The organism is Rhizobium sp. WYCCWR10014 (assembly GCF_001657485.1).
In the GTDB taxonomy this organism is placed as follows: Bacteria; Pseudomonadota; Alphaproteobacteria; order Rhizobiales; family Rhizobiaceae; genus Rhizobium.
Genome location: NZ_LXFU01000031.1, coordinates 56,479 through 112,896, shown reverse-complemented (window position 1 = coordinate 112,896; position 56,418 = coordinate 56,479). Strand labels below are relative to the sequence as shown.

Below are 56,418 nucleotides of genomic sequence, written 5' to 3'. Positions count from 1 at the left end.
ACGGTCGCGGCGCCCGAAATTGCGCTCGGAATACCAGACCCGGACGATCTCCTCGTCATCCCGCTTGTCGCGGCCGGCACGATCGGTAAAGAAGCCGCGACCCTGGCTCGACCAGGCGAAGTTCGGAATCTGCTTCTCGTTCAGCCACTTTTTCCAGTCGTCATCGGAAGCGGCAACGCAGCCGGCCCAGATCGGATCGAGCATCTCGGCGAGCGAGAAGTTGTTGGAAAGCGCTGCCGGCGCCGTCTTACCGGTCCTTTCGGCATAGGCGATCGCCTCGTCGAAGCGCGCCCGCGTCCAGTTCGAACCACCGAATATGCCGCGGATGCGTCCACGCTTGACCTCGGCATCCATGGCATCGACGAACTCGCCGACGGGCACGTCCGTATTGTCGCGATGCATGAAATAGATGTCGACATAGTCGGTCTTCAGCCGGGAAAGCGACTGGTCGAGCTGCTTTGCGATCATATCGGGATAGCAGAGCGGCGAATGCGCGCCCTTGCCGATCAGCACGATCTCCTCGCGCGGCACCTTGCGGCTCGTGTGCCAGTCGCCGAAGATCGCCTCCGTCTTGCCGCCGCCATAGACATAGGCCGTGTCGAAGGCATTGCCGCCGGCCTCGTAGAAGGCGTCGAGCGTCAGCGAGGCGGCGGCGAAGTTCGGGAAGAACTCGAAGCCAAGGGTCACGACCGAGGCCGGCTTGGAAATGCCGGGAATTTGACGCTGCGGAACGCTGTTGCCGCGCGCAATCGCGCCGCCGGCAATGTTTGTCGTGCGTTTGCCGGCTTTTTCCACGCCGTATTCGAGGCCGACCGAGGCACGCCATTGGTCGAGCACACGCAGGTTTCCGATCGAATCTGCCCAGCTCATGCCGGGAGAGCTGAATTCGGTCTTGCCGGCGCGGATGGCATCGCCTGCCGCGTCGGCCTCGAAGGAATAGAGCCAGCGATCCTCCCTGAGTTCGACGGTTTCTCGGCTGCCGCCCTTGAAGATCTCGATCTTGCCGACGCCGCCCTTGTGGCCGGAGGCAAACCAGAAGTCCTGGACCTCGATCCGGCCTTCCGAGCCGATGATGCGCAGCACATTGTCCTGCTGCGCCATGATCGAGCAGGAGACTTCGGCGATGATCTCGTTCGGGAACTTGAGCACGGCAGATGCCCATTCATCGACGCCGCTCTGGCCAAGGTGGGCGACGCCAGAGACCTTCTCCGGTTCGAGGAAGGCCCTGCCCTCTGCGGCGCCTGATATCAGTCTGGCCATCGAGACCGGATAACCGCCGACATCGAGAATGCCGCCGCCGGCGGTATCGTTGGCGAAAAGCCGGTGTTCCGGCTTGTAGCTGCCCATGTTGAAGCCGAAGCTCGAGCGGATGATGCGAACGGTGCCGATGACGCCGCTTTTGACGAGTTCGACGAGCTTCTCCGTCTGCGGATGCACGCGGTACATGAAGGCTTCCCCGGCAAAGACGCCGGCTTTTTTCGCCTCGTAATAAACCGCTTCGGCATCATAGGCCGAGAGTGCGATCGGCTTTTCCACCAGGATGTGCTTGCCGGCGCGTGCCGCCTTGATTGCCCATTCGGCATGGCCGGTATGGGGCACGGAGATATAGACGGCATCAACCTCGGGGTCGGAAAGCAGCGCCTCGTAGCCATTGACGATGCGGGCGCCGGGAAAATTTTCGGCAAGGCCCGGCTTTGCAGGATTGCGGGTAGCGATCGCCACCAGCTTTCCCGTGCGCGAATGGGCGACGCCGTCGGCAAAGGTGCGGGCGATGGTGCCGGGGCCGATGATGCCCCAGCGGATCGGTTGATCTGAAGTCATGGAAAATCCTCTTTCGTCTTTCTGTCCTGGGATTTGGTTCAGCGAAGCCGCTTACCGGCGCCGTCGAAAAGGAATGTGCGGTTGGCGGGAAGACCGACTGTCAACGTTTCGCGATTGCCGGCGACGCGCGATTCCGGCCGCTCGATGATCAGTTGCTCGGGACCAATGGTGGCGTAGATGTAACTGGTATTGCCGAGATGTTCGGCGACGTCGATGGTGACGGTGAGGTCGGCATCGCCCGTGCCCGCATCGACGAAATGTTCGGGACGGATGCCGAGCGTCACCTTTGCGCCGGCTTCGATGGGATCGGCGACCGGCAGCATCAGGCGGGTATTGGCGTCACTTTCCAGCGCGATCACCACCCTGCCCGGCTGCGTCTCAACCACAACGGCCTTGAGGAAATTCATCTTCGGCGAGCCGACGAAGCCGGCGACGAACTGATTGGCGGGATCGTCGTAGAGGTCGAGCGGCGCGCCGATCTGTTCGATATTGCCGGCGCGCAGCACGACGATCCTGTCGGCGAGCGTCATCGCTTCGGTCTGGTCGTGGGTGACATAGATCATCGTCGTCCCGAGCTGTTTGTGCAGCCTTGAGATTTCGACGCGCATCTGCACCCGCAGTTCGGCATCGAGGTTCGACAAAGGTTCGTCGAATAGGAAGACCTGTGGTTCGCGGACGATGGCGCGGCCGATCGCGACACGCTGGCGCTGGCCGCCGGAAAGCTGCTTCGGCCGCCGCTTCATCAACTCGGTGATCTGCAGGATCTCGGCGACATGGCGCACGCGCCGCTCGGTGTCGGCTTTCGGATTGCCGTTCATGCGCAGTCCGAAGCTCAAATTTTCCTCGACGGTCAGGTGCGGATAGAGCGCATAGGACTGGAAGACCATGGCGATGCCGCGATCGGCCGGCTCGACGTCGTTGACGACCCTGCCGCCGATCTGAAGCTCGCCTGATGTAATATCCTCGAGGCCGGCGATCATCCTGAGCAGCGTGGACTTGCCGCAGCCGGAGGGGCCGACGAAGACAACGAATTCGCCGTCCTTAACCTCCAGATTGGCGCCGTGGATGATCTCAAAACCGCCGAAGCGCTTGACGATGTTGCTGAGTGAAAGCTCTGCCATGCAGCCTCCCGATTATTTGATTGCGCCGGCCGCGATGCCGGCGATGAAATGGCGCTGAAGAGCCACGAAGATGACGAGGATCGGCGCCGTCAGCAGTACCGCGCCGGCCATGATGCCGCCCCAGGAGACCTTGGTGAGGCCGATCAGCGTTCCCAATGCCACAGGCGCCGTCATCATCCCCGGTCTGGAATTGATCAGCAGCGGCCAGAGGTAATTGTTCCACGAGTGCAGGAAGAGAATGATCGCCAATGCCGCCATGGTCGGGCGCGCCAGCGGCAAGGCGATGCGCAGGAAGATCTGCCATTCCTTGACGCCCTCGACCCGGGCCGCATCGAAGAGCTCGCCCGGCATCATCGAGAAGGATTGCCGCATGAACAGCACGCCGAGCGAATTGAACAGTGGCGGCACGATCAGAGCCACCCAGGTGTTTGCCAGCTTGAACTCGCGCGCCACCATGATGAATTGCGGGATGACGACCACGGAGAAGGGAAGCGTGATCGTGCCGAGGATGATGGCGATGACGACGGAGCGGCCGACGAAACGGTAACGTGCCAGTGCCCAGCCGGCCATCGAAGTCAGCAGTACGGACAGGACCGTATAGATGAGCGCGACACCGATGGAGATCACCATGGCACCGATGAAATCGGTATCGGCCTGCAGGTTCTTGAAATTCTCGACGAAATTGGTCGATGGCCAGAGCACGATGTCAGGGCTGAAGATCCCGTTATCGGGCATTGTCGAGAAGACGAACATCATCCACAGCGGAAACAGCCAGATTATCGCGAGCGGCGCCAGTGCGGCATGCAACGCGATCTGACGCAGCAGAAGGGATTGCGATTTGGATCTCATTTCGGATCCCTCCCGACCCAGAGATTGAAAAGCGAGATCGCCACGGCAAGGGCAGCTATCGTATAGGCGATCGCCGAGGCATAACCGAAGTTCAATGAGGTGAAGCCCTGGCGGTAGAGCAGCAGACCAAGGGTCTCCGTGCCGCCGCCCGGGCCACCGCGATAGGTGATCAGGTAGGGCTCGGTGAAGAGCTGCATGGTGCCGATCACCGACAGTACCACGCAGAAGAGGATGATCGGTTTCAGCAGCGGCAGGGTGATGTGAAAGAATTGCTGCGTCTTGCTCACCCGGTCGAGCGTTGCCGCCTCGTAAACGTCCTCGGGGATCGACTGCAGTCCGGCAAGGAGGATGATGGCGTTATAGCCGGCCCAGCGCCATGTGACTGCGATGATCAACACCGCCATTGCCGCATTCGCATTGTCGAACCAAGAAACCGGACTGAGGCCGATTGCTGAAATCATTTTGTTGATGATGCCGAAATCGAGACTGAACATCAGCCGGAAGACGGCAGCATAGGCGACCTCGCCGACGACGACGGGGGCAAAGAAGGCGAAGCGAAAGAGCGGGCGCGCTTTCAGCAGCGGTGAATTGAGCAGCACCGCCATCACGGTTGCAAGCGCAATCATAATTGGCACCTGGATCACCAGGATGATCAGCGTGTTGTAAAGAGCGTTGTAGAAGGCCGGGTCATAGAAGAGCCGGCCCCAATTGGCCTGGAAGCTGTATTTCCACGGGTTAATGCGGGTGTTCTGAAAGGAGATCAGGAACGAATTGATGATTGGCCAGAGCCAGAAGGTGGCAAAGACCAGCAGATAGGGGGCGAGGAACGCATAGGCGCTCCGGGTTCTGAACGGCATCGGGCCTCCTCCTCACAAAACCAACGAATGACCAGCCGCATTGCAAGCCGGGGGAAAGCCGGGCGCCTGAAGCGCCCGGCATCGTCATTCATTGAGCGATCGGAAGGCCGGTCGCCGAAGCGATCTGGTTGGCGGCATCGTCGAGAGCCGCCTTCGCATCGGGATAGCCGCCGGAGAAGAACTTCGTCTGCGTCGCCTTGTAGATGGCATCGGCATCGCTCTGGAAGGCGGTGCCGCGGCTCGGTACGATCTTCGGCAGCGTCGCCAGGATATCGGCCCAGACCTTCTGGCCGCCCCAATAGGGCTGCGCCTCACTGACGAAGGGATCTTTCTCGGCCGAAAGCAGCGACGGGACCAGACCGAACTCCTTCAGCATGGTGATCTGACCCTCATCCGTGCCGAGGGCATAGTTGACGAATTTCCAGGCGGCTTCCTTATTCGCGGACGTCGCCGAAATGGCGAGCGACGAACCGCCGAGATTGGCGGCATGGGGCCCGTCGGCCGTCAGGCTCGGCATTTTGTAGACACCCCATTTGCCCTTGAGATCGGGAGAGGTCGAGCGCACGGTGCCCTCATACCAGCCGCCATACATCTGGCTCGCAGCCTTGCCGGCGGTATCGGCCTGGATTTTCTCTTCCCAGTTGGCCGCCGTCAGCGTACCGGCATCCTTCATCTCCTTCACCTTTTGCAGCGTGGCAACGCAGGCCGGCTGGTTGATGGTGATGGACTGGCCGTCGGTCGAGTAATAGCCGCAACCCTGTTCGTTGGCGATCATGCGAAACCATTCGCTGTCGCCGTTGAAGTCGGCCTGGGCCATAACGACGCCGGGATTGGCGGCGGAAATCTTCTTGCCGGCAGCGATGAAATCGTCCCAGGTGCTGATGGTGCTCGGATCGACGCCGGCCTTTTCGTAGAGGTCGCGGCGGTAAAAGACGGCGACAGGGCCGGAATCCCACGGCATGGCGTAGGCAACATCGCCGACCTCGAGCTCGGTGCGCTTGAATTCGGGGAATTTCGCCTGGATCTCGGGCGTGTATCCGAGTTCCTTCAGATTGGCGAAGCAATCCGGGAAACGACTCCAGAAGATTTCAGCCTCGAAGTTTTCGATGCTGACGATGTCGGGCAAGCCATCGCCACCGGCAGCGCAGGCAGCGAGCGTCTTGTCGAAGACCTGGCCGTTTCCAAGATCCTCGACCGTGATCTTGATATCGGGAAACTGTTTGTTGAAGCCTGCGAGTGTGGACTTCAGCCCTGACGCGGCCGTATTCCAGCTCCAGATGGTGAGATTGGCCGACTGCGCGAATGCGGAGCCGGAAGCAAGCACTGCGACAGCTGCGGTCGCAGCGAGAAGTTTGAAGCGCATTGAAAATCCTCCCTTTTCAATTGCCGATCTTTCACGAACGCGGTTAGACTATCTGCAAGGGAGCGGGTGTCTCCTAAAAAGGGAATATGAATTTGGCGGAAAGTAAGGTCGGCACACGTGCAATCTACCAACCCGGCGCGAGCAGCATCGAGGGATTGCCAACGGCGCTGCAGATGTTTCATGCCCATCCGCCTGTCATGGCCATGCCGCACTGGCACGCGCAGGTCGAGGTCAACTATGTGATGCGCGGCACCGTGCACTACCGGATGAGCGATCACGAATTCCGGCTGAACGCCGGGGAAATGTGCCTGTTCTGGGGTGGTCAGCCGCATCAGATGGACGAATCCTCAGACGATTCGCTCTATGCCGGCGCCCATCTGCCGCTCGTCTATTTCTTCCGGTTGCGCCTGCCGATCAGCGTTTCCAGCCGGCTGATGAAGGGCGAGACGCTGCTGACCTCGGCAACGGATGCTGCAGACAACGAGAACTTTACCCGCTGGTTCCGCTATGCCAATTCCGGCGATCCCGCCAAGGCCCAGCACGCCGTCGACGAGCTGCTGCTACGCATCGAGCGCATCGCGCTCGAACCCTATTCCATGACGTCGCAGGCGACCATCAATCTCGAGGGCGATCACCCGCATCCGCATTCCTCACGCAGCGTCGCGCGCATGTGCGATTTCATCGCCGCCAATTTCCTGCACGACATCGATTCGGTCGATATCGCCCGCGCTGCCGACCTGCATCCGAAATATGCGATGAACCTGTTCAAGCGATCGACCGGCATGACGCTCAGCAAATACGTGACGCTGCTGCGGCTGTCGCGCGCCCAGGCGATGCTGATGAGCGAGGGCGCCAACGTGCTGCAGGTGGCGATGGACAGCGGCTTCGGCTCGATCAGCGCCTTCAACAAATCCTTCCGCCACATCGCCGGCATGTCACCGTCGAATTTCCGCCGCGATATCCGGCTGGTAACGACGATCCCGCCCGGGACCTTTCGGAACTAGCCGCAATTCGGCGTCTGCGTGCTCTGCCTGCTGCTTTTTTTAAACTGGGCAAAAAAGAACCAACGCCTAAGGTGGCGGCAGAATACGCACATTTTCTGTGCAAGTGCATGCACTATTGCATTTTCCAGGAAATTGGTGCCATCGCACCCTCAATAAAATCAATGATTTATAATTTGGCACGCACTTTGCTTCGATAGTTGCAGAGTTGGTGGCTAGGGTTCCGGCGTCGCAGGGCGTGGCTGGTCCGAGAGCTACCACCGGCAGGGGAGACATCCCGCCGGGTGCACGGCGGGACAAAAGCCCGGGAGACCTCGTAAGCCAAGGGATTGGCGGCACGATGGTCATTGCCGATCCCTTTTGAAGAAAAGCAAAAGGGGAATTTCAATGCAGACTTTTTCGAAGATTCTATCGATTACCGCACTGACGGCGTCCCTGGTGCTGGGACTCGGCTCCATCGCCAAGGCCGAACAGAAGACTGACTTCAAGGTCGCCTGGTCGATTTACGTCGGCTGGATGCCCTGGGGTTATGCTGCTGATCACGGCATCGTCAAGAAATGGGCCGACAAATACGGCATCAAGATCGAGGTCACCCAGTTCAACGACTACGTCGAATCGATGAACCAGTATACCGCAGGCGCCTTCGACGCCGTGACGCTGACCAACATGGACGGCCTGTCGATCCCGGCTGCCGGCGGCGTCGATACCACGGCCGTAATTGTCGGCGACTTCTCGAACGGCAATGATGCCGTCATCCTCAAGGACAAGGCGAGCCTTGCCGACATCAAGGGACAGAACGTCAATCTCGTCGAATTTTCCGTCTCGCATTATCTGCTGGCCCGCGCGCTCGAGAGCATCAAGCTGACCGAGCGCGATGTGAAAGTGGTCAACACCTCCGATGCCGATATGGTCGCCGCCTACAAGACGGCAGACGTGACCGCGGTCGTCACCTGGAATCCGCTGGTCTCGACCATCCTCGAGGATCCCACGGCCAAGAAGGTCTTCGATAGCTCGCAGGTGCCGGGCGAGATCATCGACCTGATGGTCGCCAATTCAGGCGTGCTGAAGGACAACCCGAATTTCGGCAAGGCGCTCGCCGGCATCTGGTATGAAACCGCAGCACTGCTGACTGCCGACAGTGCCGACGGCAAGGCCGCCCGCGAGGCGATGGGCCAGGCATCGGGCACCGATCTCAAGGGCTTCGAATCCCAGCTTGCCGCCACCAAGCTGTTTGCCAAGCCGGCCGATGCCGTTGCCTTCACTGCCTCGGGCAGCCTGCCGAAGACAATGGATCTTGTCCGCAACTTCCTGTTCGAGAAGGGCCTGCTCGGCAATGGCGCGCCCTCCGCCGATGTCATCGGCATCGAAATGCCGGACGGCAAGATCCTCGGCGACAGCGGCAACGTCAAGCTGCGCTTCACCGAGACCTACATGAAGGCAGCCGCCGACGGTTCGCTCTGAGCGATCTCAAAGCAGCGGCGCGGCTTTGACCGCGCCGTCCGACCTTCATCAGTGGAGCTTTCCTCATGCGCTGGATCAACACCAGACCGAGCCGGGGCGCGCAGCTTGCCTTGACGCTGCTGCCCTTCGTGCTGCTGATCGTTGCCTACACGTTCGGCTCGGCGGCGCGGCTGGCGGAAAATGCCAACGACAAGCTGTTGCCCGGTCTTGCCGGTTTTGCCGATGCGATCGACCGCCTGGCCTTCATCGCCGATCCGCGCACCGGCCAATATCTGCTCTGGTCCGATACCGGCGCGAGCCTGGTCCGGCTGTTTGCCGGCCTTGGCATCTCGACGATCACGGCGCTCGTCATCGGCATGCTGATCGGCATGCTGCCATATCTGCGAGCCCTGCTCTCGCCCTTCGTCGCCGTCATCTCGATGGTGCCGCCGCTGGCGCTGCTGCCGATCCTCTTCATCGCCATGGGGCTTGGCGAAGCCTCGAAGATCGCGCTCATCGTCATCGGCGTAGCGCCGACGATGATCCGCGACCTTGCGCTGAAGGCACTGGAGCTGCCGCGTGAACAGATCGTCAAGGCTGAGACGCTCGGCGGCTCTTCCTGGCAGATCGGGCTTCGGGTCGTGCTGCCGCAGGTCCTGCCGCGGCTGATCACCTGCCTGAGGCTCCAGCTCGGTCCCGCCTGGCTGTTCCTGATCGCGGCCGAGGCGATTTCGTCGGATTCCGGTCTCGGCTACCGCATTTTCCTCGTCCGCCGCTATCTCTCGATGGACGTCATCTTTCCCTATGTCGTCTGGATCACGCTGCTCGCCGTGATCATGAATTATATCCTCGATCGCATCCGCATCGCCGTCTTCCCCTGGTCGGAGCTGGAGAAGCAGGCATGAGCGAACTGGTGATCGAAAAGGTCTGGAAGGAGTATGGCGACCAGATCGTGCTTGAGGACGTATCGCTGACCGTCGCTTCGCGCGCCTTCGTCGCCCTTGTCGGACCGTCCGGCTGTGGCAAGTCGACGTTCCTGCGCATGCTGCTCGGCCAGGAGCGGCCGACGCGGGGCACGATCCTGCTCGACGGCGAAGCGCTGCCGCAGGAGCCAGGCCCGGATCGCGGCGTCGTCTTCCAGCGCTACTCCGTCTTCCCGCATCTGACGGTCCTCGGAAACGTGCTGCTCGGGCGCGAACTCTCGGCGTCCCGCTACAAGGCCAAGCTTTTTGGCGCTGCCCGCCGCAGCGCCGTCGACGAGGCACGGCGGCTGATCGGCGAAGTCGGCCTTTCCGGCGCCGAGGACAAATATCCGGCGCAGCTTTCCGGTGGCATGCAGCAGCGCCTGGCACTGGCGCAGGCGCTGATCATGAAGCCGAAGGTGCTGCTGCTCGATGAGCCCTTCGGCGCGCTCGACCCCGGCATCCGCGCCGAAATCCACACATTGATGAAGCGCCTCTGGCACGAAACGCAGATGACCGTCGTCATGGTGACGCACGACATGCGCGAGGCCTTCACGCTGGCGACGCGGGTCGTCGCCTTCGAGCGCAAGCGTGATCGCCCGGAGGAAAAGGAGCGCTACGGCGCGACGATCACCAAGGATATTTCGATCTGGCCGCCCAGGCTTGCCGGCGCGCCCTCCGTCTTCAGCCCCGACCGGGACGGCCCGGTCATTTCTCTGGGCCTTCGCCGGGACGACCCGGCTTCCAGTCCGTCAGGAGAAAAACCATGATGCATATCAGACGTTCGCCCGAGGAAATCGCCGCCAACCGGCAGCGTTATGAGGAACATCAGAAGAAGGGGCTGGAATTTGCGCCGAAGGCCTTGCCGGCGCCGAGCCCCCTTCCCGCCCCCGCAATCGATGCGGCTGCGATCATCCATCAGGAAACCATCCCCGGCGGCTGGTACTGGTCGACCGCGCTGAAGCGCGGCGAGGCGCTCCGTATCGATCAGGGCGAAGGCGGGTCGACGGTCGCGCTCGTCGCCTGGAGTGCCGCTGACACCAGTGAGCGGCTCAATCTCGTCGATACGGTCAAGGTGCAGTGGACGACCGCCCTCGGCAAAGGACGCGTAATCTTCTCGGATATGGGCCGGGTGATGTTTTCGCTGATCGAGGACAGTTCCGGCGCGCATGACTGCCTGATGGGTGGCTCGACGGCAGCTTCGAATGCCGGGAAATATCCCGGCGTCAAGACCCGCAACACCCGCGACAATCTCGTGCTCGTCGCCGGCAAGCTCGGTCTCACCAGGCGCGACATCCCTGGGATTCTCAATCTCTTCGCCCCCGTCCGCGTCGATGATGAGGGCGGCTTCCATTGGCGTGGCAAGCTTTCCAACAGCGGCGACTATGCCGAGCTGCGCGCCGAGATGGACATGATCGTCGGCTTCTCCAATTGCCCGCATCCGCTCGATCCCGACCCTGTTTATACGCCGAAGCCTGTCATCGTCACCCGCTTTCGAGCAGCCGCGCCCGCAGCCGACGACCTCTCGCGCACGGCGACCGCCGAAGCCCTTCGCGGCTTCGAGAACAACGCCGCGATGCTGGCCTGAGGAGGGATTGTGATGACCGATTTCATCAAGACTTCAGCTTCGCGCGGCTTCGAAAACGCCGTGCAGGATCACTTCATCCCGGCCGAAGCGCCATGGTCCGGCATCGTCCGCAAGGGCCAGACGATCCGCATCGAGGACAGCTACGGCCAGCAGGCAATCGACACGCTGTTTTATCGCGCCGATGATTTTGGCGAGCGTTATTCCAACCAGGATACGATGCGGGCGCAGGGTGGCGCCTATATCGGCACCGGCACGAAGATCATCTCGAACGAAGGCAACGTCATGCTTGTCATGACGGCCGATAGCTGCGGCCGCCACGATGCATCAGCCGGCGCCTGCTCCTGCGAGAGCAACACGGTGCGCTTTGGCCACGGCACCAAATACCTGCATGCCTGCCGCGACAATTTCGTGATCGAGGTGACCAAACACGGCATGAGCAAGCGCGACATCGTGCCGAACATCAATTTCTTCATGAATGTGCCGATCAAGCCGAACGGCGAGATGACGATCGTCGACGGCATCTCCGCGCCCGGCGACTACGTCGAACTGGTGGCGGAGATGGACGTGCTCTGCGTCATCTCCAACTGCCCGCAGATAAACAATCCCTGCAACGGCTTTGATCCGACGCCGATCCGGGTGCTGATCTGGGACGGCGAGGACTGATCGATGTTCACCAAGGTCCTTATCGCCAATCGCGGCGAAATCGCCGTCCGCGTCATCCGCACATTGAAGAGGATGGGCATTGCCTCCGTTGCCGTCTATTCCGATGCCGATCGGTTCGCGAAGCCGGCGCTGACCGCTGACGAGGCCGTCCGCCTCGGCCCGGCGCCTGCTGCCGAAAGTTATCTTGACGTCGACGCCGTCATTGCCGCCTGCAAGGCGACGGGCGCTGAAGCCGTCCACCCGGGCTACGGCTTTCTCTCGGAGAATATCGGCTTTGCCGAGCGGCTCGCCGCCGAAGGCATCGCCTTCATCGGCCCACGGCCGGAGCATCTGTCGGCCTTCGGCCTGAAGCACACGGCGCGCGAATTGGCGAAAGCGAGCGGCGTGCCGCTACTGCCCGGCACCGATCTCTTGCAGAGCGTCGACGAGGCGCTTTCGGCCGCCGAAACCATCGGTTATCCCGTCATGCTGAAGAGCACGGCCGGCGGCGGCGGAATCGGCATGCAGCTCTGCGCCGACGCCACAAGCCTCAAGGCCTCCTTCGAAAGCGTGCAGCGGACCGCCCGCGCCAGCTTCGGCGATGCGCGCGTCTACATCGAGCGTTTCGTTGCCGAAGCGCGCCATGTCGAGGTACAGATCTTCGGCGACGGCAAGGGCGGCGTGATTGCGCTCGGCGAACGCGACTGCTCGCTGCAGCGGCGAAACCAGAAGGTCGTCGAGGAGACTCCTGCCCCCGGCCTCTCCGCCGAAACTAGAGCGCAGCTGCACAAGGCGGCGGTCGATCTGGGACGCTCGGTCTCCTATGAATCGGCCGGCACCGTCGAATTCATCTACGATCCTCAGCGCCAGGAATTCTATTTCCTCGAGGTCAACACCCGCCTTCAGGTCGAGCATCCCGTCACGGAAGCCGTCTTTGGCATCGATCTCGTCGAATGGATGATCCGGCAGGCGGCTGGCGAGGACGTGCTCTCGGGTGCTGACGCCCTGACGCCGAAGGGTGCGGCGATCGAGATGCGGATCTATGCCGAGATGCCGCATGCCGACTTTCGCCCGAGTGCCGGCCTTTTGACCGAAGTCATTTTTCCGGAAAGTGCGCGCGTCGACGGCTGGATCGAGACGGGAACCGAGGTGACGCCCTTCTACGACCCGATGCTTGCCAAGCTGATCGTTGCGGCGGAAGACCGGCCGGCGGCGATCGAGAAACTGAAGGCAGCACTCGCCGAAACGTCGATATCGGGCATCGAGACCAATCTCGCTTACCTCAGGACGATCGCCGCTTCCGAATTGCTGGCCAGCGCCAAGGTGGCAACGACGGCTCTACGCGACTTCGCCTTCGTTCCCGATGTCGTTGAGGTTCTGGCGCCAGGCGCCCAGTCGAGCATCCAGGAACTGCCGGGCCGGCTCGGCCTCTGGCATGTCGGAGTACCGCCGAGCGGGCCGATGGACGAGCGCTCCTTCCGCCATGCCAACCGGCTGGTCGGCAATGACGATGTGACGGCTGCGCTGGAGTTGACCGTTTCCGGTCCGACATTGCGGTTTTATGCCGACCAGACGATCGCGCTTGCCGGCGCGCGGATGCCGATGACATGCGATGGCACAAAATTGCTGCATGACGAACCGGTAACGATCCGGGCTGGTCAGGTGCTGTCGATTGGCGCAATCGAAGGACCGGGGCAACGCGCCTATCTCGCCGTCGCGGGCGGTTTTTCCGCCCCCGTCGTGCTCGGCTCGCGGGCGACCTTCGGCCTCGGCCAGTTCGGCGGTAACGCCACTGGCACGCTGAAGACAGGGCATGTGCTGCATTTTGCCCGGCAGGCGGCGGCCGAACCGGCAACGCCTGCGACGGAGCCCGCCACATTGACACGTGAGTGGGATGTCGGCGTTGTCTATGGCCCGCACGGTGCACCTGACTTCTTCGAGGATAGTGATATCGAGACGCTATTTTCGACGGCTTACGAGGTGCATTTCAACAGCGCCCGCACCGGCGTTCGCCTCATCGGCCCGGCCCCGCTTTGGGCGCGCCGCGATGGCGGCGAGGCGGGGCTGCACCCATCCAACCTGCACGACAATGCCTATGCGATCGGGGCGATCGATTTCACCGGCGACATGCCGATTATCCTCGGCCCTGACGGCCCGAGCCTTGGCGGCTTCGTCTGCCCGGCGGTGATTGCCCGCGACGAGCAGTGGAAGATGGGCCAGTTCAAGCCCGGCGACCGTATCCGTTTTCATGCAGTAGTGCGGCCGGAAGACCCGATCGCCGGCCCGGTGGTGCGGCGGCCCACGGAAGAGACCGGTTCGCCGATCGTCGGCATCAGCAATGACGGCCCGGTTTCCGTCGTCTATCGCCGCCAGGGTGACGACAACCTGCTCGTCGAATATGGGCCGATGACGCTCGACATCGCACTTCGGCTGCGGGTGCACCTGCTGATGCAGGCGGTCATCGAGGCCCACCTTCCCGGCGTCATCGACCTCACCCCCGGTATCCGCTCGCTGCAGATCCATTATGACGGCACGCAACTGACGCGCCGGCGCCTGCTCGGGCTGCTCTCCGAGATCGAGGCGACGCTTCCGGCAGCCCAGGAGGTCACGGTGCCGAGCCGTATCGTGCATCTGCCGCTTTCCTGGAACGATCCGGATGCGGAGCTTGCGATGCGCAAATATCAGGAGCTCGTGCGCCCGAATGCGCCCTGGTGCCCGTCGAATATCGAGTTCATCCGCCGCATCAACGGTCTTCCCGACGAACAGGCCGTCCGCAATATCGTCTTTGATGCGAGCTACCTGGTGCTCGGTCTCGGCGATGTCTATCTTGGCGCGCCGGTTGCGACCCCGACCGATCCGCGCCACCGCCTCGTGACGACGAAGTATAATCCCGCCCGCACCTGGACGCCGGAAAATGCCGTCGGCATCGGCGGCGCCTATATGTGCATCTACGGCATGGAAGGACCGGGCGGCTATCAGCTCTTCGGCCGTACTATTCAGGTCTGGAACACATGGCGGGAGACACCGGCCTTTGCCAGGGGCAAACCCTGGCTGCTGAACTTCTTCGACCAAATCCGTTTCTTCCCGGTCAGCAATCAGGAGCTGACGGAGGCGCGCGCCGCCTTCCCGCATGGCGGTTATCCAATCAGGATCGAGGAGACGGAATTCTCCTATGCCGCCTATGAGAAGGAATTGCAGGCGAATTCGGCGTCGATCGGCCGCTTCAAGGCAACGCAGCAGGCGGCCTTCGATACTGAGCGCCAGCGCTGGAAGGAGGCCGGGCTCGACAGCTTCGTCACCGATGAAGGCACGGGCGAAAGTCTGGATGGGGATATCCCCGACGGCTGCTTCGGTGTTGCCAGCGCCGTGCCCGGCAATATCTGGAAATTGATGGTCGAGCCGGGCGCCCCGGTTGCGGCCGGCGATACACTCGCCATCATCGAATCGATGAAAATGGAAATCAACGTCACCGCCCATGCGCCAGGCCGCGTCCGCGATCTGCGCGCCGGGCCGGGAAGAAACGTCAAAGCCGGCGATATCATCGTCGTTCTGGAGGAATGCTGACATGCTGCCGACCATCCTGGATCTCTCAAGCCTTCGCGCCGCCTATCAATCCGGCCTGACGCCGCTCGACGCCATCGAAGAGGTGATCGCGCGGCGTGCCGCCTCGAAGGATCCGGCAATCTTCATCACCCCGGTGCCGGATGAGGAGCTGCGCGCTGCCGCCAAAGCTTTGATGGCACGCGCGCCTGAGGCAAACAGCCTGCCGCTTTGGGGCGTTCCCTTTGCCGTGAAAGACAATATCGATGCCGCCGGCCTGCCGACAACGGCCGCCTGCCCGGCCTATGAATATCGGCCGGAGGCGGACTCCACCGTCGTTGCCCGGTTGAAGGCGGCCGGCGCCATCGTCATCGGCAAGACCAATCTCGACCAGTTCGCGACCGGCCTCAACGGCACGCGCTCGCCCTATGGCGCGCCGCGTTCGGTCTTCGATGCGGCCTATATCTCAGGCGGTTCGAGTTCCGGATCGGCGGTCACTGTGGCCTCCGGCCTTGCTGCCTTTGCGCTCGGCACGGATACGGCAGGCTCCGGCCGGGTGCCGGCTGCCTTCAACAATCTGGTCGGCATCAAACCGACGCCGGGTCTCTTGCCGAATACCGGCGCGGTTCCGGCCTGCAAGAGCGTCGACTGCATCACGATCTTCGCCGCGACCGTCTCTGACGGTGTTGCGATCCGCAAGGTCGCCGAAGGCTTCGATGCCGCCGATCCTTTCTCGCGTCGCGCCGTGCCGGCGAAGCTGCCGGTATCGGGCTTGCGCATCGGCGTCCTCGCCGACGCCGAACGGGAATTCTTCGGGGACAAGGAGGTGGAGGCGCTCTACGATCAGGCGATCGAGCGGGCAAAAGCGCTCGGGGCGACCATCGTGCCCTTCGATTACACGCCATTCCGCGAGGCTGCCGCCCTTCTCTATGACGGGCCGTGGGTTGCCGAACGTCTGGCGGCGGTGGAGACCTTCCTCGCCACCAACGCCGCCGATTTCGATCCGACGGTCAGAGGGATCATCGAAGGCGCCAAGGGCAAGACCGCGGTCGAGGCCTTCAACGGCCGCTACCGGCTGGAGGAACTGCGCCGCAAGACCGAGGCCGAATGGGAAAAGGCCGACGTGCTGCTGCTGCCGACGGCGCCGACCACCTACACGGTCGCCGACATGCAGGCCAATCCCGTCGTGCTCAACGGCCGCCTCGGCCGCTACACCAATTTCGTCAACCTGCTCGATTGCGCGGCGATCGCCGTTCCGGCGGGATTCGGAAAAGGTGGGCTGCCGGGCGGCGTGACCGTCATTGCACCTGCCTTCACCGACGATGCGCTGGCGCCGCTTGCCGATGCGCTGCACCGCGCAGCAAGCTCCGGCATGGGCATCGACCGGCAGGCTGCGATTCCCGAAGCAAGCCGTGTTGTGCCTGGCGATGACGGTTTCATCGAAATCGCGGTCGTCGGTGCGCATCTGACCGGCATGCCGCTCAATCACGAATTGGCAGGCACGGGCGGACGGTTGGTCAAGACCTGCTGCACGGCCGGCGACTATCGCCTCTTCGTTCTGCCCAATACCACGCCGGCCAAACCGGGACTGCTGCGCGAACCCGGCCATAAGGGTCAGGGGCTGGAGGTCGAGGTCTGGGCACTGCCGGCCGATTCTTTCGGCAGGTTCGTCCAGAAGATTCCGGCACCCCTCGGCATCGGTAAGCTGACGCTCGAAGACGGTTCCAGCGTCTCCGGCTTCGTCTGCGAAGCCCATGCCGTGAAAGGTGCCGAGGAAATCACCGCTCTTGGCGGCTGGCGCAACTATATCAGCGCCAAGCTGGCGAGCTGAGGAGAGCCTTGCATGGCGGCAAAGCTCGTCCAGCGCCTGATCGATCTGCTGCGGGACGGTCTGACCGCCCGCAGCGAAGCGATCGGCAGTACCTGTGTCAGCCCTGGCGGTCCTGAGAGCGTTCGGCAAGCTCGACGATGATGCCGTCGGGATCGCGAACGAAGGCGATCTTGTTCAACATCTCGGAGTGGACGGCGAAGCGCGGCCGCTCCTTGATCTCGACGCCCGCCTGTTCAAGGCGGGTGAAGGCCTCGTCGACATTGTCGAAATGGAAGGTGAGGTGCCGGACACCGGCCGTATCGTCAGGCACGTCGACCGCTCTCGACGCGCCGCCGGGCGGCGCAAAGACCTCCAGCATGCCGCCGCCTGCATCGAGGAACGCTACCTGCATTCCATTCGCCATCATCTTGCGCAGCACGAGGCTGAGGCCGAGCAGGCCACAGTAGAAATCGACGGTGCGGTCCATGTCGCTGACCGTCATGCCGACATGCTCGAAGGATTTCAGCATGGGGAGAGCCCTTCCCGGTTCAGACGGTGGCCGCAGCACGCCATTCCCCTGCCGGAAGCCAGGAACGATAAAGCGGATGATCGGCAGCGATCGGCATCGGCGTCGGTTGTCCGGTTCGCTGCGAGAAATAAGCGGCCGTTACCAGTTCCAGCGAATTGCGGGCATCCTGCAATGTCACCGGTGGGTCGGTGTCCTCGACGATCGCCTTGTGGAAGAGCTCGAACTGACGGGTGTAGCCATCCTCGCCAGGCACATAGGCGGCGAGCACTTCATCGATCCGCGCCTGATGTTCCTCTGTCCCGGCGACGAACGTCCACGGATCACGGCCCATCGTATAGGGTTCGATGATGCTTTCGGCGACGAGGTCGTTGAAGCAGAAGCGCAGCCGCGAGATCTCCTTGCGCGAACCCAGCGTCATCGACAGCGTCGCCAGCGAGCCATTCTGCATCCTCACCGAAAGGGCTGCCGTATCCTCGACCTCGATCGGATTGACCAGCGTCGCCCCATAGGAAAACACCTCGGCACAGGGGCCATGCACATAGTTCAGCATATCATGAGCGTGGATGGCGTGGCCGAGAAGGCCGCCGCCCAGTTCGCTCGCCCATTTGCCGCGCCACGGCACGGCATAATAATCCGGACCGCGCCACCAATGGGTTTCGATCGTTGTCAGGAACGGCTTGCCGGCCAGGCCGCGCTCGATCAGCAACTTCAGCTTCTGCAGGCCGGAGCCGTAGCGATACTGGAAGATCGGCATCAGCTTCTTGCCGGGGTAACGATCGAGGATGCGCCCCATCTCATCGACCTCGGCGATCGAGCCGAAGAGCGGCTTCTCGCAGATCACGTGCTTGCCGGATTCGATGCCCTTGCGGCAAAGTTCGAAATGCGAGCTCGGCGGCGTCGAAATGTCGATGATGTCGAGATCGTCACGGGCAAACAGCGCATCCGCATCCTGCATATATTCGCCAATGCCGTATTCCTCACACAGCGCCCTGCCGCGTTCCTCGTCGAGCGAGCAGAGCACGGGGACTTCGAAAAGCTCCTTGTTCCAGCCGAAGCCGGCCAGATGCCGCGCAGCGATGCCTGCGCCGATGACGCCGACGCGCAATTTCCTGGTCATGATTTCCTCCTCAGCGAGCGCCGATGCGCGCGGCTTTAGCCTGGGCTTCGAGCGAAAGACGGCAGACTTCAAAAACGTGATCCTGGGTCATCGCCGTCTGCGTGCGGTTGCCGACGTCGGCGGTGAACGCGTCGAAATAATCGAGCTTTTCGCCGCTGCAATCGATATGGGTCATTTCCTTGCCGTTGACCAGGAAGAGATGATCCTTGCCCGGTCGGCCGGCAATGTCGATATATTTGCGCAGTTCGATGTAGCCTTCGGTGCCGAGGATGGTCAGGCGCCCGTCACCCCAGGTCGGCAGCGCCTCCGGCGTGAACCAGTCGACACGGACATAACCCGCCGCCTTGTCGGAGCGCAGAAGCACTTCACCGAAATCCTCGAAGGCGGGCTTGTCGGGCATGCCGAAATTGCCGATCGAGCTTGCGATGACCTCGCCTGTGGTCGAGCCGGTATAGAACAGGAACTGGTCGACCTGGTGTGAAGCAATATCGACGATGATGCCGCCGAAGGCTTCAGGATCGAAGAACCAGTCCGGCCGGGTCGGCAGTTGCAGCCGGTGTGGACCGACGCCGAGCGTCTGGATCACTTTGCCGATCGCGCCTTCGGCGACGAGCTTGCCGGCCTTGACGGCGGAGCGCACGCAGTGGCGCTCGGAAAAGCAGATCGAGAAGATCTTGCCGGTCTCGGCAACGGTGCGCCTGACGTCCTCGAGCTGGGCGAAGGTCGTCACGCCAGGCTTGTCGGTCATCACATCCTTGCCCGATCTCATCGCGCGGATCGCAAGCCCGGCGCGGTCACGCGGGATCGCGGAAATGCAGATGACGTCGATCGACGGATCGTCGAACAGCTTTTCCCGGTCGATCTGCGGCGCGTCAGGATAGGTCTTCTCAAAGGCCTCGCGCAGTGCCGACACCGAGGTCTGCGGGCAATAGCCGACGAATTCGCCGCCTGAAGCAAGCAATCCCTTCACGTGATCGAACGTATGCCCATGGTCGATTCCGACGACGGCAAATCTCAACATCGCTGCAATATCCTCCTGGGATTCTCGTGCGGCCGGCTGACGCCAGCCTCCTCCATGTCGCGCAAAACAGATAACGAAAGCCAGCTCCTGTCAAGGCGAGATGGAGGGCAAAATCGTCGCGGCCTGTATTTAAATATTTGAAATATAACAGTTATTTTGTATCTAAATAGTTATTTTGTAGGCTTTTGCAATTGGATTCCCGAGGAATCCCGCCGCTTGAGCCGATCAGGCAAAGGTCTTTTTCCCCCGCGCATCTTGCCCCGTCTTCATGAATGTGATCGATTTTGGTCGTCGCCGGGTCGGAGGGCGGCAACACCCCGCAATTTTTAAAAGAGCTCTTCTCGCTCGCCTTGATGGAAGATCACCATGTCTCAAGCTCTTCTCGATGTCGCCGCTTCGGATGGTCTTTTTGTCGGTCGCATCTGGAACCCCGAAGCGGAGGGACCGAGCATTGTGACGTTACGCGAGGGCATGCTGGTCGACATCACGTCGCGCGAGACGCCGACGCTGAGCGCCCTGCTCGAGCGGCAGGATGCCGCCGCCTTCGTCCGTGCAGCAAGTGGCAAGGCGGTTGGCTCGCTGGCGGACATTGCCGCCAACAGTACCGGAGCTCCGGATCAAGCGCGCCCTTATCTCCTTGCGCCCGTCGACCTGCAGGCAGTCAAGGCCTGCGGCGTCACCTTTGCACAGTCGATGATCGAGCGCGTCATCGAGGAGAAGGCGGCCGGCAGTCCGGAGCGTGCGGCCTCGATCCGCGAGCGAGTCAGCACGCTGATCGGCGGCAGCCTCACCAATCTGAAGGCGGGCTCGCCGGAGGCCGCCAAGGTCAAGCAGGCGCTGATCGACGAGGGCATGTGGTCGCAATATCTCGAGGTCGGCATCGGGCCGGATGCCGAAGTCTTCACCAAGTCGCCGGTGCTTTCCTCCGTCGGCTGGGGTGCGGATGTCGGCCTGCATCCGATCTCGACCTGGAACAATCCCGAGCCGGAAATCGTGCTCGCGGTCAACAGCCGCGGCGAAATCAAGGGGGCGACGCTCGGCAACGACGTCAACCTGCGCGACGTCGAAGGCCGCTCGGCACTGCTGCTCGGCAAGGCCAAGGATAACAACGCCTCCTGCTCGATCGGTCCTTTCATCCGCCTGTTCGATGCCGGTTACAGCCTCGATGATGTACGCAAAGCCGAACTCGACCTGAAGGTGTCGGGCAAAGACGGTTTCGTGCTGCACGGCAAAAGCTCGATGTCGCAGATCAGCCGCGACCCGACCGATCTCGTCAAGCAGACGGTCGGCGCCCATCATCAGTATCCCGATGGTTTCATGCTGTTCCTCGGCACGCTGTTTGCGCCGACGCAGGACCGCGACGCACCGAAGCAAGGCTTCACCCACAAGATCGGCGATGTCGTCGAGATTTCCTCGGCGGGCCTCGGCGCGCTCGTCAACACCGTGCGCCTTTCCACCGAATGCCCGCCCTGGACATTCGGCATTTCGGCGCTGATGAGCAACCTCGCAAAGCGCGGGCTTCTATAAATTACTGATTCCGTCGCCTGCCCTGCAGCAGATCGAGGACGGAGTTGGCCGCTTCGAGAACGTTTGTCCCCGGGCCAAACACGGCTGCGACGCCGTGTTCGTGCAGGAATTCATAGTCCTGACGCGGGATCACACCGCCGCAGACGACGATGATATCACCACCGCCCTGTTCCCTCAGCCTGTCGATCAGCTGTGGTAGCAGCGTCCTGTGACCGGCCGCCAATGACGAGACGCCGACGACGTTGACCTTTTCGCTGAGCGCGACGCCGGCAGCTTCCTCCGGTGTCTGGAAGAGGGGACCGGCGAGCACATCGAAGCCGATGTCGCCGAAGGCCGAGGCGATCACCTTGGCGCCTCGGTCGTGTCCGTCCTGACCGAGCTTGGCGACCATGATCTTCGGCCGGTGCCCCATGGCTTCCGTCACCTCCGTCATGCGAGTCTTGAGCACGGCGAGTTCCGGCTCGTTTTCATACGCCTCGCCATAGACGCCCTTGATCACCACAGGGGTGGCGGCATGATCGCCGAAGGCAGCACGCATGGCGTCCGATATTTCGCCGACCGTGGCGCGGGCTCGCGCCGCTGCGATCGCGGCTTCCAGCAGGTTGCCCTTGCCGCTCTGTGCGATCTCCGCCAGGGCGGCCAGCGTCTCGCGCACGGCTCCGCCATCGCGCCGCCGCTTGGTTTCTTCGATACGTCTAATCTGCGCTTTGCGCACCGCGCTGTTGTCGATCTCCAGAATGTCGATCGGCTGCTCGTTGTCGAGCCGGTAGCGGTTGACGCCAACGATGACCTCTTCGCCCTTGTCGACCGCCGCCTGCCGGCGTGCGGCCGCTTCCTCGATCAGCCGTTTCGGCAGGCCATCGGCCACGGCCTTGGTCATGCCGCCCAGTGCCTCGACCTCCTCCATCAAGGCCCAGGCCTTGTCGGCAAGCTCGGCCGTCAGGCTTTCGACATAGTAGGAGCCCGCCAGGGGATCGACCACTTTTGTCACGCCGGTTTCATGGCTCAGGATCAACTGCGTATTGCGGGCAATGCGCGAGGAGAATTCGGTCGGCAGCGCGATCGCCTCGTCGAAGGAATTGGTGTGCAGCGACTGCGTGCCGCCCAGCACGGCTGACATCGCCTCGAAGGCGGTGCGTATGATGTTGTTGTAAGGGTCCTGTTCCTGCAGCGAGACGCCGGAGGTCTGGCAATGGGTGCGCAGCATCAGCGAGGACTGTTTCTCCGGATGAAACCCTTCCATGATCCGCGTCCAGAGCAGGCGGGCGGCGCGCAGCTTGGCCGCTTCCATGAAGAAGTTCATGCCGATGGCGAAGAAGAAGGACAGGCGGCCAGCGAACTCATCGACGCTCAGGCCTTTAGCGATGGCGGCGCGGACATATTCGCGGCCGTCGGCCAGCGTGAAGGCCAGTTCCTGCACCAGCGTCGCGCCGGCTTCCTGCATGTGGTAGCCGGAGATCGAGATGGAGTTGAACTTCGGCATCTCGCGGGCGGTATAGTCGATGATATCGGCAACGATCCGCATCGATGGTTCGGGCGGGTAAATATAGGTGTTGCGGACCATGAACTCCTTGAGGATGTCGTTCTGGATGGTGCCAGAAAGTTCGGCCCGCGAAACACCCTGCTCCTCGCCGGCCACGATGAAAGAGGCAAGGATCGGGATGACGGCACCGTTCATGGTCATCGACACCGACATTTCGCCGAGCGGAATGCCGTCGAACAGGATCTTCATGTCCTCGACGCTGTCGATCGCCACACCCGCCTTGCCGACATCACCCTCGACGCGCGGATGATCGCTGTCATAGCCGCGGTGGGTGGCAAGATCGAAGGCGACCGACAGGCCCTTCTGGCCGGCGGCCAGATTGCGGCGATAAAAGGCGTTCGATTCCTCTGCCGTCGAGAAGCCGGCATATTGGCGGATCGTCCAAGGCCGGCCGGCATACATCGTCGCCCGCGGGCCGCGGGTGAAGGGGGCAAAACCGGGAAGCGAACCAAGGTGCCCGGCGCCGTCGAGATCCTCAGCCGTATAGAGCGGCTTGACGGCAATGCCTTCCGGCGTCTGCCAGGTCAGCGTTTCAGGCGAGCTGCGCAGTTCCTTTTGCGCAAGCTCCGCCCAATCCGACAGCGTCTTCTTCGTCATGCGGTTCCTCCGGCTTTTTTCATCCCCACCCTACCATTTTACCGGCTCCTCGTGCGATAGAGCCCGAACAGGATGATTTAGGCCGAGCCGGCCTAAAATCTGAATCCTGTTCCATATTATATAGTTAGAGCATGATGTCGTGCTAAAACCGCTCACACTTTTCGGCATCATGCTCTAGGATAATTAATGCGGCAAATCCTTGATTTCTATTGCCGGCTTTGGGACCCGCCTCATGAAGACCATGCAGATCTATGCCTTTGACATGAACTGCGTCGGGCACATCAACCACGGACTGTGGACGCATCCGCGCGATTGCTCAGCACATTATACCGATCTCGACTACTGGACCGAGTTTGCCAAGACTGCCGAACGTGGCAAGCTGGACGGCATCTTCCTGGCCGATATCGTCGGTGTCTATGATGTCTACAAGGGTAGTCCGGCGCCGGTGATCGAGACGGGCGCGCAGATCCCGGTCAATGATCCGCTGATTCCGATTTCGGCGATGGCCTATGTCACCAAACATCTGGGTTTCGGCGTCACCGTCAACACCACCTACGAGCCACCCTTCCTGCTGGCGCGGCGCATGTCGACGCTCGACCACCTGACCAAGGGACGGATCGGTTGGAACATCGTCACCGGCTATCTCGACAGTGCGGCCCGCAGCATGGGTTTCGACAAACTGCCGGAACATGATGCGCGTTACGACGCAGCCGAGGAATATCTCGAAATACTCTACAAGCTCTGGGAAGGGAGCTGGGACGACGATGCGGTGCTGCGCGACAAGGCGGGCGGCACCTATGCCGATCCGTCCAAAGTGCGCACTATCAGTCACGACGGCAAATATTACCGGATGGAGGGCATCCATCTCTCAGAACCCTCGCCGCAGCGCACGCCCCTGCTCTTTCAGGCCGGCGCCTCTGCACGCGGGCAGGACTTTGCCGCCCGCCACGCCGAATGCGTCTTCATCGCCGGGCCTCATCCCAAGGCGACCAGGCCGACCGTCGATGCGCTGCGGGTGAAGGCGGAGGAATTCGGCCGCGGCGCCGACGCATTGAAGATCCTGAGCCTGATCACTGTTGTCGTCGGCCGCACGGAGAAGGAAGCGCAGGAGAAGCTCGAGGACTATCGCCGCCATGCGAGCGTCGAGGCCTCGCTTGCGCATTACTCCGCCTCCGTCGGTATCGACTTTTCGAAGTATGGATTGGACGACGTCATCGACCGGAACTCGACCAACGCCAATCAATCCGCACTTGCGGCCATCACGAAACAGGCAGCGAAGCCGGTGACGCTGCGTGACATCATCGACCAGATGGTACTCGGCAGCCGGATGAAGCCAATGGTGGGCTCGCCGGAGCAGATCGCCGATCATCTCGCGACATGGATCGAAGAGGGTGGCATCGACGGCTTCAATCTGGCGCGGACAGTGGCGCCGGAAAGCCTGCGCGATTTCGTCGACCTGGTCGTGCCGGTGCTGCAGGAGCGCGGCGTCTTCAAGGCGGACTATGCTGCAGGACCCTTGCGGCAGAAGCTTTTCGGCGGCGGGAACGGCAGGTTACCCGCCGCTCATCCCGCCGCCCAGTACCGGCGCTGATTTATCGGTGGTCCAGCCTGGCAACCAGCAGGTCGCCAAGCCACTGGATGCCGCAGACGAGCACGATGAGGACGGCCACCACCGCGATCATCACGCTGGTTTCGAAACGCTGATAGCCATAGCGGATGGCGAGATCGCCGAGGCCGCCGGCGCCGATCGCGCCCGCCATGGCCGAGGCGCCGATCAGCGTCACCAGCGTGACGGTGAAACCGGCGACGATGCCTGGCAACGCTTCAGGCACCAGCACCTCGCGGATGATGGTCCAGCGATTGCCGCCCATGGCGCGCACGGCATCGATCAGCCCGCGGTCGACCTCGCGCAGCGATACTTCGGCGATGCGGGCGTAATAGGGCGTTGCGGCGATGGCGAGCGGCACGATGGCCGCCCAGGTGCCGAGCGCTGTGCCGACGATCAGCCGCGTCAGCGGAATCAGCGCCACCAGCAGGATGATGAAGGGCACCGAGCGGAAACCGTTGATGCCTGCGCCGAGCACGCGGTTGATCCAGAGGTTTTCGGCGATACCGCCGCGCGCCGTCGCGACCAGTGCAAGGCCGAGCGGCAGGCCGGCAACGAGCGAAATCACTCCCGAGGCGACGGTCATCAGGATCGTCTCCCAAAGGGAGCGAAAAAGCAGTTCAAGCATGATCGGTGTCATAACCAAGCACCTCCACCCGGGCGGACCGGGCCATCAGAAATTGTTCGACCTTTCCGGCAAGCGCGGGGTCACGCGCGGGAACGGCGATGAAGAACCTGGCCACCGGCTGGTTCTGGATGTGGTCGATGCCACCATGGACGAGGCGGAAGGAATGCGGCAATGCTGCCGAGAGTTCAGCAAACAGCGCGCCCTGCGCCTGTGGCCCGGCGAGATCGACGCTGAGGATCGCTTCGCTGCCCGCCGTTGCCGACAGCCGGCCGGCGATATGCTGAGGAAGCTGCGGGCGGATGCCGCCGAGCAGGCTCCCGGTGATTTCAGCCTGCGGATTGGCGAAGACCGACCAGACCTGCCCTTCCTCGACGATCCGCCCGGCATCGATGACCGCCACACGATCGGCAATGCCGCGCACCACTTCCATCTCGTGGGTGATGAGCAGAATGGTCAGTCCGAGCTTACGGTTGATGTCCTTCAGCAATGCCAGGATCGACCGGGTCGTTTCCGGATCGAGCGCCGATGTCGCCTCGTCGGACAACAGCAGTGCCGGGCGTGCGGCCAGCGCCCGGGCGATGCCGACGCGTTGTTTCTGGCCGCCGGACAGCGATGCGGGATAAGCCTTCGCCTTGTCTGCAAGGCCGACGAGATCGAGCAGCTCATGCGCCCGTTTCAGGCGCTCGCTCTTTGCAAGACCCTCGATCTTCAGCGGCAGCGCGACGTTTTCTTCGACGGTTTTGGCAGAAAGCAGATTGAAGTGCTGAAAGATCATGCCGATGCGGCGGCGCAGCGGCTGCAGGTCCTGTTCTGAAAGGCCGGTGATATCTCGGCCTTCAATGAGGATCTCGCCGCTATCGGCGCGCTCAAGGCCGTTCAGGCAGCGGATCAGTGTCGATTTGCCGGCGCCGCTGCGACCGATGATGCCGAGGATCTCGCCTCTCTTCACCGTTAGCGAAACACCGTCGAGGGCCGCAGTGGCTCCGAACCGCCGCTTCACGTCGGTCAGCCTCACCACCTCTTCGGTCGCCGCTTGCGGCTCTGCCTCGATCGCCGTGGTGGAAACAAAGGAATTCATGTGTTTTTCCTTACAAATACTGAAGGCGGCCCGGGCAAAGAACGCCCGGACCGCCTCTCGGCAGGCCTTAACCCCAGCCCTGCCTCGGATCAATAGGCGCTGAGACCCGTTCCCTTATAGACCTTTTCGAACTCGGCCTTCACGGTGTCGTTCTGATAAGAAGAAACAAGCGTCTTGACCCATTCGGCATCCTTGTTGTCGTCCTTGACGGCGATGAAGTTGCGGTATGGATTGTCGGCGATCGGCTCCTGGGCAATGCGTTCGGCCGGCGAAAGACCGCTTTTCAACGCCCAGTCGGTGTTGACGATACCGGCATCCAGATCGTCGATCGAACGGCCGACGATGCCCGCGTCGAGTTCCTTGATCTCGATCTTCTTCGGATTGTCGGTGACGTCGGCGACAGTCGCGAGAATACCGGTACCGTCCTTCAGTTTGATCAGGCCTTCGTTCTGGAGAACGCGCAGCGCACGGCCTTCGTTCGAGGGATCGTTCGGCACGCCAATGACGGCACCTTCCGGAATCTCTGCGACGGACTTGTATTTCTTCGTGTAAAGGCCGATCGGCCAGACCCCGGTATAACCGACGCGAACGATGTGATAGCCGTGCTGCTGGATCTGGTTGTCGAGATAGGGCTGGTGCTGGAAAGCGTTGGCATCGATTTCGCCGCGCTCCAGCGCTTCATTCGGCTGAGTGTAGTCGTTGAAGATGACGGTCTCGATCTTGAGACCCTTCTTGCCCGCCTCGCTCGTGACGACACGCCACACATCCTCATCCTCGCCGGACATGATGCCGACCTTGATCGACTTGTCCTCGGCATGGGAAGGAGTGGGTGCTGCAAAGGAAAAGACTGCGGCCGTGGAAACGGCGATGGCGGCAAGAGCCGCGCGGCGCGAAAAATTGAAGCCGTGAAGATTTTTGTTCTTGGTCATTTTATATCCCGTCTGACTGAATGAGGCCGAACGCCCCGAGCAGGCTGATCATGGCAAATGGGCGGATCGCGAGCGAAGCACGAATGTCTGATGTGGAGGGAGGGCCGGAAAAACTCTTGCCCTGCCATCGATATCGGCAGGATAAATTTCCATCAAATTTGTGGATTAATTGCGGCTCGTGAGCATGGTCCAAAAATGAAAACGGCGCCTCCGTGGCGCCGTTTCAAGCCTATGCCGACGCTCTTCACTCGGCAGCGATAAGTGCCTGATTCCGGCTGGGAAAGAAGGCTGCGAGCTCGCCGATGACCTCCCCGATCCGCTTGGAAAGCGGATCGGACGACACACGGTAATCGGTGAAGTCGCGGTCGGACGCGTAAACGGCGGTCGGCAGCGTGTGTGACATGAAGAAACCGAAGAGCGGGCGAAGCTGGTGCTCGACCATCAGCGCATGCCGGTCGCCGCCGCCGGTCGCAGTGATGATGATCGGCTTGGCGCGCAGCTCATGCGGGTCGATCAGGTCGATCAGATGCTTGAAGAGGCCGGGATAGCTACCCTTGTAAGTCGGCGCTCCGATGACCAGCACGTCGGCGCTGACGATGTCGTCAATGACTTCCCTGGCGCGACTGTCGAGATCGTCACGGCGCAGCGCCTGGCCAAGCGAGGGGCCGACGTCGGTCAGGTCGTAGATGGTGTTGTCGAAGCCGTATTGCTCGCCGGCGAGACCAGCAACGTTTTCGACAAGCGCAAAGGTTTTCGAGGGGCGGTTGAAGCTACCCGCAAGGCCGACCAATTTATGAGCAGACATGCCATTTCCTTCCAATATCGTGCCGAGACCGACGTCGTTGTTGGATGAATATTATCTATAAAAATAGTGGATTAAAGGAATGGCGATCCCTCTTCTCCACATGGGGAGAAAAATACGTTCGGGCCTATGAGCGATCGCGACGTGCAAAACTGCATGATGCATCGAGCCGGAGTGTCGGTGACATTCCGGCCCGATCGATTGTCCGTAAGCGATGCCGCTTCAGACTGGTTTCTGCTTCGGAATACGCGGCAGGAAAACCGTCAGGAGACCGAGCAGCGGCAGGTAGGAGCAGATGCGGTAGACGAAATCGATGCCATGGGTATCGGCGAAACTCCCGAGCAGTGCTGCACCAAGCCCCCCTGCCCCGAATGCGAAGCCGAAGAAGACGCCGGCAATCAGCCCGACGCGCCCAGGCACCAGTTCCTGTGCGAAGACGACGATTGCAGAGAATGCCGAAGCGAAGATCAGGCCGATGACGACGCTGAGCACACCCGTCCAGAAAAGGTTCGCATAGGGAAGCAAGAGCGCAAAGGGAATGACGCCGAGGATCGAGAACCAGATGACGAAACGCGCGCCGAAGCGGTCACCGATCGGCCCGCCGAGGAACGTGCCGACGGCCACCGAGCCGAGGAACAGAAAGAGCATCAGCTGTGCCTGCTGCACGCTGAGGGCAAACTTGTCGATGACATAGAAGGTGAAGTAGCTCGACACGCTGGCCATGTAGACATTCTTCGTTGCCGTCAGCAGCACGAGAATCAGCAGCGCCCAGATGACCCGGTTCTGTGGCAGCGGCAGGGTTCGGCTTATTGCCGGCTTACTGGCATTCTGGCGCCTGTGGCTGATGTACCAGTTGCCGACCCAACTCAGCACGACCATGCCGACCATGGCGATGGCGGCGAACCAGGAGACGCTGTGCTGGCCGAGCGGCAGCACGATGAAGGCGGCAAGCAGCGGACCGATCGCCTGGCCGGCATTCCCGCCAACCTGGAAGAAGGATTGCGCGAAACCGTGGCGACCGCCGGAGGCAAGACGGGCAACGCGCGATGATTCCGGGTGGAAGACCGCCGAGCCGAAGCCGATCAGGCTTGCTGCAACCAGCAGCAGGGTGAAACTGCCGGCATTGCCGAGTAGAATGAGGCCGCAAAAGGTGCTCGCCATGCCGACCGGCAGCGAATAGGGCATCGGCCAGCGGTCGGTGACGATGCCGACCAGCGGCTGCAGCAGCGAAGCGGTGACCTGGAACGTCATGGTGAGGAGACCGATCTGCACGAAGTCGAGATCATAGTTCGCCTTGAACAGCGGATAGAGCGAGGCGAGCAGCGACTGCATGATGTCGTTCAGCATGTGGCAGAAGCTGACCGCCATGAGGATAGACATCGTTGTTTTTTCGAAACGGGGCGCGCTTTCGGCGACGGTTGCCATCAATACTTCTCCTGCACAGGCACGGCCGGTGCCGTGCGACGTCGCTTTTGTTCGATGGATTTTCGGGCGATCGGGGCTGGGAAGACTCTCGTGCGACGGTCGCTGACCTGCATTTAGCGTAAGCCGGGACGCAATTACAGCCCAGTTTTAGCCGTATTGGTACGGCTTTTGTTCGATTTCCGCTCCCGCTGAGTGATTTCTGCGTGATTTCACGTCTTTTTGGACGGGGCTTTCATATCACAGTCACTCGCGATCGTCTCCATATCCACTATGCTATATAAAAACAACCATGGAAAACCGTGGCGGGGGGCACTACAGCTGCGCCGATTGAAAATGCGATCGAGGCTGAAAACACGCGATGAATGTCAAGACAGCGAATGCAATAGACAGCTATGTCGGAGCGCGCATCAGAATGCGCCGGCAGTTGCTCGGGATGAGCCAGGAACGGCTTGCCGAGCAGATCGGCGTGACCTTTCAGCAGGTTCAAAAATACGAGAAGGGCATCAACCGCATCGGCGCGAGCCGGCTGCAGCGGATCGCCGAGGTGCTACACACGTCGCCTAGCTTCTTCTTCGAACAGGAGAGTTCCGAGCCGTTGACGCTGCAAGGGCTGGATCTGTCCGCGAATACCGATCCGGTCGTCGAATTCCTCCGAACGAAAGAGGGATTGGTGCTCAATCGCGCCTTTCTAAAGATCGCTGATAGCAATATCCGCGAGACCGTCATCGCGCTGGTGAAGGCGATGGCGCAGGCGGAAAGTCGCGGTACGACATCGGGGGCCTCGGTAGCGGATATCACCCTGCCGCGCGGGGAATAGCCAGGCATATCGGCAGGCAATATCCGCTTGAAGCTCAGGCGCGAGTCATTTTGGGGCGTTGCGCCTGGCGAGCCGACCGGACAATCAGTTGGCATTTCTCGAAAGGGTCTGCTTGCGATTGGCATTTGCTGAATCGCTATCCGACGGACGGTGCCGAGCTGGGCGCTGAATTCTCCGCCTATCGCCTGGATCTTGCGCTCGGCAGCTCTGCTGCAGGACCTCGACGGAAGCGGCGTCTCCCTCCCCGCGCAAGCAATCAGGACGGTCGCCGCCACGCGGCGCTGAACGGCCACTGACTGTCCAAGTACGTTGCTGTCACGGACGTAGTTCAAAAAGCTGGGCACGCTCGATATCTCGATTCCGACGTATCCAATCGGCTATGGTGCTGGTTGTGCAGTCTTGCTCTTGCGATTCGGCCAGTGAATGCGCGATTGCCACGCCGGACAGCGGCACCGGGCGGCATGTTCAAGCCTTTGAAAAAGATTGGACAACCTCGCGGTAGGGTCTTGTTAACCCTATTTGCCTTGCCACCCCTCCAGAATCGGCGCTAAATGCGGTTTCACAGCGCCTGGGGCTTTTAAATCGCATTTTCGAGATTTCCATGAATATGGCACCGCAGATAGAAAAAGCAATTTCTGATGTCGATCAGCTGATTATTGGTCAGGCGCAGGAACTGTCCGACAAGCTGAAGCAGCATCGGCTCGAGATGTTTCCGCCGCGTGCATTGAAGGGTCTGAGGGAATTCCAGCTTGCCGAGGCGGCGCGTTTCCTCGGCGTCACCAGCGGCTATCTTCGCAACCTGTCGCTGGAAGGCAAAGGCGCCCTTCCCCAGGTTACGCCGTCGGGCCGTCGCTCCTATACGGCAGAGCAAATGGAAGAGATGCGCAGCTTCCTGGAGCACAATGCCCGCGCTGGAACGCATTATATGCGTCATCGCCGCGGCAACGAACATCTGCAGGTCGTTGCCGTCGTCAACTTCAAAGGTGGCAGCGGCAAGACGACGAGTGCAGCACACCTTGCCCAGCATCTTGCCCTGACGGGTCACCGCGTCCTTGCCGTCGACCTCGATCCGCAGGCCTCTCTCTCCGCCATCCACGGTTTTCAGCCGGAGTTCGACGTCAACGAGAATGAGACGCTCTACGCCGCCATTCGTTATGACGATCAGCGGCGTCCGCTGAGAGAGATCATCCGTCCGACAAATTTCCCGAACCTTCATCTGGTGCCGGGCAATCTCGAACTGATGGAATTCGAGCACGATACGCCGCGCGTCCTTGCTCAGGGCAAGGCAGGTGACTATGGACGCGTCTTCTTCGCGCGGCTGGACGAGGCGCTGTCCTCAGTCGCCGACGATTACGACGTGGTCATCATTGACTGCCCTCCCCAGCTCGGCTTTTTGACCATGAGCGCCATTTGCGGCGCGACGGCAGTTCTGATCACCGTTCATCCTCAGATGCTCGACGTCATGTCGATGTGCCAATTCCTGCAGATGCTCGGCGAGGTGTTGAACACACTGAAAGGCGCCGGCGGCAACATGAACCTCGACTGGTTGCGATATCTCGTCACCCGCTACGATCCGCAGGACGGGCCGCAGACGCAAATGGTCGCCTTTATGCGTTCGATGTTCAAGAACCATGTGCTCACCAATCCGATGTTGCGCAGCGTCGCGATCTCCGATGCGGCGATGACCAATCAGACGCTTTACGAAGTCGAGCGGAACCAGTTTACCCGCGCGACCTATGACCGCGCCATGGAGGCGATGGATGCCGTCAACACCGAGATCGCCGATCTCATCCACAAGGCTTGGGGGCGGAAATGACCGAGAAGTTTACTGCGGTAAACTGGGACGAGAGGCTGGCTGATGGCGCGTAAGAATCTCCTTTCGGGTCTGATGGACGATTCCAAGAAGTTTACTGCGGTAAACAATGAGGACGAACCGCTCCACAGAGACGAGAAGCAGCAGATCACCTATAAGGGGATCGGCGCTCTCGGTGCCGTGACGCGCAGTATCGATGCGCTGGCTGCCAAGGCCGATGCCGCCAAAGCGATCGAGGAAAAGCTGGCGACCGGTGAGACGGTGATTGATCTCGACCCTTCCCTGATCGAAGATTCCTTCGTGACTGACCGGCTGGCGCATACCGACGAACAGTTTCGCGAGCTGGTCGAGGCGATCCGGTTGCGTGGCCAGGATTCACCGATCCTCGTCCGTCCACATCCTGAGAAGGACGGCCGATATCAGATCGCCTTCGGCCACCGTCGCGCCCGGGCCGCCAAGGAACTCGGCCGACCTGTCCGCGCCGTGGTCAAGAAACTCGACGATCGCGACCATGTCATTGCGCAGGGCCAGGAGAATTCGGCACGCGCCGATCTCTCTTTCATCGAGAGGACGATGTTTGCCGACAAGCTCGACACGTTGGGCTTCGACAGGGAAACGATCATGTCCGCGCTCAGCGCCGACAAGACGACGGTATCCAAGATGCTGTCCGTCACCAAGCGGATCCCAGCCGAAGTCCTGACCGCGATCGGTGCAGCCAAGACCACCGGCCGTGATCGGTGGCACGATCTGTCCGTGAAATTCGAGACCGAAAACATTGGCCCACGAACGATCGAGTTCACCAGATCGGCGGAATTCGAAACGGCTGAGCCGGATGCCCGATTCGATATGCTGGTCGCCTTCATCAGCAGGAGGCAACAACAGGCCTCATCCATAGCGGCGCTTCAGCCCGCCGCTCAAGCCTGGCAGCGCAAGGACGGTGCGATCAAGGCGAAGATCAAGGATGACGGGAAACAGTTCACCATCGCGCTGAAGGCGGAGAAGGCGTCTGCCTTTGGAGCCTACATCGCCAGCAATCTGGATCGTCTCTACGAGGCGTTCGAGAAGACACAGGATTTGACGAAGAACGGAGATCAATAAGCAAAAGAAAAGGCCCCCGAACGTTGCCGTCGCGGAAGCCCTCTCTGATCTAGACACCCAGAGAATCACATTTCCGCGAATCATAGTCAAGAGTCTTTGGCACCGAATTTGGTGAGCCGTGATCTTTTGCCTTGAAGAAGGCGAAGAAAATGGAAAGCGGAAATGTGACGACGCCCTTTGGGCGGCGGCCAATGACGCTTGGCATGTTAGCAAGCCAGGCGGCTGCTCGAAAAATCGAGCCCGGCCAATCTATCGACAAGTGGAGACTCTATCGTGCTCTGTGCGAGGCCAAGCCGCTGCTCGGCATCACCGACCGGGCGCTCGCTATCCTGAACGCCTTGCTGAGCTTTTATCCCAAGGGGGAGCTCTCTGAGGAAAACGGGCTCGTGGTGTTCCCTTCCAATGCACAGCTCTCGCTGCGTGCACATGGAATGGCGGAGCAGACGATCCGTCGCCACCTGGCGACCCTGATCGAGGCCGGGCTGCTGATCCGCAAGGATAGCCCGAACGGCAAGCGCTACGCCCGCAAGGAGCAGGGTGGGGAGATCCGCGAGGCATTCGGTTTTTCACTGGCGCCGCTGCTGGTGCGCGCTGAGGAGATCGGGCGGCTGGCGGCGGAGGTGGTTGCGGAACGGTTGCACCTGCAGCGGCTGAGAGAACGCCTGACGCTTTGCCGACGCGATGTCGCCAAGCTCATCGAGATGGCATTGGAGGAGGGCGCCGCCGGCGACTGGAGCGGGATTCACCTGCATTTTCGCGATGTCGTCGAGCGGCTGCCGCGGTCGCCTTCCGCCGAACAGGTCGCAGCTGCACTCGACGAATTGGAGATGCTGCGCGAAGAAATCACCAATCAGTTGGAAATGCAGGTTAAAACTCAGAATCATAGCGGCAATGCCCAACATTATGAGCGGCACATACAGAATTCAAACCCACAATCCATTACTGAACTTGAACCAGCTTCAGAAAAGAAGCAGGGCGCAACGGCGGACGACCGATTGGGGGGGCGGGCCGAACCGACAGTCCGAATCCAGAAAGATGAAGAGAAGAACGGGCGTGTGCCGGCCACAAGTTCTGCCCCCGCTGCCAACGCCGCGCTCAAATCCTTCCCGCTGGGGCTGGTGCTGCAGGCCTGCCCGGAAATCGCAGCCTATGGACCGCAGGGCTCGGTCGGCACATGGCGCGAGCTGATGGCCGCGGCTGTGGTCGTTCGTTCGATGCTGGGCGTCAGCCCATCGGCCTATGAGCAGGCCTGCGAAATCATGGGACCTGAAAATGCGGCCACCGTCATGGCCTGCGTTCTCGAAAGGGCAGGGCACATCAACTCCGCTGGCGGTTACCTGCGCGACCTGACACGACGCGCCGAGAAAGGGGAATTCGCCATCGGACCGATGTTGATGGCCCTTGCCCGCAGCAATTCGCCGATGAGAGCGAAGACGGGATGAAATTCGCGTCGTGGTCTGGCTGACGTGAGTTGTTATGGTTAACGGAATGTAACGGAAATAAAGGTCGAGATAACTTCTGACTGGTGTCTTGTTGCTTTTGGATCAGTGGGTTAGGGAACCTGACGAAAACCTGCGAGGTGATGCGGCACCTGCAAGAGGGTGGGCGACTATGTCGGTCGATGGAGAACACCACGTCCTCGTAGTTGACGCGAAACGTTTTTTGACGATACGGCAGGGCGATGGTGCAAATGGCGAAAAGACCGCCAGTAAGGCGGAACTGCGGAGCATGGGTTTGAAACGGGCGGTGGATTTTTTCTTGGCTTTGATTGCGGCGGCGATCCTGCTCGTTCCAATCCTTGCCGTCGCTCTCTGTGTTCGCCTTACCTCGCCGGGACCGATCCTCTATTGGTCAAAACGTGTCGGCCGTTTCAATCAGATCTTCCTGATGCCGAAATTTCGCAGCATGCGCGTCGACACACCGACGGTTGCCACGCATCTGCTCGAAGATCCGGATCGCTTTCTGACACCGATCGGTTCGTTTCTGCGCAAGTCCAGCCTCGACGAACTGCCGCAGCTCTGGTGCATTCTCGAGGGGAAGATGAGTTTCGTCGGCCCGCGGCCGGCACTCTACAATCAATATGATCTGATAGAGTTGCGGACGGCCCATGGTGTCGACAAGCTCCTGCCCGGACTGACGGGATGGGCGCAGATCAATGGCCGGGACGAATTGCCGATTCCGGAGAAGGTAAAATTCGATGTCGAATATCTCGAACGCCGCTCGTTCGGCTTCGACATAAGCATCCTGTTTATGACGGCCGGGAAGGTCATCCGCCGTAAGGGAATAAGGCATTAAGCTACCTACTTCTGATAGATAAGTCGGTGCGGAAGACCGTGATTTCCGATTATTTCAGTTGCGCTCGTTGCAGAAAGCGACAAGAAGGTGGTTGTCTATTGATCTGCGAGACGCTGGTAAGCGATGCCCGAAAATTCTCCCACTGAGACGCCGCGCTCAGGATGGTTCTTAATGCCGATGCAAGCGCTCGTCGCCCCTCTGCTGGCGATGCCGCGGGTTGCCAAACGCGCTCTGGCCTTGCTGCTGGATTCCAGCTTTTGTGTTCTGACGATCTGGCTGGCCTATTGTTTCCGCCTAAACGAATGGACGGTGCTGACAGGTGTGCAGTGGCTGCCGGTCTTCGTTTCACTGTGCATGGCCCTTCCCATCTTCATCGTCATGGGCATGTATCGGGCGATCTTCCGTTATGCCAATATGGCTGCTTTCATTACTGTTCTGAAGGCGATTGCGATCTACGGCGTCGCCTTCATGACGATATTTACAGCCCTCAGCGTCCCCGGTGTTCCAAGAACCGTCGGCATCCTCCAGCCCTTCCTTCTGTTGATTGCGATTGGGCTGTCGAGGTTGAGTATCCGCTACTGGCTCGGGGATGCCTACCAGCGCATCCTTCACAAGAATATGCTCGCCAAGGTGCTGATCTATGGGGCAGGGACGGCCGGGCGGCAACTGGCCGGTGCCTTGATCAACAGTGCCGAACTCAATGTCGTCGGCTATCTGGATGATGATCCGCGTCTCAAGGGCGGCGTCATGGGTGGTTTGCCGATCTACGACCCCTCGGATCTTCCGGTGCTTGCCGAATCTCTCGGCGTGCACAACGTGCTTCTTGCTCTTCCCTCCGCATCGCGGCAGCGTCGCAACGAAATCCTGGAGCACATCCGTAAAGCCAGGGTCAATGTTCGCACGTTGCCGGATCTCACTGCCCTGGCTCAGGGACGCATTGCCGTCTCCGACATCCGAGAGCTGGAGATCGAAGATCTGCTGGGGAGAGAAGCGGTCGCGCCGCGCCAGGACCTACTCGACAAGTCGATGCGCAACAAGGTGGTGATGGTCACCGGTGCCGGCGGCTCGATCGGCGGCGAGTTATGCCGTCAGATTCTGCGCACCGGGCCCTCAAGCCTGATCCTCATCGATCAGAACGAGTTTGCGCTTTATAATATCCATGCTGAATTGCAGAAGCTGGCCGAACTGTACAAGCATGAAAATATGCAGATCGTCCCGATTCTCTGTTCCGTCCGCGATCAGGATCGCATGGAACATGTCATGCAGAGCTGGCGACCTCAGACGCTCTATCATGCAGCCGCTTACAAGCATGTGCCCCTTGTCGAACATAATGCCGTGGAAGGCATCAAGAACAATGTGATGGGTACGCTGGTCGCGGCACGCGCGGCGAATAAATGCGGCGTCTCGAATTTCGTGCTGATCAGCACAGACAAGGCCGTGCGTCCAACAAATGTGATGGGCGCCAGCAAGAGGCTGGCGGAGATGGTTCTGCAGGCGCTTGCGGCGGAATCGGCTATCGACAGAACCCGAACGAATTTCTCCATGGTCCGTTTCGGAAACGTCCTCGGCTCCTCCGGATCCGTCGTGCCGCTTTTCCGGCAGCAGATCAAGGACGGCGGCCCGGTGACGCTGACACATCCTGATATAACCCGCTATTTCATGACCATTTCGGAGGCTTCCCAACTCGTCATACAGGCCGGCGCGATGGCCGAGGGCGGAGATGTTTTCCTGCTCGACATGGGTGAGCCGGTTCGCATCGCCGATCTCGCCCGCAAGATGGTAGAGCTTTCCGGGCTGGCCGTTCGCGACGAAGACAATCCCGAAGGCGATATCGAGCTGTCCGTTACCGGTCTTCGGCCCGGCGAGAAGCTCTTTGAAGAGCTGTTGATCGGGGATAATCCGGAAACAACCGAACATCCTCGGATTATGAAGGCGCGCGAGGATTTCCTGTCATGGCCCGAGCTGTCGCGAAGGCTCAACGCGCTCAACGCGGTATTGGACCGGAACGATATGATCGCTGCACGTGCGACATTGGCGGAGCTTGTTTCCGGCTATTCGTCAACGGGTGAGGTCTCGGATCTGGCTTTCACTGGTGCCGAGCCAGTTAGGGTGCCCCAGACAATTCAAAGCACGCTGTAAGGGGGTTGCAGGCTCATGGGAGGCCAGACGTCAGCTCCGAACGACCGGCGCAAAGCCCGTGCTGCCGCGGTCCGCACAAATAAGGGCGACCATGTAGGCGAAAATCGGATCCAAAGCTTTCTGATTGAACATAATGCCAAAGCTGCCCGTGATGACGTAACTGCTGACGAGCAGAAGAGCGAGCGCAATCGCTAAATCCCGGCCCGGCCCCGCTTCTTTTCTCAACGCGCCTATCACGGGCGTCAGCAGCAGCAGCGAAAGCGCTGCAATGCCGAAAACGCCGGCGTCGATACCTGCCGTCAGAAAGCCGTTGTGGACATGCGAGTAAGGCAGCTGTGGCCTTATGTTATCGGGCAGCTCTGCCAAAACCGAAGCCATCCGGTTCTGCGGGCCATAACCAGTCAACGGGTCCTTACTGATTGCTGATAGTGCGCCTTTGTACAAGGCGAACCGGGCACTCAGCGACGTGATCTCGCCGTCGGTGCGTTCGAGCGATGTCAGATTTTCCTGAAGCGCCTGGATTCGATGGAGGATCTGGCCGCTGCCCAGGGTGATAAGTCCCGCCAACAGCAAGGAGCTGGTAATAACCAGGCTGCGCAAACTCAGATGGAAGCTGTGTTTACGAAAATACCAGAGAAAGATGATGATATGGATGGGAATGACCAGCCAGGCCGAGCGCGTTCCGGAAAGCAGAACGCAACCTAGACCCGCGGCATATCCCAATATCGCAATTCTTTGCTCCACGCTTCTGGGAGATTGAATGTTGAGAAGCGCAATGCCGCCGAACAGAATACCTATCACGCCGAGGAGTGCAGCGTTCGAAGTCCCAGCCTCTGCCCTCTCCATCAAAAAGATGATCTGCAAAAGACTGAAAAGAAAGGTGACGATCATGCCAATGCCTGCGCCGAGGATAAAGAGCGGCACAAGACGGCCATCGGGAGATTGGCGCATCCGCGGCAATATCAGCCAGATGGAAAAGAAGGGCAGGAGCCGGAATATCCAGTCAGATACTTCCGAGTAAGGGGGATTGATGAAAATGCTGGCGATCATCACTAACGGGTAGATCGACATGCAAATGGCAACCAGCCGGTCGGATTTCGATAGGTTCAAGACAAGGCGGCCCGTCGCCAGACAGTAGACGCCCCACACCATCGACGCGAGGAGGATGAAGGAGTTAAAGTTCGGCGAAAGCCCTGGAAGGATTGCAAAGAGAAAGACGGCAATGCGGTTGTTTCGGTCGAGTGCGCTTCCGGCCTCATCCCCCGGACAAAGGACTGCCATCTTGAGTTGTCTAAAATAATTCACTTTGCCGGTCCTGACCGTGTCGATGCTGCCTCGCTAAGGATCGCGATCACAGCTGTCAAGCTGTGATGGGGATGCAATCTGTGGCTTTATTCGACGTGGTATTCCAGCAACAGGCGTCGGGTCAGACGTGGTTCTGTTCGATGATGGGTGGCAAGTGGGTGCGACGGTAAGGCCGGCTTCAACAGAAAACACGTTTGAGGTGCGGGCTCAATTTGAAGGTTTGCTCCTCCAGCGGCCGACGAGCGTACCGCCGGGAGAGAAGGCGGCAACGTCGGGATCGGCACGGCTGGTCGAAGAACGATGCATGCGCCCCGTTGATATAAAATGGCTGCTGCTATCGCCAATATGGGCGTGTCGAACCTTCCGCCGATGATCGACCAAGGAGATAGCCAAGCCCGAATGCGACGATGCCGGTGGTGAGCAACAGTGCGCTTGCGGTGTGTGGGTGCTCTCTAACGCCGGAGACGACGGCATAAGCCTCACGCTTCATCTCATTGGCTGCCGACTTCGCGACCTTGGTCAATCCCTCCGGCTGCTCGGTGGGCGTTCCGGTGAATCCGGCGTTCAAGTTCTGTTTGTCGGTCATGTCGGGGACCTTTCTGAAATTGGCAAGAGGTCTGAGATTGGCGCGAGCCGGAAAGTTCAATCCTGCTCGCGTGTGCCGGGGGAGGCTTCGCGTTGGTCGGCGTCCTCGAGATCGGTCTTGACGAGAAATGCATCCGTATGTTGGCGCGAAGCCTCTCGCAGTGCTGCGAGGTTTGGAGGATTGTCGGCTTCGCCCTGCTGTGCATCGAGTTCATGTTCGGCCACGGTCCAGTGATGCCCGTGCTTGCCTTCCGGCCTCCCTTCGTTCTCCCACAGGGAATAAGCCCTTCTTCGGATCTCCTCCTCGCGGCTGGGTACTGGCAAGCCGCCGCTCGGCCTGTCGATTTCGTTTGCGGCTCGCCGAGCCATCTTCCGTCCGCCATCGTCCGCGGCGGGTGGAGCTTCCGGCCGGCCGCCGTCAGCTTTCCTTTCGCTTGTCTTGCGTCGTGCTGGGTTTTTCATGAGTGTCTCCTTGCGGATCTCAACCAACTCGGCCGATCTAAGTTCCAAACAAAGAGTGCGGCGCAAAGATCGGGCTTCCGATTCCGCGAGGCCCTCTGCCGCCGTTCACCCCGCTTTTACACTGCAATATCCGTTCCATGTTTTCGATTCCGCCCCGAGCCTGCGGCCGAGCTCGACATGCTCAAGTCGCGATGCGCCAGAGCCTTCAGCGGTGCCTCTTGGCGAGGTGGCAAAACTGATATACTAGTATGCCGCAAAGTTTCAACGTCCCGGTATGTCATGCGGCAGGCATCACAAACAGAGGTTTTGGTCGTCCCGACGTCGCGGGAGGTCGGGGGCAGGTTGCGCCGTATCACCACGGCCGGCGCCATCTACGATCGCCTCTATGCCGACATCGTGTCGCTGCGGATGCCGCCCGGCATGCTGCTGCAGGAAAAGCGGATCGCCGATGATTTCGGCGTCAGCCGCACGCCGGTACGCGAGGCGCTGCTTAGGCTTTCCGAAGGCGGACTGGTCGATATCTACCCGCAGTCGGGCACTGTCGTGTCGCGGGTGCCGGTCTCGGCGATCCCTGAGGCGGTCGTCGTGCGCAAGGCGCTCGAAGGCACAACCGTCGAAGCTGCGGCTCTGACCGCGACGGCCGCTGATATCGCCCGTCTCGACGCCATCATTGCCCGCCAGCAGGTGCATGCAGCGACCGGCAATGCCTCGAGCTTCCATGAGGAGGACGAGGCCTTCCATGAGGCGATTACGCAGATATCGGGTTATCCCGGCATCTGGGCAATCCTGAAAACGGTCAAGGTGCAGATCGACCGGGCACGGCGCCTGACGCTACCGGTGCTCGGGCGCATGGATAATGTGGTGCAGGAACACATGATCATCCGCGATGCGCTCGCCGCCCATGATGCGGCGGTTGCGCGCAGCGCGATGACCCATCATCTGAGTGCCGTCATTCCCGATGTCGACGAGTTGCGCGCGCGCTACCCCGATTATTTCTGCTGACGGCAGGCCAACACGAAACGAAAAGCGAGAGGGAAGGAAGAAGGATGCGACAGGGTTGGAGATGGTTCGGACCGGAAGCGCCGGTGACGCTGGACGATGTCCGCCAGACGGGCGCGACGAACATCGTCTCTTCGCTGCATCAGGTACCGATCGGCAGGGCCTGGACGGAGAGAGAAGTGCGCGAACGCCAGGCTCTGATCGAGACGACGCCCGGCGACCGCTCGCCGCTCGTCTGGTCAGTCGTCGAGAGCATCCCGATCCCCGACGCCGTCAAGCGCAAGGGCGGGGAGGCGAAGGCCGAAATCGAGGCGTGGATCGCCAGCCTGGAAGCGGTCGCCGCCTGCGGCATTCCGATCGTCTGCTATAATTTCATGCCTGTCGTGGACTGGACCCGCACCGACCTCGATTTCGTGACGCCGACCGGCGCCACCGCCATGCGTTTCGACCACGAGCGTTTCGCAGCCTTCGATCTCTTCATCCTGGAGCGGCCGGATGCGGCGCAGCATTATTCTAGCGAAGACCGCGAACGGGCGCGCATCGTCTTCGAAGCGATGACGGACGACGAGATCGCCGACATCACGCGCATCATCACCTCGGCTCTGCCGGGGTCGACCACTGAGCCTCTGACCATTCCGGCCTTCCGCGACAAGCTCGTCGCCTATAGCGGTATCGATACCGCAAGACTGCGGCGGCACCTGATCGAATTCCTGGAGGCGGTGACGCCGGCCGCCGAAGCCCGTGGCGTGAAGCTGACGCTGCATCCCGACGATCCGCCGCGTTCGCTGTTCGGCCTGCCGCGCATCGCCTCGACGGCGGACGACTATGCCGCTCTCTTCGATGCGGTGCCATCGGCGGCGAACGGCATGTGTTATTGCACCGGCAGCCTCGGCGTGCGCGCCGAAAACGACCTGCCGGCGATCGCCCGGCGCTTCGCCTCGCGCATCCACTTCGCCCATCTGCGCGCTACGACGCGCGAGGGTGACGGTCGGACGTTCCATGAAAGCGCGCATCTGGAAGGCGACGTCGATATGGTGGCGGTTCTCAGCGAACTGGTTGCGGAAGACCGCCGCCGCAGTCCCGAGGACACCATCGTGTTCCGATCGGACCATGGCCATCGCATGCTCGATGACCTCGACAAGGTCGTCACGCCAGGCTACCCGGCCATCGGCCGCATGCGCGGCCTTGCCGAATTGCGGGGCATCCTGCATGCGCTCGGTGCGCCGCCAAACTGAGGGTGGACGCAAAACCGCCGCGCATTTTTGCTGGAATTGCTCTAGCGAAAATCAGTGCGCTCTGAAGCCCGAGCGATGCTTCAGAGCGCGCAACCTTTCAAGAACAGATCGGCGCACATCTTCGCGCGCGCCGCAATCGTCTCGATTTTCGGCGGCGGCTCCTGGCGCAGCATCGCGGCACGCTGCGGCTCCATGATCATCATGCCGCGCAGCATGCCGCAGGCCGCATGCGGATCATCAAGCGCAATCAGTCCACGATCGATCTGCTTGTGCAGCCAGTTCTCCATCAGCGTATTGGTTCTGACGATCGCCTTTTCATAGAAGGCGTTGGCGATCTCGGGGAAACGATCAGACTCGCTGATGACGAGCCGGGTCAAGGTGATCGTATCCACCGAGAGCGTCAGCATGCCATAGGCCGTCAGTATGCGCTCCAGCCCCTGCCTGAGATCGGCCACGGCGAGTGTGCCGGGGTCAAGCGCGATCAAAAAGCGCCCGGTGCGCTCCGTGATCATCTCTGAAAAGAGATCTCCTTTCGTCGGAAACAGCCGGTAGAGCGTCTTGGTCGAAACACCGGCCTCCTGGGCGATCGCAGCGATGCTTGCCGCGGCATAGCCATTCTCGTGGAACTGCCTGTTCGCCGCCTCGATGATCACGCTTCTCGTATCCTCGTCGCAGCGGACTTGCGGGCGTCCTCGCGGCTTCTTCTCGATTTCGTGATTTTGGACCATGCTGATTTTCCAAATTCTCGTTGACATCTATCTTCTAATGCATATTTTGGAAAATATCAAGTTTCCTAAAGTGCATTCGTTCGAATTCAGAGGCCGCAGCCCAAGTGACGGCGACCGTCATCAGGAGAAAGACAATGACAATCAAGACGCTGCATGCCTTGAACAACAATACTGCCGTTGAAAACACCGCCGAAGCCGCACCGGCAAGCCTGGACGCCGGCCAGCCGCCGCGCATCGCGGAAGCTGCCGCCCCCGTTGCCGAGGAAACGCCCACTCGCAGGCGCGGTGGCCGCTCCCTGCTTCTCGGCGCTACCGCCCTCGTGCTGATCGCCGCAGGCACCTATTACGGCCATGATTACTGGACGGTCGGCCGCTTCCATATCTCGACCGACGACGCCTATGTGAAGGCCGACAGCAGCACCATTGCCCCCAAGGTATCAGGCTATCTCGCCGAGGTGCTGGTCATGGACAACGAGACCGTCAAGGCCGGACAGCCGCTTGCCCGCATCGACGATCGCGACTTCAAGGCGGCCCTCGATCAGGCCAAGGCCGACGTCGCCGCAGCCGAGGCCACCGTCAACGCCAAGCAGGCTTCGCTCGATATCCAGCAGTCAACGATTTCCGCCGCCCGCGCAACCGTCGATGTCGACCGCGCCAACGAGACCTTCGCCGAGCAGAACAACAAGCGCTATTCGAACCTTGCCACCAGCGGCTATGCCCCGGTCCAGACGGCGCAGCAGGCCGCCTCGCAGATCGCTGCCGCCCAGGCTTCGATCGTCCGCGACACCGCCTCGCTCGACGCCGCCGTCAAGCAGGTCGACCTGCTGAATGCCGAGCTGGCCCAGGCGAAGGCGGCCCTTGCCCGCAGCCAGGCCGTCCAGCACCAGGCCGAGCTCAACCTTTCCTATGCGACGATCACTGCCCCCGTCGACGGCACCGTCGGCAACCGGACGCTGCGCGTCGGTCAATATGTCCAGGCCGGCACCCAGCTGATGTCGGTCGTGCCGACGACGGCTGCTTATGTCATCGCCAACTACAAGGAAACGCAGCTGACCGACGTCCGGGCCGGCCAGCCTGTCGATATTGAGGTCGATATGTTCCCGGGCCGCGTCTATCACGGCCATGTCGACAGCCTCGCGCCGGCAAGCGGCCAGGAATTCGCGCTGCTGCCGCCCGATAACGCTACCGGCAACTTCACCAAGGTCGTCCAGCGTATTCCGGTCAGGATCGTGCTCGACGGCGACGCCGCCGCAAATGGCGACCTGCGACCCGGCATGTCCGTCCAGCCGAGCATCGATACCAAGAACGACCGCAGCTAGGCCGGGGGACGAGGAGTTCGTGTCATGTCCACCATCGCAGCAAGATCAATCGCCGCTCCGCAGCCGAAAACCGGCGCCAGCACCCGGGAATGGATTGCCGTTCTCGCCGGCATGATCGGCGCCTTCATGGCGATCCTCAATATCCAGATCACCAATGCCTCGCTGCTAGACATCGAGGGCGGCATCGGAACGGGCGTCGACAACGGCGCCTGGATCTCCACCTCCTACCTCATTGGCGAAATCGTCGTCATTCCACTGACGGCCTATTTCAGCAACGTCTTCTCGTTTCGCCGCTTTATCCTCGTCAACTCCGTCCTCTTCCCGTTGTTTTCGATTGCCTGTGCCTTCGCCCATGATCTCGGTACGATGATAGTGCTGCGCGGCCTGCAGGGTTTTGCCGGCGGCGTGCTGATCCCCATGGCCTTCACCATGGTGCTGACCAAGCTGCCGAAATCGCAGCAGCCGCTGGGTCTTGCGATCTTCGCGCTCTCGGTCACCTTCGCCCCGGCGATCGGCCCGACCATCGGCGGCTACCTCACCGAAAACTACGGCTGGCAGACGATCTTCTTCATCAACGCCATCCCGAGCGCCATCATGGCGGTCGCCCTCGCGCTGACGCTCGACAAGCAGCCGATGCAGCTTGGCCTGCTGAGAGAAGGCGACTGGGCCGGCATCTTCACCATGGCGATCGGTCTCTCGGCTTTGCAGACCGTGCTTGAAGAAGGCAACAAGGAAGACTGGTTCTCCTCGCCCTTCATCATCAAGCTCAGCATCGTCGCCTTCGTCTTCCTCGTCGCCTTCATCTGGATCGAGCTGACGGTGGAAAAGCCGCTGGTCAAGCTGCGCCTGTTGAAACAGCGCAATTTCGGCATAGGCGTTGCCGTCAACGTGCTGGTCGGCGTCGCCCTCTTCGGCACCGTCTACATCCTGCCGCAATATCTCGGCCAGGTGCAGCGCTACAATGCCGAGCAGATCGGCAACGTGCTGGCATGGACCGGCCTGCCGCAGCTGCTTTTGATCCCGCTCGTGCCGATGATGATGAAGCGCTTCGATGCGCGTTACATCGGCTTCCTCGGCATCTCGATCTTCGCGATCAGCTGCTTCATGAACATCACGCTTTCAGCCGACACGGCAGGCGACCAGTTCTGGATTCCGAACATCGTCCGCGCCATCGGCCAAGCCCTGGTGCTGACGCCGATCACCGCCATCACCACTGCCGGCATTGCGCCTTCGGATGCGGCCGCCGCCTCGGGCCTGACCAACATGCTGCGCAATCTCGGCGGCGCCGTCGGCACGGCGACACTCGGCACGGTGCTGACCAAACGCGAGCAGTTCCACTCGAATATCATCGGCCAGTCGGTGACGCTCGGCCGTGACGAAGTCCGCACCCGTCTCGACCAATTGACAGGCTACTTCATGCAGCATGGTGTTTCCGACCCTGCCGTCGCAACCCAGAAGGCCATCGTGGCGCTTGGCCAGGTCGTCAAACGCCAGGCCCTCATCCTGGGTTTTGCCGATACATTCGCCGTCATCGGCGTGGTTCTTGCCATTGCCGCCGTCGCCCTGCTGCTCACCCAAAAACCGCGGGCCGGTGGTGGCGCCGGCGCCCACTGAAACGGAGACAGAAGCGCTCGCCCGGCTTTCCGGCGGGCGCTTTCTCTATTACGGAATTTCGACCGTAAAGGCGAAGCGGGCGACAGCGCCCGGGGCCAGGATCGTGGTGGACGGCCTCGCCGAAAGCTCGTTCGATCCTCCAGCTTCTGCGGCCGTTCCATGCCAGGGCTCGACGCAGAGGAAGGGTGCACCCGGCTTGGTCCACAGCGCAAGATTGGGCAGGTTTTCGAAATGGAACTGCATGGTCGGCCCGCCTTCGGCGCCGTAACTCAAGCCTTCGCCCGCACCATCAGGGAAAATCATTGCATCCTGCTCGAACATCGAATGATCGAGCACCAGCCGGCCGGCCTTGAACGGCGAGGGCAGGGCCGCAGGGTTGATGAGACCGCCTCCCAGCCGCACAAGCGCCGGCTCGCCTTCATTGTCGAGCGTCACGATATGGTCGCGCCCGGAAGCGCCGGGCAATGGCCAGGCGAAGGCCGAATGGAAGCCGAGACCGAAGGGCATCGGCTTCTGGTCGCGATTGGTGACCTCCGCCGTGACAGTCAACACCCGGCCCTCGACCGCATGCACCACGGCCAGCTGAAACTCGAAGGGATAGACCGCCCGCGACGCCTCTGAGGCGGTCAGTTCGAACCGGCACATCGTCTCGGTGGATGCCGCAAGCGTGAATTCGCTGCGGCGGGCAAAACCATGCTGGGCCATCGGATAGACCGTGCCGTCGATCGTGATCTTGTCGTCAGACGCCTTGCCGACGATCGGAAACAGGATCGGCGACCGCCCGGTCCAGAAGGCTGCGTCGCCGGTCCATAACCAAGGGCGCCCGTCGCTTGACGTAAGCGCCTGCATCTCGGCGCCGAGGGAGGAGACATCGACGGTGAGATCCTGATTCCCGATCCGGATTGAGATTGGCATCGCGTTTCCTTTCGCATTGGTTCGGCACCCAGCCATACCGTTCCGAACCGGGGATTGCCACCCAATAGAGGTCGCGACGGCAGCCACTCCAGCCATCGCCGCGTTATTTCCGCATCGCGCCCAATCTCGCGAGCACTTCGTTCGGGATGCCGTAGCGCTGAATGGCGTCGCGGTTGTTCCGCAACCCGCAGATCTCACGCTGGATGAAAAACGCCCAGACGGCGTCGGAGGCTTCATTGAGAAGCTTCTCGCGGTCTTCGGCGCTTTGGCGGTCGGAAGTCCATGCCTTCAGAGCGGCAAGCGCCGCCTCAACCTTCAGCCCGTGACGTCCAAGCGAATCCGCGCGTTCCGACATCAGCTCATATTCGAGGACGTTGAAGCCGTTTTTATCCTGCTGGGATTGTCTGAAGGACTGTGGTGGACGAACGCTCATTGGCACAGGTCTCCGTTGGCGTGAGCGGCGATAATATCCAATCCGGTTCCAAATTAAAGAAGGCGAGCATGATGTCGCCCGAAAACCGCTCACACCTTTCGGCGTCATACTCTTGATCGAGAGGGTGTGAAACAGGGCTATCCTGCGATTTCCCCGCATGGCATAAGCGCGCCAAAATCTCCTTCCCAGGCTCCCGCGCAAATCATGATCCGTATCGAAAATATCAGCAAGCAGCTCAGTCACCGCATCCTCTTCATCGAGGCGTCCGCAGCGCTCAATCGCGGTGAGAAGATCGGTCTCGTCGGTCCGAACGGCGCCGGCAAGACGACCGTCTTCCGGATGATCAACGGTGAGGAGCAGCCCGACGAGGGGCAGGTCTCCGTCGAAAGGGGCGTCACCATCGGTTATTTCAACCAGGATGTCGGCGAGATGGCAGGCCATAGCGCCGTCGCCGAGGTGATGAACGGCGCCGGTCCGGTCAGCATCGTTGCCGGCGAATTGCGCGATCTGGAGGCGGCGATGGCCGACCCCGACAAGGCCGATGAGATGGAAGAGATCATCGAGCGTTACGGCGAGGTGCAGGCGCGCTACGAGGAGCTGGACGGTTATGCGCTCGAAGGACGTGCGCGCGAAGTGCTCGCGGGTCTGAGCTTCAGCCAGGAGATGATGGACGGTGATGTTGGCGCGCTGTCGGGCGGCTGGAAGATGCGCGTGGCGCTCGCCCGCATTCTCCTCATGCGCCCCGACGTCATGCTGCTCGACGAGCCGAGCAACCATCTGGATCTCGAAAGCCTGATCTGGCTGGAGGAATTCCTGAAAGGTTACGAGGGCGCGCTGCTGATGACCTCGCACGACCGCGAGTTCATGAACCGCATCGTCACCAAGATCATCGAGATCGATGCGGGCACGCTGACCGCCTATTCCGGCGACTACGAATTCTACGAGCAGCAGCGGGCGCAGAACGAGAAGCAGCAGCAGGCCCAGTTCGAACGCCAGCAGGCGATGCTCGCCAAGGAAATCAAGTTCATCGAACGGTTCAAGGCGCGCGCCTCGCATGCCTCGCAGGTGCAGAGCCGGGTGAAGAAGCTGGAGAAGATCGACCGGGTAGAGCCGCCCAAGCGCCGCCAGATCGTTTCCTTCGAGTTCCAGCCGGCGCCGCGCTCCGGCGAGGACGTGGTCAACCTCAAGAACGTTCACAAGAAATACGGCAGCCGCAGCATCTACGAGGGTTTGGATTTTGTCGTGCGGCGGCGGGAACGCTGGTGCATCATGGGCATCAACGGCGCCGGCAAGTCGACGCTGCTGAAGCTGGTGACCGGCTCCACCGCGCCGGATCAGGGCAGCGTTGCGCTGGGCGCCAGCGTCAAGATGGGGTATTTCGCCCAGCACGCCATGGACATACTGGACGGTGAGCGCACTGTCTTCCAGATGCTGGAAGACCAGTTTCCCCAGGCGGGGCAGGGGCCCTTGCGCGCACTGGCCGGCTGCTTCGGCTTCTCCGGCGACGATGTCGAGAAGCGGTGCCGGGTCCTGTCAGGCGGCGAAAAGGCGCGGCTGGTCATGGCGATCATGCTGTTCGACCCGCCGAACCTGCTGGTGCTTGACGAGCCGACGAACCATCTCGACCTCGACACCAAGGAAATGCTGATCAAGGCCCTGTCGCAATATGAGGGCACCATGCTGTTCGTTTCGCACGATCGGCATTTCCTCGCCGCACTCTCCAACCGGGTGCTGGAACTGACGCCCGAGGGTGTCCACCAATATGGCGGCGGCTACACCGAATACGTGGCGCGCACCGGCCATGAGGCGCCCGGCCTGCGGAGTTGACGGATTTTTTTCGCGGGGCATGTCGAAACTGCCAGGCTCGAAGCGACCAGCAGACAGCCGGCCAGCGATATCGGCTGAGCGGTCGGAGCAACGAAGGAAGAGATGTCCATGCTGTTAGACAGGATCGAGGTCGTCACCCTGTTCGTCGATGATATCGACGAGGCCAAAGCGTTCTACCAGAAGGTCTTTTCACCTGAGATCGTCTATGAGGACGCAGTATCCTCGGTGCTGAAATTCTCCGGAACGATGATCAACCTGCTGAAAGTGACGGAAGCACCTCAACTGGTCGATCCGTCGGCGGTGGCAGCACCGGGTTCCGGCGCGCGCGTCCTGTTGACGATCAAGGTCGATGCAGTCGATGCGGTTTGCGCGGAACTGCGCAAGCTCGGGGTCACGCTGCTCAATGGTCCGATCGATCGTCCATGGGGCCGCCGCACTGCGGCCTTTGCGGATCCGTCGGGCCATCTCTGGGAGGTTGCGCAGGAATTGCGCTAAACTGGTGTCGCCAAGTTCTGAGGTCGCCTTCAGATTTTGCGACCGTGACGCGCGTCGGTAATGCCAGTTCGTCCACGTGAAGAGCGGATTCGACGGTTATCGCCACGATGATGACCAAATTCCGTGGTGTTCGGAGGCCTCTTCATGCAATCGGGGACGGGCACAACGGCATGGACTGGATCAATCGCTATATCGATCAGCCGCTACTGCACGGCGCGGCGGGTTTGCTACGGAGTTGGCATCTCCGCACGCGGCAACCGCCGGAGCTGCTGGAGCCGACATGGAATCTCGTCGTGCTCTCCTTTCTCCTGATCGCGAGCGGGCAGGTCATGGCCGGCGAGACTTTCACGCTCAGTGTTGCCGCGCTGATCATGCTGGCGCTGCCGTCGGCGCGAAAGCTGCTTTCGGCTGTGAAGGCAGGGCAAGGCGGTTACGGCGCCCGGGAGTACAAGTCGCTGAGAGCGCGCGCCATCGCCAAACGTGAGGGGGAGTGGTCGGTGCGGATCATCGTCCTCTTCGCATCCGCCTGCCTTCCGTTCATCGCCCGCATCGACGATCCGGTCGGGGCCAGTTTCATGCTGGGAGCCAGCATCTGGTTCGTATTGACCGGGCCGCTCAAGGCCTATCTCGATGCGGCCGAACCTCCCGAGCCGAATGAAGGCGACCGGACGTACAGCGGCGCCTTTCATTTCGGCTGAACAAACCGATGCGCCGACCGTGACACGGACGGGAACCAAATGGGGCGGCCTCCGTTATCTCCGCAGCAACGTAAAAGGAGATTGCGATGCTTTACTACGCTCTGGTGTTTCTCGTTGTGGCCTTGATTGCCGGCGTCCTAGGATTTGGCGGCATCGCAGGTGCTTCAGCTTCCATTGCCCAGGTTCTGTTCTTTATTTTCCTGGTGCTGTTCGTCGTGTCGCTCGTCATGCGACTGATGCGAAAAGTATAACGCGGACAGATTAAAGTATAAAACCCGGCGAAGCACATCGCCGGGTTTTTCTCTATTGCCACATTCGGTTTGACGTCTCCGTCACTGAAGGTTTCCGTCCCGGTCGTGGTCGGCTGTCGCAAAATCCGCCATCACCCGCTGCATGAATTCGCTTCTGCTGATGCGGCCGTTTTGGTTCGCGTCGGTCAAAGTGAATTGCTCGACCGTCAGGATCTGCACTGTCTCGTCGGACTGCAGGCTGCCATCCTTGTTCTTGTCGAGACTTCCGAAAGCCGTGCCCATGAAGGTCTCGTATTCCGAACGGTCGACGGCCTTGCTGGCATTGCCGTCGAGCCGGTCCATCTGGCCCTGATACATCGATCCGGGCTGTTGCTGCTGTTGCGCCACTGCCCCAACACATTGGCACAGGATGAGTGTCGTCGCGAAAGCCAAGGTTTTCATCGCTTGATATCCCTCCCCAATTAGCGGCAAGCCAGACGGTTGCCTACGAAACCGCCGCCGCCGATGCCGGCGCCGACAGCAAGCACCTGTCCGGTTCCGGCGCCGATCGTACTGCCGATCAAGCCACCGATAATCGCGCCGCCGACGGTTCCCGCGATGCAGCCGAATTCGGAATTACGATCCGAGACGGCCTGCGACGTCGGGCCGGACTGGCAGGCGGAGATGGCAAGGCATCCCGCCAGTATGATGTTTGTCCTGCGTATGCGCATCTTTCCCTCCCGATAAATTACCCGTTATCTCCAATAGAGATCGGCGGGCGTACGATTGTCCGGCCCCCGCGAAAATATCGCCTGATTATATTTCTCAAATTCAGACTTAGTTTCTGTTCGAACAGAAGCAGAATTCCGGAAAACAGGCGGAAATTCTGCGGCAATGCCAAGCAATCATGCCGTTTCCTCTCCCGTTGCAGTGCTGCATGGAGAGTATTTTCAAATAGTACAGCTATCTATACGGCATGGCAACCTGCGCGATCATCGATCGCCTATCCAAGTAGGGTACCTGCGATGTGCATGATACCGCTCGTTGAGAGTTGACGGCGATCAGGATCGTGCCTTTCCGGCAACCATCCCTGACAACATCGTGAAATAATCGGATGACGCGAAAAGGTGCCTTCGAAATGTCCCAATGGGAGCTGAACCGTAAGCGTGTTTGTCGCTTGCGCCCTCCCAGGCGCTTTGACACGCGATGCGTAAATGATGCCGGTTCGGGATCGTTTTGCGGTTCCGTCCGTTATCTGTTGCCGAATCTGGTGGCGAGTAGCCGGGTATGCTCCCGTCACGATTTGAGAAGGAGAAACTTATGAAAAAAATTCTTGCGACGGCGTTTGCCGCGGTATCGTTGACGCTGGTCGGCGCTGGGGCGGTCAATGCCGCCGATCTCGGCACCAGGACATATGAAGAGCCGGACCTGCGCAACGGCGTGAAGATCGGTTACCTCACCTGCGATATCGGCGGCGGCACGGGTTACGTGCTTGGTTCCTCGAAAGAGGCCGACTGCATCTTCCAGTCGACCGTCGGCAACGAGCTTTCGGATCGTTATACGGGTGAAGTGAGAAAGCTCGGCATCGACCTTGGCTTCACCACCCGCAGCCGCCTGATCTGGGCCGTGTTCGCGCCGACGGCCGGCTATCACCGCGGATCGCTCGCCGGCCTCTATGTCGGCGCCACCGCCGAAGCGACGCTCGGCGCCGGTGTCGGCGCCAATCTCCTGGTTGGCGGCACCTCCGGTTCGATCCATCTGCAGACGGTCAGCCTGACCGGTCAGCTCGGCCTCAACGTTGCAGCCGGCAGCGCCTCGATGACGCTCACATCAGCGAATTGATATGGCCTTTTTGACATCCCCTGCCGCGTCGCGGCAGGGGATGTCATCTCGTCTGAGGCGCGATTTCGTACCCTCGCATGCCCAAGCCGGATCACGACACGATGGATATTCGAATGGCAACGCCCGGCGAGGACGAGATCCTGGTTGGGCACTATCTGAAGATCTGGGACAGCTACGGCACACCACCGGAACATTACAGGCCTGATGCGGCGGCGCGGATCTTGTCTTTCATCAGAACCGGTCGCGAAGAGCGCCGCTTGGCCTCGTTCCTTGCCATCGTCGACGGGGACATCGCCGGTTCCGCATCCTGCCAGCTGCACCAATCGCCGTTTCCGGAGGTTATCCAGCCGGAACAGCGGCTGCACGGTTACATCTGGTCCGTCTATGTCGCCGACGCCTTCCGGCGGCGCGGCATCGCATTGGCGCTGACCAGCAAGGCTGTCGACTATCTGAAATCGATCGGCTGCACGACTGCTGTCATTCATGCCTCCGATGCCGGCGAACACGTCTATCGCGCCGCTGGTTTTGAACTGGCGAAGGAAATGCGCCTGAAGTTTTCGGCGGAGTAGTGACCGGCGATCGCCGGAGCCGCCGCCCAGCTTTCCACCTACGCTTTCGCTCGGCCGGGTGCGATAAAAGTAGCAATCGTCGTCTCGTCATGGCCGGCCTCGCGCAGGAAGCGGCTGGCGAATTCGATGGCAGGACTTCTAAGGGCCTCGTCAGGTCTAATCAGGTGAAAGGCCACATGATAGTCGAGCGTTCGCTCCGACACAGCGACGACACGCCCGGTGGTCAGCGCCGCATCCGACAGCGGCGGCCGCGCGAGCGCGATCCCGAGGCCCTGGGCGCAGGCATCGATCACCAGATTGTAGTCCTCGAAGCGCCGGTCATGGCCGCGCGGTATATAGTCGACGCCCTCACGGGAGAGCCAGCGCCGCCAGCCTTCAATATTCGAATCGTGCAGGATCGGCAGATCGAGCAGCGACAAGGCATCGGAACGCTGCCCGAGCCGCTCCGCCAGCGCCGGGGCGGCGATCGGAAACGACTTCTCCTGCCAGAGCGGCAGGGCGCGCACGCCGGCCCATGGTCCCTTGCCGCAGCGAATGGCAAGATCCGTGCCTTCGCCGAAATCCGCCAGCCGGTGTTCGAGCGTCAGCTCGACACGCAGCTCGTTTCCTTCAAGCTTCGGCAGGCGCTGAAACAGCCATAGAGAGGCGACAGAGGGCGTTACCGAAAGGCGCACCACCGCCTTGTTGCGGCGAGGCAACCAGCGTTCGCCGCTATTGCCGAGCAGCGTAAGTGCTTCTTCCGCCCGAGCGAAAAACCGCATGCCTTCCGGCGTCAGGCGCACGCCTCGGGCTTCGCGCGCAAACAGGCGCACGCCCATCCAGCGCTCCAGGCGCGAGACCTGCCGCGACACCGCCCCGTGGGTGATGCCGCTTTCCTCGGCCGCAGCCGAAAACGATCCGAGCCGGGCGGCGCGGGCAAAAGTCTCGAGCGTATCGAGCGGCGGAAGCACTGGCGAGCTGTGAACCATACGCACATTTGATCATCGATTGCGATGCTTTTCAAGCACGCATCGAAGGCCTAATCACTGTCGCAGAAACATGTGGAGGCGAAAATGAGCATGGCGGCAAGCGTACCGGTTTCGACGAAACAGCAAGGCGGGTTCGATTTGGTGGCCTTTGCGGCGATCCTCGTCACCATCCTCTCCTGGGCTTCCTCCTTCGTGGTGATCCGCATCTGTCTCGGACCGCTGACGCCGATCGAACTGGCGACGGCGCGTTATGTGGCAGCCGGCATCATCGCCCTCGTCTATCTCGTCATCTATCGGCCGATGCCGGAAAAACGCGATTTTTTCCGCCTCTCCGTTGCCGCCGTGCTTTTCATCGCCGCCTATGCGGTTCTGCTGAACACTGGCGAGCAGACCGTTGCTGCAGGACCGGCGAGCTTCATCATCAACACCATGCCGGTCTTCACCGCCCTGATCGCCACATTCGCGCTTGGCGAGCGCTTCGGCCGCTGGGGCTGGGTGGGCACCGCGGTTTCGTTCGGCGGCGTGGCGTTGATTGCGGTCGCCTCCGACGACGGCTTCAAGCTCGATCCGAATGCCGCCCTCATCCTTGGCGCAGCGCTCTGCTCGGCGATCGCCAGCGTGCTGCAGAAGCCGTTGCTCGGGAGGTTGCCGGCGCTTGCCGTCACTGCCTGGATCCTGCTCATCGGTTCCGTGCCATTGTTTCCGGCCGTCCCGGCGACGATTCAGGCGCTGGCCGCCGCACCGGCGGAGGTGAACTGGGGCGTTGCCTATCTCGTTATCTTCCCGACCGCGATCGGCTACCTCACCTGGGCGATCGCCCTGAAGCGGCTGACGGCCGCCCGCGCCTCGAATTTCCTGTACGGCGTTCCCCCAGTCGCCACGCTGATCGGGTTCGTCTGGCTGGGCGAGACGCCGACGGCGTTGGGCGCTGTCGGCGGCGTCATGGCAATCCTCGGCGTGCTCGTCGTCAACGTGATGCGGAAGCGGTAGTGTCGAATTCGGGCCGTGAAAGACGGCCTGGTAATAGATAGACGTTGCACTGCCGTTCGCTTTCTTTAAAACGAAAGCAGATCGAAAGGCGCACGCTCATGTTCTTGACCGACCGGCAAACCGAAATCGTGGCGATTGCGAAATCGAGCGGCAGGGTGCTGGTCGAGGAGCTCGCCTCCCGCTTTTCGGTGACGCCGCAGACGATCCGCAAGGACCTGAACGATCTCTGCGATGCGCAGGTGCTGACGCGCATCCATGGCGGCGCCACATTCCCGAGCGGGACGGAGAACGTCAAATACGAAGCACGCCGCCAGATCGCCGCCTCCGAGAAACAGGCGATCGGCATTGCCGCGGTCGAGCTGATCCCGAGCGGGGCCTCGCTCTTCATCAATATCGGGACGACGACCGAGGCGGTGGGCGAAGCGCTTGCCGACCATCACGAGCTGATGGTGATTACCAATAATATCAATGTGGCCAATAGGTTGCGGCTTTTCCCGGCAATCGAGGTGGTCATTGCCGGCGGGGTCGTGCGTGGTTCGGACGGCGGGATCGTCGGCGAGGCGGCCGTCGATTTCATCCGCCAGTTCAAGGTCGACTACGCCGTGATCGGCGCTTCGGCGATCGATATCGACGGCGCGCTTCTCGACTATGATTTTCGCGAAGTGAAGGTCGCCCAGGCCATCATCGCTAATGCCCGACATGTCATTCTCGTTGCCGATTCGACGAAGTTCGAACGCACCGCTCCGGTCAGGATCGGCCAGCTTTCCCAGGTTCATACCTTCATCACCGATCACTGTCCGGTGCCGTCGATCCGCAATCTCTGCCTCGAAAACAATGTGAAACTGATCGAAACGAACGGCAGATTTCGCTAGATCACGACCCTCACAAACATTCGTTTGACATTCGTATTCCTTTCGTTTTAACTGATGTTACTTTCGCAATTGCGCAAGTTTTGTGCGATGCGAAATTGACGGCGGGCTCGGAGGGGGAATTGGGCCGAAATATTCACGACATATTCGTCATCGGTGGCGGCATCAACGGCTGCGGCATTGCGCGCGATGCCGTCGGGCGCGGTTATTCGGTGGCGCTGGCGGAGATGAACGATTTCGCCTCGGGTACGTCGTCGGGCGCCACCAAGCTGATCCATGGCGGCCTGCGTTACCTCGAGCATTACGAGTTTCGTCTGGTGCGTGAATCGCTGATGGAGCGCGAGATCCTCTGGGCGATGGCGCCGCACATCATCTGG

At 61.0% G+C, this 56,418-nt stretch carries 52 protein-coding genes and 1 riboswitch (2 of these 53 cut by a window edge); of the genes, 29 read left to right on the top strand and 23 right to left on the bottom strand.

Translation table 11 applies throughout. The annotated features are described in order from the left end of the window. The 5 genes from A6U98_RS12845 to A6U98_RS12825 all read right to left on the bottom strand — a co-directional run. Nucleotides 1–1,821: the 5' portion of an aldo/keto reductase gene (locus A6U98_RS12845; protein ID WP_064650262.1), read on the bottom strand. It extends 183 nt beyond the left edge of the window; 1,821 of the gene's 2,004 nt are visible here — the first part of the coding sequence; the start codon lies at nt 1,819–1,821; its stop codon lies beyond the left edge, outside the window. A 38-nt stretch (nt 1,822–1,859) separates the two neighbouring features. After that, nucleotides 1,860–2,942, bottom strand: coding sequence for a sn-glycerol-3-phosphate ABC transporter ATP-binding protein UgpC (ugpC, locus tag A6U98_RS12840; RefSeq protein WP_064650260.1), 1,083 nt, complete (start codon nt 2,940–2,942; stop codon nt 1,860–1,862). Nucleotides 2,943–2,954: 12 nt separating this feature from the next. Beyond that, nucleotides 2,955–3,791, bottom strand: a complete 837-nt coding sequence (locus A6U98_RS12835) for a carbohydrate ABC transporter permease (RefSeq protein WP_003552077.1) — start codon at nt 3,789–3,791, stop codon at nt 2,955–2,957. Continuing rightward, nucleotides 3,788–4,648, bottom strand: coding sequence for a sugar ABC transporter permease (locus A6U98_RS12830; RefSeq protein ID WP_064650258.1), 861 nt, complete (start codon nt 4,646–4,648; stop codon nt 3,788–3,790). The genes A6U98_RS12835 and A6U98_RS12830 overlap by 4 nt, the downstream gene beginning before the upstream one ends. A gap of 88 nt (nt 4,649–4,736) precedes the next feature. Then, nucleotides 4,737–6,011, bottom strand: coding sequence for an extracellular solute-binding protein (locus A6U98_RS12825; RefSeq protein ID WP_003552081.1), 1,275 nt, complete (start codon nt 6,009–6,011; stop codon nt 4,737–4,739). Between the two features lie 86 nt (nt 6,012–6,097). Between A6U98_RS12825 and A6U98_RS12820 the strand changes: the two genes are divergently transcribed. From A6U98_RS12820 to atzF, 8 genes are all read left to right on the top strand, one after another. Continuing rightward, entirely contained in the window at nt 6,098–7,015 is a 918-nt protein-coding gene (locus A6U98_RS12820; protein WP_064650256.1) for a helix-turn-helix domain-containing protein, read from the top strand. A gap of 201 nt (nt 7,016–7,216) precedes the next feature. Continuing rightward, a riboswitch (guanidine-I (ykkC/yxkD leader) is annotated at nt 7,217–7,325 on the top strand. Nucleotides 7,326–7,399: 74 nt separating this feature from the next. Further along, complete coding sequence (locus A6U98_RS12815; RefSeq protein WP_064650254.1) at nt 7,400–8,473, top strand: putative urea ABC transporter substrate-binding protein; 1,074 nt, start codon at nt 7,400–7,402, stop codon at nt 8,471–8,473. Between the two features lie 65 nt (nt 8,474–8,538). Next, nucleotides 8,539–9,357 (top strand): ABC transporter permease subunit, encoded by an 819-nt coding sequence (locus A6U98_RS12810; RefSeq protein WP_064650252.1) that lies wholly within the window; start codon nt 8,539–8,541, stop codon nt 9,355–9,357. After that, nucleotides 9,354–10,184: an ABC transporter ATP-binding protein gene (locus A6U98_RS12805; RefSeq protein WP_064650250.1), complete on the top strand. Its 831-nt coding sequence runs from the start codon at nt 9,354–9,356 to the stop codon at nt 10,182–10,184. Before A6U98_RS12810 ends, A6U98_RS12805 begins: the two co-directional genes overlap by 4 nt. After that, a complete protein-coding gene (locus A6U98_RS12800; RefSeq protein ID WP_064650248.1) occupies nt 10,181–11,002 on the top strand; it encodes an urea amidolyase associated protein UAAP1 in 822 nt (273 codons plus the stop codon). The genes A6U98_RS12805 and A6U98_RS12800 overlap by 4 nt, the downstream gene beginning before the upstream one ends. 12 nt (nt 11,003–11,014) lie before the next feature. Next, nucleotides 11,015–11,665: an urea amidolyase associated protein UAAP2 gene (locus A6U98_RS12795; protein WP_064650246.1), complete on the top strand. Its 651-nt coding sequence runs from the start codon at nt 11,015–11,017 to the stop codon at nt 11,663–11,665. A gap of 3 nt (nt 11,666–11,668) precedes the next feature. Beyond that, a complete protein-coding gene (gene uca / locus A6U98_RS12790; protein ID WP_064650244.1) occupies nt 11,669–15,208 on the top strand; it encodes an urea carboxylase in 3,540 nt (1,179 codons plus the stop codon). 1 nt (nt 15,209) lies between these two features. Continuing rightward, nucleotides 15,210–17,015 (top strand): allophanate hydrolase, encoded by a 1,806-nt coding sequence (gene atzF / locus A6U98_RS12785; protein WP_064650242.1) that lies wholly within the window; start codon nt 15,210–15,212, stop codon nt 17,013–17,015. Nucleotides 17,016–17,112: 97 nt separating this feature from the next. On the opposite strand, the gene A6U98_RS12780 is transcribed toward atzF, so the two are convergent. From A6U98_RS12780 to A6U98_RS12770, 3 genes are read right to left on the bottom strand one after another with little or no spacing between them, the layout of a single operon-like run. Continuing rightward, nucleotides 17,113–17,523, bottom strand: coding sequence for a VOC family protein (locus A6U98_RS12780; protein WP_064650239.1), 411 nt, complete (start codon nt 17,521–17,523; stop codon nt 17,113–17,115). 19 nt (nt 17,524–17,542) lie between these two features. Then, complete coding sequence (locus A6U98_RS12775) at nt 17,543–18,640, bottom strand: Gfo/Idh/MocA family oxidoreductase (protein WP_064650237.1); 1,098 nt, start codon at nt 18,638–18,640, stop codon at nt 17,543–17,545. Nucleotides 18,641–18,650: 10 nt separating this feature from the next. Continuing rightward, nucleotides 18,651–19,661 carry a Gfo/Idh/MocA family oxidoreductase gene (locus tag A6U98_RS12770; RefSeq protein ID WP_064650235.1) on the bottom strand — a complete coding sequence of 337 codons (1,011 nt, stop codon included), beginning with the start codon at nt 19,659–19,661 and terminating at the stop codon, nt 18,651–18,653. 366 nt (nt 19,662–20,027) lie between these two features. Between A6U98_RS12770 and A6U98_RS12765 the strand changes: the two genes are divergently transcribed. Further along, the gene (locus A6U98_RS12765) at nt 20,028–21,188 is read left to right on the top strand and encodes a fumarylacetoacetate hydrolase family protein (protein WP_064650233.1); all 1,161 of its coding nucleotides are present in this window, start codon (nt 20,028–20,030) and stop codon (nt 21,186–21,188) included. A 1-nt stretch (nt 21,189) separates the two neighbouring features. Here A6U98_RS12765 and scpA read toward each other — a convergent pair whose 3' ends face one another. Next, nucleotides 21,190–23,328, bottom strand: coding sequence for a methylmalonyl-CoA mutase (scpA, locus tag A6U98_RS12760; protein WP_064650231.1), 2,139 nt, complete (start codon nt 23,326–23,328; stop codon nt 21,190–21,192). Nucleotides 23,329–23,560: 232 nt separating this feature from the next. On the opposite strand from scpA, the gene A6U98_RS12755 reads away from it, so the two are divergent. Further along, the gene (locus tag A6U98_RS12755) at nt 23,561–24,919 is read left to right on the top strand and encodes an LLM class flavin-dependent oxidoreductase (RefSeq protein ID WP_064650436.1); all 1,359 of its coding nucleotides are present in this window, start codon (nt 23,561–23,563) and stop codon (nt 24,917–24,919) included. 1 nt (nt 24,920) lies between these two features. Here A6U98_RS12755 and A6U98_RS12750 read toward each other — a convergent pair whose 3' ends face one another. The 5 genes from A6U98_RS12750 to A6U98_RS12730 all read right to left on the bottom strand — a co-directional run bounded on the left by A6U98_RS12750 (nt 24,921) and on the right by A6U98_RS12730 (nt 29,796). After that, nucleotides 24,921–25,574, bottom strand: coding sequence for a methionine ABC transporter permease (locus A6U98_RS12750; protein WP_064650229.1), 654 nt, complete (start codon nt 25,572–25,574; stop codon nt 24,921–24,923). Continuing rightward, nucleotides 25,555–26,640 carry a methionine ABC transporter ATP-binding protein gene (locus A6U98_RS12745; protein WP_064650227.1) on the bottom strand — a complete coding sequence of 362 codons (1,086 nt, stop codon included), beginning with the start codon at nt 26,638–26,640 and terminating at the stop codon, nt 25,555–25,557. Before A6U98_RS12745 ends, A6U98_RS12750 begins: the two co-directional genes overlap by 20 nt. Nucleotides 26,641–26,729: 89 nt before the next feature. Continuing rightward, nucleotides 26,730–27,569 (bottom strand): MetQ/NlpA family lipoprotein, encoded by an 840-nt coding sequence (locus tag A6U98_RS12740; protein WP_064650225.1) that lies wholly within the window; start codon nt 27,567–27,569, stop codon nt 26,730–26,732. A gap of 244 nt (nt 27,570–27,813) precedes the next feature. Further along, nucleotides 27,814–28,374: an FMN reductase gene (gene msuE / locus A6U98_RS12735; protein WP_027687335.1), complete on the bottom strand. Its 561-nt coding sequence runs from the start codon at nt 28,372–28,374 to the stop codon at nt 27,814–27,816. Between the two features lie 219 nt (nt 28,375–28,593). Continuing rightward, entirely contained in the window at nt 28,594–29,796 is a 1,203-nt protein-coding gene (locus tag A6U98_RS12730) for an MFS transporter (protein WP_064650223.1), read from the bottom strand. A 358-nt stretch (nt 29,797–30,154) separates the two neighbouring features. Here A6U98_RS12730 and A6U98_RS12725 point away from each other — a divergent pair, with 358 nt between their 5' ends. From A6U98_RS12725 to A6U98_RS12700, 6 genes are all read left to right on the top strand, one after another. Beyond that, entirely contained in the window at nt 30,155–30,613 is a 459-nt protein-coding gene (locus A6U98_RS12725) for a helix-turn-helix transcriptional regulator (protein WP_064650221.1), read from the top strand. A gap of 601 nt (nt 30,614–31,214) precedes the next feature. Beyond that, nucleotides 31,215–32,429 (top strand): plasmid partitioning protein RepA, encoded by a 1,215-nt coding sequence (gene repA / locus A6U98_RS12720; protein WP_020047615.1) that lies wholly within the window; start codon nt 31,215–31,217, stop codon nt 32,427–32,429. A gap of 42 nt (nt 32,430–32,471) precedes the next feature. Next, the gene (gene repB, locus A6U98_RS12715; RefSeq protein WP_064650218.1) at nt 32,472–33,524 is read left to right on the top strand and encodes a plasmid partitioning protein RepB; all 1,053 of its coding nucleotides are present in this window, start codon (nt 32,472–32,474) and stop codon (nt 33,522–33,524) included. 149 nt (nt 33,525–33,673) lie between these two features. After that, nucleotides 33,674–34,966 (top strand): plasmid replication protein RepC, encoded by a 1,293-nt coding sequence (gene repC, locus A6U98_RS12710; protein WP_064650216.1) that lies wholly within the window; start codon nt 33,674–33,676, stop codon nt 34,964–34,966. 286 nt (nt 34,967–35,252) lie between these two features. Continuing rightward, a complete protein-coding gene (locus tag A6U98_RS12705; RefSeq protein ID WP_064650435.1) occupies nt 35,253–35,819 on the top strand; it encodes a sugar transferase in 567 nt (188 codons plus the stop codon). Between the two features lie 123 nt (nt 35,820–35,942). After that, nucleotides 35,943–37,958 (top strand): nucleoside-diphosphate sugar epimerase/dehydratase, encoded by a 2,016-nt coding sequence (locus A6U98_RS12700; RefSeq protein ID WP_064650214.1) that lies wholly within the window; start codon nt 35,943–35,945, stop codon nt 37,956–37,958. 30 nt (nt 37,959–37,988) lie between these two features. On the opposite strand, the gene A6U98_RS12695 is transcribed toward A6U98_RS12700, so the two are convergent. The 3 genes from A6U98_RS12695 to A6U98_RS12685 all read right to left on the bottom strand — a co-directional run bounded on the left by A6U98_RS12695 (nt 37,989) and on the right by A6U98_RS12685 (nt 40,310). Beyond that, the gene (locus A6U98_RS12695) at nt 37,989–39,263 is read right to left on the bottom strand and encodes an O-antigen ligase family protein (RefSeq protein WP_064650212.1); all 1,275 of its coding nucleotides are present in this window, start codon (nt 39,261–39,263) and stop codon (nt 37,989–37,991) included. Between the two features lie 334 nt (nt 39,264–39,597). After that, a complete protein-coding gene (locus A6U98_RS12690) occupies nt 39,598–39,849 on the bottom strand; it encodes a hypothetical protein (RefSeq protein ID WP_064650433.1) in 252 nt (83 codons plus the stop codon). 56 nt (nt 39,850–39,905) lie between these two features. Further along, complete coding sequence (locus A6U98_RS12685; protein WP_064650210.1) at nt 39,906–40,310, bottom strand: DUF2934 domain-containing protein; 405 nt, start codon at nt 40,308–40,310, stop codon at nt 39,906–39,908. 279 nt (nt 40,311–40,589) lie between these two features. Here A6U98_RS12685 and A6U98_RS12680 point away from each other — a divergent pair, with 279 nt between their 5' ends. Together A6U98_RS12680 and uxuA are read left to right on the top strand one after the other, a co-directional pair. Continuing rightward, complete coding sequence (locus tag A6U98_RS12680; protein WP_064650208.1) at nt 40,590–41,312, top strand: GntR family transcriptional regulator; 723 nt, start codon at nt 40,590–40,592, stop codon at nt 41,310–41,312. Between the two features lie 44 nt (nt 41,313–41,356). Beyond that, on the top strand, nt 41,357–42,544 hold the full coding sequence (gene uxuA / locus A6U98_RS12675; protein ID WP_064650206.1) for a mannonate dehydratase: 1,188 nt from the start codon (nt 41,357–41,359) through the stop codon (nt 42,542–42,544). An 80-nt stretch (nt 42,545–42,624) separates the two neighbouring features. Here uxuA and A6U98_RS12670 read toward each other — a convergent pair whose 3' ends face one another. Then, complete coding sequence (locus A6U98_RS12670; protein ID WP_064650204.1) at nt 42,625–43,272, bottom strand: TetR/AcrR family transcriptional regulator; 648 nt, start codon at nt 43,270–43,272, stop codon at nt 42,625–42,627. A 134-nt stretch (nt 43,273–43,406) separates the two neighbouring features. On the opposite strand from A6U98_RS12670, the gene A6U98_RS12665 reads away from it, so the two are divergent. Together A6U98_RS12665 and A6U98_RS12660 are read left to right on the top strand one after the other, a co-directional pair. Next, nucleotides 43,407–44,591, top strand: a complete 1,185-nt coding sequence (locus tag A6U98_RS12665; RefSeq protein WP_064650202.1) for an HlyD family secretion protein — start codon at nt 43,407–43,409, stop codon at nt 44,589–44,591. A gap of 24 nt (nt 44,592–44,615) precedes the next feature. Further along, nucleotides 44,616–46,205, top strand: coding sequence for a DHA2 family efflux MFS transporter permease subunit (locus tag A6U98_RS12660; protein WP_064650200.1), 1,590 nt, complete (start codon nt 44,616–44,618; stop codon nt 46,203–46,205). 48 nt (nt 46,206–46,253) lie between these two features. Here A6U98_RS12660 and A6U98_RS12655 read toward each other — a convergent pair whose 3' ends face one another. Together A6U98_RS12655 and A6U98_RS12650 are read right to left on the bottom strand one after the other, a co-directional pair. Next, nucleotides 46,254–47,120, bottom strand: coding sequence for an aldose 1-epimerase family protein (locus A6U98_RS12655; RefSeq protein ID WP_064650198.1), 867 nt, complete (start codon nt 47,118–47,120; stop codon nt 46,254–46,256). 103 nt (nt 47,121–47,223) lie between these two features. Then, nucleotides 47,224–47,553 (bottom strand): DUF6665 family protein, encoded by a 330-nt coding sequence (locus A6U98_RS12650; protein WP_064650196.1) that lies wholly within the window; start codon nt 47,551–47,553, stop codon nt 47,224–47,226. A gap of 204 nt (nt 47,554–47,757) precedes the next feature. On the opposite strand from A6U98_RS12650, the gene A6U98_RS12645 reads away from it, so the two are divergent. The 4 genes from A6U98_RS12645 to A6U98_RS12630 all read left to right on the top strand — a co-directional run bounded on the left by A6U98_RS12645 (nt 47,758) and on the right by A6U98_RS12630 (nt 50,824). After that, a complete protein-coding gene (locus A6U98_RS12645; RefSeq protein ID WP_064650194.1) occupies nt 47,758–49,380 on the top strand; it encodes an ABC-F family ATP-binding cassette domain-containing protein in 1,623 nt (540 codons plus the stop codon). Between the two features lie 102 nt (nt 49,381–49,482). Beyond that, the gene (locus A6U98_RS12640; RefSeq protein WP_064650192.1) at nt 49,483–49,875 is read left to right on the top strand and encodes a VOC family protein; all 393 of its coding nucleotides are present in this window, start codon (nt 49,483–49,485) and stop codon (nt 49,873–49,875) included. Nucleotides 49,876–49,982: 107 nt separating this feature from the next. Then, complete coding sequence (locus tag A6U98_RS12635) at nt 49,983–50,573, top strand: hypothetical protein (RefSeq protein WP_064650191.1); 591 nt, start codon at nt 49,983–49,985, stop codon at nt 50,571–50,573. An 86-nt stretch (nt 50,574–50,659) separates the two neighbouring features. Beyond that, complete coding sequence (locus tag A6U98_RS12630; RefSeq protein WP_003549551.1) at nt 50,660–50,824, top strand: DUF1328 domain-containing protein; 165 nt, start codon at nt 50,660–50,662, stop codon at nt 50,822–50,824. An 81-nt stretch (nt 50,825–50,905) separates the two neighbouring features. On the opposite strand, the gene A6U98_RS12625 is transcribed toward A6U98_RS12630, so the two are convergent. Continuing rightward, a complete protein-coding gene (locus tag A6U98_RS12625) occupies nt 50,906–51,265 on the bottom strand; it encodes a hypothetical protein (RefSeq protein WP_064650189.1) in 360 nt (119 codons plus the stop codon). 20 nt (nt 51,266–51,285) lie between these two features. Further along, on the bottom strand, nt 51,286–51,534 hold the full coding sequence (locus A6U98_RS12620; RefSeq protein WP_064650187.1) for a hypothetical protein: 249 nt from the start codon (nt 51,532–51,534) through the stop codon (nt 51,286–51,288). A gap of 589 nt (nt 51,535–52,123) precedes the next feature. Here A6U98_RS12620 and A6U98_RS12615 point away from each other — a divergent pair. Together A6U98_RS12615 and A6U98_RS12610 are read left to right on the top strand one after the other, a co-directional pair. Continuing rightward, nucleotides 52,124–52,645, top strand: coding sequence for a DUF992 domain-containing protein (locus A6U98_RS12615; protein ID WP_064650185.1), 522 nt, complete (start codon nt 52,124–52,126; stop codon nt 52,643–52,645). A 77-nt stretch (nt 52,646–52,722) separates the two neighbouring features. Further along, nucleotides 52,723–53,214 (top strand): GNAT family N-acetyltransferase, encoded by a 492-nt coding sequence (locus tag A6U98_RS12610; RefSeq protein ID WP_064650183.1) that lies wholly within the window; start codon nt 52,723–52,725, stop codon nt 53,212–53,214. A gap of 38 nt (nt 53,215–53,252) precedes the next feature. Here the strand turns inward: A6U98_RS12610 and A6U98_RS12605 are convergent, their stop codons facing one another. Further along, nucleotides 53,253–54,182: a LysR family transcriptional regulator gene (locus tag A6U98_RS12605; protein ID WP_064650181.1), complete on the bottom strand. Its 930-nt coding sequence runs from the start codon at nt 54,180–54,182 to the stop codon at nt 53,253–53,255. 72 nt (nt 54,183–54,254) lie between these two features. On the opposite strand from A6U98_RS12605, the gene A6U98_RS12600 reads away from it, so the two are divergent. From A6U98_RS12600 to glpD, 3 genes are all read left to right on the top strand, one after another. After that, the gene (locus tag A6U98_RS12600; protein WP_197496384.1) at nt 54,255–55,172 is read left to right on the top strand and encodes a DMT family transporter; all 918 of its coding nucleotides are present in this window, start codon (nt 54,255–54,257) and stop codon (nt 55,170–55,172) included. A 98-nt stretch (nt 55,173–55,270) separates the two neighbouring features. Beyond that, nucleotides 55,271–56,044, top strand: a complete 774-nt coding sequence (locus A6U98_RS12595) for a DeoR/GlpR family DNA-binding transcription regulator (RefSeq protein ID WP_003549541.1) — start codon at nt 55,271–55,273, stop codon at nt 56,042–56,044. Between the two features lie 119 nt (nt 56,045–56,163). Then, nucleotides 56,164–56,418 carry the start of a glycerol-3-phosphate dehydrogenase gene (gene glpD / locus A6U98_RS12590; protein WP_064650176.1) on the top strand. The gene runs 1,260 nt beyond the window's last position, so the window shows 255 of its 1,515 coding nt (coding positions 1–255); the start codon lies at nt 56,164–56,166; its stop codon lies beyond the right edge, outside the window.

Coding starts and splice junctions, on each gene's coding strand:
- A6U98_RS12700 (WP_064650214.1), top strand. CDS start 35,943: ATGCCCGAAAATTCTCCCACTGAGACGCCGCGCTCAGGATGGTTCTTA.
- msuE (WP_027687335.1), bottom strand. CDS start 28,374: ATGTCTGCTCATAAATTGGTCGGCCTTGCGGGTAGCTTCAACCGCCCC.
- A6U98_RS12780 (WP_064650239.1), bottom strand. CDS start 17,523: ATGCTGAAATCCTTCGAGCATGTCGGCATGACGGTCAGCGACATGGAC.
- A6U98_RS12685 (WP_064650210.1), bottom strand. CDS start 40,310: ATGAAAAACCCAGCACGACGCAAGACAAGCGAAAGGAAAGCTGACGGC.
- A6U98_RS12770 (WP_064650235.1), bottom strand. CDS start 19,661: ATGTTGAGATTTGCCGTCGTCGGAATCGACCATGGGCATACGTTCGAT.
- A6U98_RS12805 (WP_064650250.1), top strand. CDS start 9,354: ATGAGCGAACTGGTGATCGAAAAGGTCTGGAAGGAGTATGGCGACCAG.
- A6U98_RS12625 (WP_064650189.1), bottom strand. CDS start 51,265: ATGAAAACCTTGGCTTTCGCGACGACACTCATCCTGTGCCAATGTGTT.
- A6U98_RS12665 (WP_064650202.1), top strand. CDS start 43,407: ATGACAATCAAGACGCTGCATGCCTTGAACAACAATACTGCCGTTGAA.
- A6U98_RS12795 (WP_064650246.1), top strand. CDS start 11,015: ATGACCGATTTCATCAAGACTTCAGCTTCGCGCGGCTTCGAAAACGCC.
- A6U98_RS12680 (WP_064650208.1), top strand. CDS start 40,590: ATGCGGCAGGCATCACAAACAGAGGTTTTGGTCGTCCCGACGTCGCGG.
- atzF (WP_064650242.1), top strand. CDS start 15,210: ATGCTGCCGACCATCCTGGATCTCTCAAGCCTTCGCGCCGCCTATCAA.
- A6U98_RS12800 (WP_064650248.1), top strand. CDS start 10,181: ATGATGCATATCAGACGTTCGCCCGAGGAAATCGCCGCCAACCGGCAG.
- A6U98_RS12620 (WP_064650187.1), bottom strand. CDS start 51,534: ATGCGCATACGCAGGACAAACATCATACTGGCGGGATGCCTTGCCATC.
- A6U98_RS12775 (WP_064650237.1), bottom strand. CDS start 18,640: ATGACCAGGAAATTGCGCGTCGGCGTCATCGGCGCAGGCATCGCTGCG.
- A6U98_RS12650 (WP_064650196.1), bottom strand. CDS start 47,553: ATGAGCGTTCGTCCACCACAGTCCTTCAGACAATCCCAGCAGGATAAA.
- repB (WP_064650218.1), top strand. CDS start 32,472: ATGGCGCGTAAGAATCTCCTTTCGGGTCTGATGGACGATTCCAAGAAG.
- A6U98_RS12615 (WP_064650185.1), top strand. CDS start 52,124: ATGAAAAAAATTCTTGCGACGGCGTTTGCCGCGGTATCGTTGACGCTG.
- A6U98_RS12820 (WP_064650256.1), top strand. CDS start 6,098: ATGAATTTGGCGGAAAGTAAGGTCGGCACACGTGCAATCTACCAACCC.
- A6U98_RS12730 (WP_064650223.1), bottom strand. CDS start 29,796: ATGGCAACCGTCGCCGAAAGCGCGCCCCGTTTCGAAAAAACAACGATG.
- ugpC (WP_064650260.1), bottom strand. CDS start 2,942: ATGGCAGAGCTTTCACTCAGCAACATCGTCAAGCGCTTCGGCGGTTTT.
- A6U98_RS12810 (WP_064650252.1), top strand. CDS start 8,539: ATGCGCTGGATCAACACCAGACCGAGCCGGGGCGCGCAGCTTGCCTTG.
- uxuA (WP_064650206.1), top strand. CDS start 41,357: ATGCGACAGGGTTGGAGATGGTTCGGACCGGAAGCGCCGGTGACGCTG.
- repC (WP_064650216.1), top strand. CDS start 33,674: ATGGAAAGCGGAAATGTGACGACGCCCTTTGGGCGGCGGCCAATGACG.
- A6U98_RS12645 (WP_064650194.1), top strand. CDS start 47,758: ATGATCCGTATCGAAAATATCAGCAAGCAGCTCAGTCACCGCATCCTC.
- A6U98_RS12765 (WP_064650233.1), top strand. CDS start 20,028: ATGTCTCAAGCTCTTCTCGATGTCGCCGCTTCGGATGGTCTTTTTGTC.
- A6U98_RS12830 (WP_064650258.1), bottom strand. CDS start 4,648: ATGCCGTTCAGAACCCGGAGCGCCTATGCGTTCCTCGCCCCCTATCTG.
- A6U98_RS12705 (WP_064650435.1), top strand. CDS start 35,253: ATGGGTTTGAAACGGGCGGTGGATTTTTTCTTGGCTTTGATTGCGGCG.
- A6U98_RS12595 (WP_003549541.1), top strand. CDS start 55,271: ATGTTCTTGACCGACCGGCAAACCGAAATCGTGGCGATTGCGAAATCG.
- A6U98_RS12740 (WP_064650225.1), bottom strand. CDS start 27,569: ATGACCAAGAACAAAAATCTTCACGGCTTCAATTTTTCGCGCCGCGCG.
- scpA (WP_064650231.1), bottom strand. CDS start 23,328: ATGACGAAGAAGACGCTGTCGGATTGGGCGGAGCTTGCGCAAAAGGAA.
- A6U98_RS12610 (WP_064650183.1), top strand. CDS start 52,723: ATGCCCAAGCCGGATCACGACACGATGGATATTCGAATGGCAACGCCC.
- A6U98_RS12605 (WP_064650181.1), bottom strand. CDS start 54,182: ATGGTTCACAGCTCGCCAGTGCTTCCGCCGCTCGATACGCTCGAGACT.
- A6U98_RS12655 (WP_064650198.1), bottom strand. CDS start 47,120: ATGCCAATCTCAATCCGGATCGGGAATCAGGATCTCACCGTCGATGTC.
- A6U98_RS12745 (WP_064650227.1), bottom strand. CDS start 26,640: ATGAATTCCTTTGTTTCCACCACGGCGATCGAGGCAGAGCCGCAAGCG.
- A6U98_RS12835 (WP_003552077.1), bottom strand. CDS start 3,791: ATGAGATCCAAATCGCAATCCCTTCTGCTGCGTCAGATCGCGTTGCAT.
- A6U98_RS12815 (WP_064650254.1), top strand. CDS start 7,400: ATGCAGACTTTTTCGAAGATTCTATCGATTACCGCACTGACGGCGTCC.
- A6U98_RS12825 (WP_003552081.1), bottom strand. CDS start 6,011: ATGCGCTTCAAACTTCTCGCTGCGACCGCAGCTGTCGCAGTGCTTGCT.
- A6U98_RS12725 (WP_064650221.1), top strand. CDS start 30,155: ATGAATGTCAAGACAGCGAATGCAATAGACAGCTATGTCGGAGCGCGC.
- uca (WP_064650244.1), top strand. CDS start 11,669: ATGTTCACCAAGGTCCTTATCGCCAATCGCGGCGAAATCGCCGTCCGC.
- repA (WP_020047615.1), top strand. CDS start 31,215: ATGAATATGGCACCGCAGATAGAAAAAGCAATTTCTGATGTCGATCAG.
- A6U98_RS12630 (WP_003549551.1), top strand. CDS start 50,660: ATGCTTTACTACGCTCTGGTGTTTCTCGTTGTGGCCTTGATTGCCGGC.
- A6U98_RS12640 (WP_064650192.1), top strand. CDS start 49,483: ATGTCCATGCTGTTAGACAGGATCGAGGTCGTCACCCTGTTCGTCGAT.
- A6U98_RS12755 (WP_064650436.1), top strand. CDS start 23,561: ATGAAGACCATGCAGATCTATGCCTTTGACATGAACTGCGTCGGGCAC.
- A6U98_RS12750 (WP_064650229.1), bottom strand. CDS start 25,574: ATGACACCGATCATGCTTGAACTGCTTTTTCGCTCCCTTTGGGAGACG.
- A6U98_RS12660 (WP_064650200.1), top strand. CDS start 44,616: ATGTCCACCATCGCAGCAAGATCAATCGCCGCTCCGCAGCCGAAAACC.
- A6U98_RS12670 (WP_064650204.1), bottom strand. CDS start 43,272: ATGGTCCAAAATCACGAAATCGAGAAGAAGCCGCGAGGACGCCCGCAA.
- A6U98_RS12690 (WP_064650433.1), bottom strand. CDS start 39,849: ATGACCGACAAACAGAACTTGAACGCCGGATTCACCGGAACGCCCACC.
- A6U98_RS12635 (WP_064650191.1), top strand. CDS start 49,983: ATGATGACCAAATTCCGTGGTGTTCGGAGGCCTCTTCATGCAATCGGG.